Origin of the sequence: Bordetella petrii, from assembly GCF_020991325.1 — a bacterium.
GTDB classification, from domain to species: domain Bacteria; phylum Pseudomonadota; class Gammaproteobacteria; order Burkholderiales; family Burkholderiaceae_B; genus Bordetella_A; species Bordetella_A petrii_E.
Genome location: NZ_JAJMLX010000005.1, coordinates 1 through 51,996, shown reverse-complemented (window position 1 = coordinate 51,996; position 51,996 = coordinate 1). Strand labels below are relative to the sequence as shown.

Here is a 51,996-nt window from a genome sequence, read left to right as displayed (position 1 = left end):
GGCTGGCGAAATCGCAGCCCAGGTGCGCCTGCGTCACTTCATTCTGGTATATGCGCGTGAAGCCGCGCACATGCGGCCGCGGCGGCGGCGACCACTGCTTGCGGCGTTCCGCCAGTTCCGCTTCCGGTACCAGCATATCCAGGCTGCGCGCACGGATATCCAGGCGCACCAGATCGCCGGTGCGCAGCAGCGCCAGCGGGCCGCCCACGGCGGATTCGGGCGATACGTGCAGCACGCAAGTGCCGTAGTGCGTGCCGCTCATACGCGCATCGGAAATGCGCAGCATGTCGCGCACGCCCTGTTGCAGCAGTTTCTTCGGAATGGGCAGGTTGCCCCACTCCGGCATGCCGGGCCCGCCTATCGGCCCGCCGTTGCGCAATACCAATACCGTGTTCTCGTCCACATCCAGGTCAGGGTCGGCCATGGCGGCGAACATGTCGGCGTTGGAATCGAATACCAGCGCGCGTCCCGTGTGCCGCAGCAAATGCGGGCTGGCCGCCGAAGGCTTGATGACGGCGCCATCGGGCGCCAGATTACCCCGCACCACCGCCATGGCCAGTCCGGCTTCCGGGCAGTCCGCCACGCCATGCTTCAACGGCGCGGACGGATCCAGGATCACGTCGCCAGCATCGGCCTGCGGCCATTCCGCCAGGTTCTCGCCCAGCGTGCGGCCGGTACAGGTCAGGCAGGAAAGGTCCAGGTGGGCCTCCACCTTGCGCAATACCGCGGGCAGGCCGCCGGCGTAGAAAAAGTCTTCCATCAAGTGGGCGCCCGACGGATACAGGTTGGCGATGACCGGCACGTCGCGGGCGATGGCATCGACCTCGTCCAGGCCCAGCTCGATGCCGGCGCGCCCCGCCATCGCCGGCAGGTGCACCGCGGCATTGGTGGACCCGCCCAGCGCCACGTAGGCCACCACGGCGTTGCGAAAAGCCGCCGCGGTGCAGATGCGGGTGGGCTTCAGGTCTTCCCAGACCATTTCCACGGCGCGGCGGCCGCATTGCCATGCCATGCGCGTGTGGGCCGCATCGACGGCCGGAATGGCCATCGCGCCAGGCAGCGACAAGCCCAGGGCTTCGACAATGGCGGTCATGGTGCTGGCGGTGCCCATGGTGTTGCACGTGCCCACGCTGCGGGTCATGCGCGATTCCATCGCCACCCATTCCGTCTTGCCGATGGCGCCGATGGTGTATTCGGCGTAGAACTTCTTGGTGTGCGTGCCCGCGCCCACCGCCTCGCCGCGGTAGCGGTCGTTCAACATGGGCCCGGCCGGCATGAAAATTACCGGCAAGTCCATGGACAGCGCCCCCATCGTCAAGGCCGGAGGCGTCTTGTCGCAACCGCCCATCAATACCGCGCCATCGATGGGCAAACTGCGCAGCAGTTCCTCGCATTCCACCGACAGCAGGTTGCGGTACAGCATGGTAGTAGGCTTGACCATGACTTCGCCCAGGCTCAGCGCGGGCAGTTCCAGCGGGTACCCGCCGGCCTGCAACACCCCGCGCTTGACAGCCTCGGCCCGCTCGCGCAAGTGCGCATGGCAGGGCGACAAGTCGCTCCAGGTATTGATAATGGCGATCACGGGCCGGCCCATGAACTCTTCGCGGTTCAGGCCCTGCTGCTGCATGCGCTGGCGATGCGCAAAGCCGCGGATATCATCGCTGGCGAACCAGCGGTGGCTGCGCAGGGTTTCGGGGGTTTTGCGCAAGGGTGTGTTCACGGGGCGCTCCTCAGTAAGTGGCCGGCAGGTCGCCGCCCGCACGGCGCCCGGTGAAACGCGCGGCAGTATCGTCGCAAGCCTTGCGCAACAGCACCTGGTCGGTGGCCACCGCCACGAACAAGGCGCCCAGGTCCAGGCATTCGCGCGCGCGCGGCTCATCCAGCATCAGGATGCCCGGCGCCTTGCCGCAGGCCAGGATGCGCGCAATGGCGTTGTCGATCGCCGCGCGCACCTTGGGGTGCTGCAATTCACCCGGCACGCCCAGGCTGGCCGACAAGTCCGCCGGCCCTACGAACACACCATCCACGCCGTCCACCGCCGCGATCTGTTCCAGTTGCTCCAGCGCTTCCATGGTTTCTATCTGCACCAGCACGCACAGTTCTTTCGCGGCGTCCTGCACATAGCCGACGTCGCGGCCGAAGCGCGAGGCGCGCATCGAACCTCCCATACCGCGTACGCCCTGGGGCGGGTAGCGGGTGGCCGCAACCGCCGCCTCGGCCTCCGCGCGGTTTTGCACGAACGGCAGCAACAAAGACTGTGCTCCCACATCCAGGTGGCGCTTGATCAGCACGGTGTCGTTCCAGGCGGGACGCACCACCGCGGACGACGGCCGGCCGTGCTCGGCCGCCACCGCCTGCAGCAGGTGCTGCACCACGATAGGGTCGCTGGGCGTGTGTTCCGTGTCGATCAGCAGCCAGTCGAAACCGGCGCCGGCAATCAGTTCGGACACCATGGGAAACGGCAGCGTCGACCACAGTCCGATCTGCGGCTGGCGCGCCTGCAAGGCGCGCTTGAAAAGATTAGGGGCTGGCATAGTCAGTAAAAATCCATCGTTCAATCAATATGCACATTGCCGGCCTTGATGACCTCGGCCATGCGCTGGGAATCGGCCTGCATGCGGGCCTCGAACTCTTCGGGCGTGGAAGACAGGATCTCACTGCCCTGCGCTTCCTGCGGCTTGCGGAATTCCGGCGTGGCCAGGATCGCCGCCATTTCCTTGTGCAGGCGCTGCACGATGGGGGCCGGCGTGCCGCGGCGCACCAGCATGCCGCTCCAGGCGATCTGCACCGTATCCGGGGCGCCGGCCTCGGCCATGGTGGGCACGTCGGGCGCCAGCGGCGCGCGCTTGGTATCCGCCACCGCCAGGATGCGCACCTTGCCGGTCTGGGCCACGGGCAATACCGCCGACAGGTTGTGGAACATCATGGGTATCTGCCCGCCCATCACATCCGTCAGCGCGGCCGGCCCGCCCTTGTAGGGCACGTGCACCAGTTGCGTGCCTGTGCTGGCCTGGAACTGCAGGCCGGTCAGGTGCATGGTGTTGCCATTGCCGGCCGACCCGAACGCCAATTCGCCAGGCTTGGCCTTGGCGTCCTTCACCACGTCGGCCACCGTGTAGTACGGCGTCTGCGCCCCCACCACCAGTACATTCGGGGTCTGGTTGGTCAGGGTAATGGGCTGGAAATCCTTGAACGGATCGAACCCGGGCGACTTGTACAAATGCGGGTTCACCGCCAGCGTGCTGATCGACCCATAGAAAATGGTGTAGCCATCGGCCGGGCGTTGCGCCACATAGGAGGCCGCGATATTGCCATTGGCCCCGGCCCGGTTCTCCACCACCACCGGCTGCCCCAGGCGCTCGGACAAGGCCTGGGCGAACGGCCGCGCCACCGCGTCGGCGGCGCCGCCCGGCGGCTGCGGCACCACCAGGGTGACGGGTTTCTGCGGGTAATCGGCCGCGTGGGCCAGAGGAATGGCCAACGCCGCCGTAGTGGCAAAAAGCGCGCTGCACAGGCGTGAAAGCGTCATGAATCTGTCTCCTGTCTGCCGGGTGAATGGCTGTGGTTATACGACAACCGGCCAAAATGGTACCGGTTTCATTTATTATGGTACCGGTGTCATTTTGGACTTGCAAGGGTATAGTTCCACCCATGATCGACAACCCCGATTCTCCGCCGCGCCCGCGCAGCCGGCCCAAGCTGGGCCACTACACCATCCACGACGTGGCCGCGCTGGCCGGAGTGTCATCGGTTACCGCCTCGCGCTACTTCAATGCGCCGCACAAGGTGTCGCAAAAGCTGCGCGACCGCCTGGACGCCGTGGTGGCCGACACGGGCTACATGCCCAGCCAGGTGGCGCGCCGCCTGGCGTCCACGCAGGGCGGGCCGGTGGGCGCCATCATGCAGAACGTCAGCAGCCCCACGTTCGCGCAAATGGTGCGCGGCATGAGCGACACGCTGGATGCCCAGGGCCTGCAATTGCTGCTGGCCAATAGCGAATACTCCGCCGACACCGAGGCCCGCGCCATCCGCGCCTTCGTGGGCTGGCATCCCAGCGGCCTGGTGCTGACCCGCGGCGACCACGCTCCCGCCATCGACACATTGCTGCAGGCCTTGCGCATTCCCGTGGTGGAAGCCTGGGAAATCCTGGAAGGCCGTCCATACCATCAAGTGGGCTTTGCCCAGCACGACGTAGGCGACATGCTGGCCCGGCATTTTCTGGAACAAGGCGCGCGCCGCATCCGTTTCGCGCTGAATGGCTCGGCCCACGACACGCGAGCGGAACGGCGCGCGCAGGGGTACGCCCAGGCCATGCGCCAAGCCGGCCTGGCGGCCGATATCGCACGGGCCGGCAACACGGACGACTACGCCGCGGGCATAGCCCATCTCGAGCGGTTCACCCGGGAACCGCCGGGACAGCGGCCCCAGGCCATCATATTTGCCCACGACCATCTGGCCATCGGCGCCCTGCTCCGCGCCTCGTCCATGGGGGTGTCGGTGCCGCGCGACTGCGCCGTGGCTGGCTTCGGCGACGTGCCCCTGGCCGGCATCATCGAAACCGGCTTGACCACCGTGCGCACGCGTCCCTACGACATCGGCGCCCAGGCCGCGGCCACCCTGCTGGCCGCCATGCGGGCCCGGCCCGAAAACGACACCCGCCCCACCGTGCACCGGGTGGCCTGCGAACTGGTAGTACGCGGCAGCAGCCTCATCCCTTAGCCGGAATGTGGCGTAGCCCGTTCCGCCGGCGAACGGCAGGCATCGCGATAAGCTAGCGCTTCCGCATACTCGAACTGGGGTACCACCATGCCGCGCTGGCGCTGGATATTGACGCAACTCACCCGACGCCTGTGGGTGCGCGCCACGCTGATCGGCCTGATGGGCGTGGCGGCGGCCATCCTGGCCGCCGTGGTGGAACGCTTCATCCCCTGGGACCTGCCCACTACCATCGGCGCGGACGCGGTCGGCAGCATTCTCAATATCATTGCCTCCAGCATGCTGGCGGTGACCACGTTCTCGCTCAGCGTCATGACGGCGGCTTTCGGAGCGGCCACCAGCAACGTCACGCCGCGCGCCACCACGCTGCTGATGGAAGACCGCCTCAGCCAGACAGTGCTGTCCACCTTCGTCGGGTCTTTCCTGTTCAGCGTCGTCGGCATCGTCGTGCTCAATACCGGCGCCTATGGCGACCGTGGCAGGTTTGTCCTGTTCGTAGTCACCATTGCCGTCATCGCGCTGATCGTCGTGTCGCTGTTGCGCTGGATCGATCACCTGACCCGCCTGGGCCGCGTGGGCGAAACCACCGAACGCGTCGAACAGGCGGCGCGGCAAGCCATGGAGGCACGCCTGCGGCAACCCCACCTGGGCGGCAGCCCGCTGCTCGAAATTCCCGCCGGCGCCACCCCGGTGCCGGCCGGCGTGGTTGGCTATGTGCGGCATATCGACATGAGCGCGCTGTCACATTGTTGCGAAGCGCTGGACGCCGACATCTATGTGGTCGCCATCCCAGGGGTATTTGTCTACCCGGACACGCCCATCGCCTGGATAGACGCCGATGCAAAACCCGGCACCGAAGATGACCCCGCCGCAGCAGTGTTCAAGGCCTACACCATCGGCAACGAGCGCAGCTTCGACCAGGACCCGCGTTTCGGGCTGGCCGTCATGGCTGAAATCGGCTCGCGCGCGCTGTCGTCCGCCATCAATGATCCCGGCACCGCCATCGACGTCATCGGCCGCATGACACGCTTGATGGGTGTCTGGGCCCCGTCTGGGGCTGATGCCCGGGAAGACCCGGAATTCCCGCGGGTCCATGTGCAATCGCTGACATCGGACGACATGTTCGAAGACGCGTTCATGCTGATGGCGCGCGACGGAGCCGGGCATATCGAAATCCAGTTGCGCATCCAGAAAGCGTTGCGCGCACTGGCCCGCCTGGGCAACGACGACTTCCGCGCGGCCGCCCAGCGCCAGGCCAGCCTAGCACTGGCTCGGGCAGAAGCGGCCCTGGCCCTGGACGAAGACAGGACCCGGCTGCGCCACGCCGCAGAACAAACCGGCACCTGACACGGCGCAAGGGTGCAACAATATCCTATAATAAAATAAGACACATTCTCATTAATTCCACGCGCGCGCCCCATGCCTTTGCCAGCAGCCTCCGCCCACCCGCATCTATCAAGAACCGAAGGCGTCGCGGCACTGTATCAGGCACACCACACCTGGCTGACAGGCTGGCTGCGGGGCAAACTGGGCAACCCGCACGATGCGGCCGACGTCGCCCACGACACTTTCGTGCGCGTGCTGCAATCGCGCCTGGCCGCCAGCATCCAGGAACCGCGCAGCTATCTATCCACCATCGCCCGCGGCCTGGTTGTCGACCTGTGGCGCCGCCGGGCACTGGAACAGGCTTATCTCGAGGCATTGGAAGCCGTGCCCGCCGAACACCTCCCCTCGCTGGAGGCTCAGGCGCTGATCCAGGAACAACTGGTCCGGCTCGACCGCATGCTGAACGGCCTGGGCTCTAAGGTGAAGCAGGCGTTCCTGCTGTCCGTGGTGGAAGGCACCCCCTACCCTGTTATTGCCGAACGCCTGGGAATATCGGTGCGTACCGTCAGCAACTACATGGCCAAAGCCATGGAACGCTGCTGCCTGCTACTGGATTAGGCCGGTTCCGTGTCGCACAACTTTTCCCCGGCGCCCCGGCAGCGCACCGCCATCCAGGAAGCCGCCCGCTGGTTCGCCCGGCTGCAAGACCCGCAAAGCGGCGAGGCCGCTCATGCGGCATGGCGCAACTGGCTGGCCCACCACCCGGAAAACCGCAGCGCCTGGTCCAAGGTGCAGGCCGTCCAGCAGCAGTTCGGGCAAGTGCCCCGCCACGTGCTCATGCCCACTTTGCAAGGGATAGACCGCAAGCGGCGCCGCTTCCTTGGCCTGGCTGCGCTGGCAGGCATGGCGGTCCCCATGGGCGCCTGGCTGGCCGACGACGCCAGGCGTGCGCACTGGACGGCCGACGCCAGCACCGCCATCGGCGAAGTCGCGCCCTTGCCCCTGTCCGACGGCAGCCTGGCCATCCTTGATGCCGACAGCGCCGCGGACATCGCTTTCACCGCCGACGTGCGCCGCATCGTGCTGCGCGCCGGCCGCCTCTATACTAAAACCCATGCCGACGCCGCCGCCCGGCCGCGCCCGTTCATCGTCCAGACCCGGCATGGCGAAGTGCAGGCCCTGGGCACGGAATTCACCGTCAGCGTCACGCCGGACCTGAGCGAGGTCTGCGTCAACCAGCACGCGGTGCGCATCACCGCCAGGCATGCGCCGCAAGCGCCGCTGATCATCCCGGCCGGGCATTGCGCCACCTTTTCCGACCAGGGCGTGCAGGCAACAGCCACCTCGGCCCCGGCGCAAGCATCCCAGCTATTCGCCCCCTGGCGCAAGAAATCGCTTATTGCGACCAACATGCCCTTATCGCAGTTCGTCCGGCAAGTCCGCGCCTACCGTCCTGGGTACCTGTTCGTGGACGACTCGCTCGCCCAACTGCAGGTATCGGGCGTTTTTCCGCTGGCCCAGTCCGACCTGGCACTGGCCGCCCTGGAAAACAGCTATCCGGTGCGGGTGCGGCGCATGACACGCTACCTGACCTGGATCGAGCCCGCCACGTAAGCGCAGCCGCGCGCCCCGGCTGTTGCGTTTCATTCAGAAACAATTTGGCTTGCAAGATGCCGGGCCCTCATTCGGCCTCTAGGTATTAGCAAACCCTTTGTTTCGAGCCACGACCACGCCATGCCCACCCGCCGCCCCCCTTGCCCGCGCCCGACGCGCCTGCCCGCCGCCGTGTTCAACCGCACCCGCCTGCTGATGATGTTGGGCGCGGCCTGGTCGCTGGGCGCCGCGCCGCTGGCCAGCCACGCCGCCCCTGCCGCCGAGACCGTCAGCGTACGTAACTACCAGATCGCCGCGGGCCCCTTGCTGGGCGCCATCAATCAGTTCGCCACCGAAGCCGGCATTGCCCTGACCTTCGATGCCAACGCGCTGCAGAACGAAACCTCGCCCGGCATCCAGGGCCGCTACACGGTAGACGAAGGCCTGCGCCAAGTGCTGGCTACGTCCAGTTGGCAAGCCCGGCGCACGCCCAGCGGCGCCTACGTGCTGGAAAGAAAACCCGCGGCGCAAACCGCCACGCTGGCGCCCGTCACGGTTACCGGCATGACGGATCTCGCCTCCACGGAAGCCTCCGGCACTTACGGCGGCCACACCACCACGGTATTCAAGGGGGCACAATCGGTACGCCGAACCCCGCAACCCGTCACCGTCATGTCGCGGCAGTTCATCGACGACCGCGTCATGCCCGACCTGCACGACGTCATGCAGAACACGCCCGGCGTCACGGTCGACTACACCGACAGCGAGCGCGTCAACTACTATTCGCGCGGCTTCCAGATCGATTCCCTGCAAATCGACGGCCTGAACGTGTACCAAAGCGGCTCGGCCTTCATCCAGCCCGACACGGCGGTGCTCGACCGCGTTGAAATCCTGCGCGGCGCCGCCGGCCTGCTGAAAGGGGCCGGCAACCCGTCGGCCACCGTCAACCTGGTGCGCAAGCGCCCCACCCCCACCTTCGAGGCCAGCGCGCGCCTTACCGCCGGCTCCTGGGATCGCCGCCGCGGCGAAGTCGACATCTCGGGGCCGCTGAACGAAGCCGGCACCCTGCGCGGCCGTATCGTGGGCGTGGTGGACAACAAGGAATTCTTCCAGAAAGCACGGGAAGAAAAGCGCCGCGTCTTCTATGGCGTGCTGCAGGCCGACCTGACCGACCGCACCACCCTGACCGCCAGCTTCCAGCATACGGAATTGAAGGCCACCGGCGCCTGGGGCGGCCTGCCCGCCGACTTCGACGGCAGCTCGCTGGACCTGCCGCGCGATACTTATCTGGGGGCCGACTGGAACCACTGGAACCGCTACAACGACCAGGCCTCGCTGGAACTGGAGCATCGCTTCGACAACGACTGGACAGTAAAGGCCAGCGCGTCCAACATGCGGTTTCGCTACTTCGACGGCGGCTTCAAGCAAACCTATATCACGCGCGCCAGCACCACCAACCCGTACCTGTTCGACATCACCACATCCATCTACCCGGAAACCGCCAGCGACCAGAACGCGCTCGCCCTGGTGGCCGACGGGCCCTTCACCCTGCTGGGCCGCAAGCATCACATGACGGTGGGCCTGGAAAGCAGCTACAACCGCGCCACCAACGCCAAAGGCTACTTCAACGTCGCGCCCATGAACGGCTTCGACATCCGCGACTGGGATCCGTACACCAGCTACCCGGAACCCAATGCCGACAGCCCGGGCACCTACTACGAGCCCACCAACAACAAAACCGAGCAGCAGGCCGTGTACGCCGTTGGCCGCTTCTCGCTGGCCGACCCGCTGACCCTGCTGGTGGGCGCCCGCGCCACGTGGTGGGACTACAAAGTGCCGGAAAATCCCGCCAGCAACTACAGCGTCGACCGCGAGATCACCCCCTATGTGGGCGCGGTATACGACCTGAACGACAACTTCAGCCTGTACGGCAGCTACAGCGAGATTTTCGTTCCGCAAAATGCCTACAGCGCCGGCGGCAACCTGCTCGATCCCATCACCGGCGAAGACTACGAAGCCGGCATCAAGGGGGAATTCTTCGAAGGCCGCCTGAATTTCGCCGCCTCGGTGTTCCGCATCAACAACACCGGCCGCGCCATGGACGACGCCAACAGCCCCAACCCCTGCGTCCCGTACTATGCCAGCGGCTACTGCAAGGTTGCCGGCGGCAAGACCCGCAGCCAGGGCTGGGAACTGGAACTTGCCGGCGAGATCACGCCCAACTGGAACATCATGGCGGGTTACACCAACACCATGACCAAGTACCTGCGTGACGCGTCGGAGTCCAACGTGGGCCAGCCCATCCGCACCGGCGACCCCCGCCACCTGCTGCGCCTGTTCACCACCTACCGCATGCCGGGCGCCCTGCAGGGCCTGACCATCGGCGGCGGCGTGCAGGCCCAAAGCAGCATCTATGCATCCAGCCGCGGCATCGTGGCACGCCAGCCCGGCTACGCCGTCTACAACCTGATGGCCGCCTACGACTTCAACCGCAACCTGCGCCTGCAAGTGAACGTGAACAACCTGTTCGACAAAACGTACTACCGCAAGGTCGATGCCACCGGCATCAGCAACTACTACGGCGACCCTCGCAACGTCATGGTCACCCTCAGCGCGCGCATGTAAAACCGCGGCAGCACGCATCGGCCTGCGGCGGGTAACTACTCCAACCACAACCCGCCCGCGGTGGCCGACGCGGGAAGATTTATAGTAGGCCTTGCAGGCACGGCGTTTGCAGCCGTGCCTGGCTCGCCCGCCGGGCAACCCATTTCAGCACCTTCGAGCCCCTCGGGAGAGCATGGATGGAATTCAAGGACTACTACCAGGCGCTGGGCGTGCAGCCCGATGCCTCGGAAGACGACATCAGGCGCGCCTATCGCAAACTCGCCCGCAAGTACCATCCCGATGTCAGCAAAGAAAGCGACGCCGAATCGCGCATGCGCGACATCAATGAAGCCTACGACGTACTGCGCGACACGGAAAAGCGCCAGGCCTACGACAAGCTGGCCTCGGGCGCACCGCCAGAAGGCGATTTCCAGCCACCGCCGGGCTGGGACCAGGGCTTCGAATTCCACCGCACCGCCTCGCCCGGCGACGAAGCCCAGTTCAGCGAATTCTTCTCTACCCTGTTCGGCGGCCGCGCACGCCACACGCCGCACGACTTCCGCGCGCGCGGCGAAGACCACCACGCCACCATCGACGTAGACCTCGAAGACGCCCTGAAAGGCGCCACGCGCGAAGTCAGCCTGCGCGCCGTGCACCTGGACGACCAGGGCCGCCCGCAAATGCAGACGCGCACGCTCAGCGTGCGCATCCCGCCCGGTGTACGCGAGGGCCAGTACATCCGTCTGGCGGGCCAGGGCATGCCCGGCCACGGCGGCGGCGAGAACGGCGACCTGTACCTGGAAGTGCGCTTCAAGCCGCACCCCCGCTACCAGGCCGATGGGCGCGACTTGACCATGACCTTGCCCGTCGCGCCATGGGAAGCGGCCTTGGGCGCCAGCGTCAACGCGCCCACCCCGGGCGGCTGGGTGGAAGTCACGGTACCCGCCGGCTCGGCCGGCGGCCGCAAGCTGCGGCTGCGCGGCCGCGGCATACCCGGCGACCCACCCGGCGATCTGTATCTCGTCCTGCAGGTAGTGCTGCCACCGGCCGACACCGATGCCGCCCGCGCCGCCTACCGCAAAATGCAGGAAGACCTGCCCTTCAACCCGCGGCGCCACATGGAGGTGTGAACATGAAAACCGTAGTCATTTCCGCTACCGGCACCATCGTGGGCAAGGCGCAACCGCTCAGCGCCGACGACCTGGCGCGCGCCTGCGGCGTAGAAGTGGAATGGGTGGCGCAACTGGTGCAAGTTGGCATCATCCAGACCAGTGGCTCGCAACCCGCCGACTGGCGCTTTCAAAGCAGCGACCTGAGCCGCGCGCTGGAAGCCCGGCGGCTGGAGCGCGACTTCGACGCCTGCCTGGACGCCGTCGCGCTCATCCTGGACCTTAGCCGTGAAGTGCGGCAATTGCGTGCGCAGTTGAAGGCGCTGGGCGTGCAGCAAGACTAGAACATCCCGGCTTCAGCCGGACCTGGCTCCGCTGCCGGCTGCGCGGCGCCGGCCCAGCGCCCTTGCGGCAGCCGCCTTCAGCAAGCGCTGGAAGGTCGGGCATTCCGAGTGGCTGGGAGCGGGGCATGCCGCGGCGTGCCGCAAGCCCCGGCTCATGGCCTGCAGCTGCTTGACGGTAGCGTCGATGTCATCGGCCCTGGCCAGCAGCCGGCTCCTGTCCACCCGCGGCGCCGCGCCGGGCCCCAACATGGCGCCGATATCGTCCAGCGACAAGCCGCCGGCCTGCCCCAGCGCGATCAAGGCCAACTGGTCGATCACCTGCGGCGCAAACCGCCGCCGCGCCCCGCTGGGGCCCAGCGATGCAATCAAGCCCTTCTTTTCGTAAAAGCGCAGCGTAGACGCGGGAACACCCGTGCGCCTGGCAACTTCGGCAATGTCCATGGAAGTCTCTTGACTTGAAGTTAACTTTAACTTCTATCATGCCCGCATCCGACCATCAGGGTCAAACATGCAAAGGAAGCAAAAATGATCCCGCTCGAAGACCTTGCACGCATTGTCCTTGTCGGCGTGGGCGCCACCGTCGTCATGGACGGATGGCTGGCGCTGATGAAGGCGCTGGGCGTTCCCACCCTGCCCTTCGGGCTGATCGGCCGCTGGGTGGGGCATCTGCGCCACGGCAGGTTTGCCCACGCCGCCATCGCGCAAGCCCCACCCGTGCCCCACGAACAGGCATTGGGCTGGGCTGTGCACTATGGCGTGGGCATTGCCTTTGCCGTGTTGCTGACCGCCGTGTGGGGCACTGGCTGGCTGCACCAGCCCACACTGTTGCCGGCCATTGCCGTGGGCGCCGCCACCGTCGTTATCCCGCTGTGCGTGATGCAGCCGGCCATGGGGGCCGGGTTCGCCTCGTCCAGAACCCCAAGCCCAGTCAAGAATTGCCTGCGCAGCCTGGCCACGCATACCGCGTTCGGGGTGGGGCTATATCTGGCAGCGGCGGCGCTGGCGATGGTATGGAGTTAGGCAGAATGCCTTACTGCACGGGCGGAAAGTCGACGTCGGTATCGTTGATGCGGTTGAAAGTATTGGTGAAGATGGTAAGCGCGATGGCCAGCGAAATCTCTGCCAGCTGCGTGTCGGTATAGCCGGCACCGCGGATAGCGGCGAACTCGTCTTCGCTGATCGTGCCGCTGGTGTTCTGCAGGTTCAGCACGAAACGCACCAGGGCGTCGCGCTTGGCGTCACCGGTAGGCTGGCCGGTGCGAATGGCACGCAGCGCATCGGCCGGCAAACCAACCATCTTGCCCAGCATGTTGTGCGCGGCCACACAATAGTGGCAGCCAGTCTGCCCGCTGACCAGCAGTTTGATGGTTTCCAGGTCCTGCTTGCTCAAGCTGCTCGAGGCCAACGCCCCTTCGGCATTGAGCACCGCGGCCAGGGCCGTCGGAGCCAGATAGCCCAACGCGGCAAACAGGTTGGGAACGCTGCCGCCGGCCACTTTCCTGACCTGGGCGTATACGTCGGCCGTGGCGCCGGTGGCGGATTCGATGGCGGGGATGGTGATGCGGCTCATGGTACGACTCCTTCAATGGGTGGTTAGGAGTCGCTACTTTAGGCCTGCACGGAGCAATTTTCGAGCCCGTATAAGCTCAATAAAATGCTTATTAGGATCAAAGTGCGGAATGGTCCTTTACGGCCTCGGCGAGCTTCGGCTTCAGCAACTCAAATCTCTCGTCCAATGCCAACGGGTTCGTACGGTTCTGGGCGATCATGGCCTCGCGGACTTCTCCACCACGTGTGATCTGCAAGGCGCCGGCTTCCATGCCTTCGACAATGGCCTGGGCAACCGCGACGGCCGGCTCGCGAACGAAGCCCAGGTCGGGGCCCGCTCGCGACGACGTCATCATCGGCGTGTCGGTCGCCCCGGGGTATACCGTCAGCACGTGCACCCCCTCCCCCTTCAACTCGCGGCGCAAGGCTTCTCCAAAGTGCGAGATCCCCGCCTTGACTGCCGCATAGCTGGTATAGAAGGGCACCCCCACCAGGGCAATGCCCGACGACACATTCACGATCATGCCATCGCCTGATACGCGCAGATCCGGCAGCGCCGCGCGCGCCAGCAGGATCGGCGCCAGCAGATTGACCTCCACCATCTTCGCGATATCGCTTTCCGGTGTGTCCTCCAGCCTGCCTGCCCGGACTCCTCCGGCACTGTTGATCAGGATATCCAGCCCGCCCATCGAGGCACGCGCCGCCGCCAACGCGCGATCCCGCCCTTGCGGCGTTCCGACATCCGCATCGATGCCGTCGGCCTGTCCGCCGGCCCCGCGCAGCAGTTCGACTGCCTCGGCCACCACCCTGCCGCGACGCCCGACAATGAAAACCCTGGCACCCTTGCGAACAAGCTCGGAAGCCGTCGCCAGGCCAATACCGCTCGATCCGCCAGTGATCAGGACCTTCTTTCCTTGAATGTTCATGTCAAGCTGCGCCTCATGAAATGTGATGGATCCAGGCCACCAGCCCGGACACCGGGACGGCAATCGCCAAGACCTTGGTGTCGAGTTTTAAATCAATCGATCTAAAATAGTCAAGCTGACGGTGTCACGTGCTGCGCAAGGATCAGCTTATTGCCGCTTGCTGCCCGACTGCGGTCGAGCGCGCCAGGCGGCGCCATTGCCCTGGGGGCATCCCCATCCACTCGGCGAAAACACGCCGGAATGCCGATACTGATTGATATCCCACTGTCTCCGCCACGGTTTCGGTGGTTGTCGTCGGTTTCTTCAACTCGTTGACGGCCAGGCTCATGCGGATGTCGGTCAATAACTCGAATGCCGAGCGCCCCAGCTTATCGTGGAAATGTCGCATGAAGGTGGCGCGCGACATGCTGCATAGCCCGGCCAGGTCAGGCAGCGTCCAGGCCCGCGCGGGGTCGGCGAACATGGCCGAGATAGCCGGCGCCAGCCGAGGGTAACCGGCCAGCGCCAGCAGCCCGGCCGGCGCCTGTTCGGATTCACTGGCCGCGCGCAGCACCAGGGTGAACAGCGCCGACGAAAGCGCATTGAGCATCGCGTATCCGCCCAGCTTGTCGCCCGCGGACTCCACGCGCATCAGTCCTACCAGATTAGTCAGCGGAGTCGAAACCGATACGGCGCCCGCCTCGCCATCGCCATTTCTGGCCCGTACGACCAGTGTCGTAGGCAGATAATCGCGGATCAACCGGTCGTGCGGCGGCGCGATGAAAAAGCGCCCGCACAACATGTCCAGGCGCTCGCCGGTGCCGCTGTTTTCGCTAACCACCCATCCCGTGGGGTCGGGGCGGTTGAGCGTGCGCGCCGGCCTGCGGCCGCTGCCGTCATGCAGCACATGGGCCGCCCCATGAGGCAGCAGCACGATATCGCCGCCCGCCAGCTCCCTGGCCGTGTCTGTCTCTGGATCTTCGAGGATGGCACGGCCCCTGAGCACGATGTGGTAAGGAATCTCGTGGGCCGCGGACTGCGCGTAGACCACGCGCCACGGGGCGCCGTAGGCACAGCGCACCTCCAACTGGCCGGTGACGGTGATCATCTTCAAGAGATGGCTCAGCCAGTCTATCTGCGACACGGGGCGTTCGGAAAGTTGCGGCACATCGGCATCCTGGGCGTACGGCGGCTTTTGTGTTTCATGCCGCCAGGGAATGGATGTTATTCCAGGCGGCCGTCTACCTGCACGTGCGGCGTTCCCGGATGATGAACTCCAAGGCGAATCCACGATCCGCTCGACCCGGTCCCTCACCCACCATTCCCTCATCGGAGAACGCTCATGTCGTTACAAGACAAACTGGACGCCTTCAAGGCCGATTTCAAGGCGGGCAAGCCGCCTTTCAATGCCCCGCCGGAAATCCACCCCATCATGGAGCGCGCCACCGCCGAGCTCATCGCCAGCGGTCAGGCCGAGCGCGCCATCAAGGCCGGCGACCGCGCCCCCCGGTTTCGCCTGAAGGACCAGGATGGCAACGAAGTCTCGTCGGCCGACCTGCTGGCCGAGGGTCCGCTAGTCATCAGTTTCTACCGCGGCGTCTGGTGCCCATACTGCAACATCGAACTGCAGGCCATGAACGAGGCCCTGCCGGCGATCCAGGCCCTGGGCGCCAATTTGCTGGCGATCTCACCGCAAACCGCCGTCAATAGCCGCAAGTCAGTACGCACCAACCAGCTTGGTTTTCCCGTACTCAGCGACGTGAACGGCGAAACCGCTTCCGCCTTCGGCCTGCGCTTCAGGCTGCCCGATTACCTGGTCGACCTGTACAAGCAGCTGAAAAACGATCTGCCTGCCTTCAACAACGACCCGAGCTGGACCCTGCCGATTCCCGCGCGCTACGTCATCGGCCAAAACGGCATCGTCCTATATTCGGAAGTCAACCCCGACTATACGCATCGGCCGGACCCCGCCGAGATGTTCCCCGTCTTACAGGCCGCCGGCCAGACGCGCTGACCGGGAATACCGCGCTTTCAGCGTTGCGGCGCCTCGTCCCGCGCCAGCGTCTGCTCGACGAAGTCGACGAAGGCGCGCGCCTTGGCGCTTGCCATACGCCCGGACGGAAACACCGCCCACAGATCCACCGGCGGCAGGCTCCAATCCTGCAGCACCTGTCGCAATTGGCCTGCCTGCAATTCGGGCGCAAACATCCACCGCGACGCCACGGCCAGGCCCATATCGGCCAATACCGCCGTGCGCATCCCTTCGGCCGCGCTCACGCGCACCCTGCCGGAGACAACGACGGCCACCTGCCCGCCGCCCTGGCTGAAAGACCAGGACTGCCCGCCTCCGCGCAGCGAATAGACGATGGCCTGGTGCCGGCTCAAGTCGGCGGGCGTAGTGGGCACACCGGCAGCGTCGAAATACGCCGGCGTACCCACCACCACCCGTGGGCTTTGCGCGACGCGGCGCGCCGTCATGGACGAATCATCCAGTGTGCCCATGCGCAGCGCCACGTCGACGCCTTCTTCCAGCAGGTCGATGTTCCTGTCGTCGAGCACGATTTCTATCTCGAGCTGCGGATGCTGGTCCATGAACGTCTTGAGCGCCGGCAGAACGTGCAATCGGGCGAACGTCACCGCCGCGCATACCCGAAGCCGGCCCGCCAGGCCGGCCGAGGCGTCGCGGGCAACCTGTTCGGCTTCATCGACATCTTCGATGGCCCGCTTGGCGTGCTCGTAGAACCGCTGGCCGGCGTCGGTCGTTGCCAACCCGCGGGTCGATCGCAGCAGCAGGCGGGCGCCCAATCGCTCTTCGAGCTGGGCGATGGATTTCGACACGGCAGGCTGGCCCAGCTTGAGCCGGCGCGCGGCCGCCGAGAACGAACCCGCCTCGACCACACTGACATAGGCCTCCATTGCAGCCAGACGATCCATGGCGCCGTTTCCTCGTTGTGCAATGCAAGACCTGACTATACCCGGCTTGGTTCCTGGCCTGCACCACGTGGCGGCTGGCCCATTGCTAACGCACGAACAATGCCCGGCCGCGCTCTTTCACGTGGCCTTTGCGGTAATAAGACACGGGAATGAAAATGGCCAAACGGGCGCAGGGCCTCGATGGCATAGGCAACGACCACCTTGCGATCTTCGATGCGACCAGACCCATAGCCGCCAGCGGTCAGGGTACCGCGGCGGCCCTTACCGTCAGCTCTACCGCCAATCGATGGCTGACGATAGTCCTCGAAGAACCTAAACTCACTCCCACTCGATCGTGGCCGGCGGCTTGCTCGACACGTCGTACACCACCCGATTGATGCCGCGCACTTCGTTGATGATGCGCGACGACACCCGGGCCAGCAGCGCGTGCGGCAGCGGCGCCCAATCTGCGGTCATGAAGTCGAAGGTCTGCACGGCGCGCAGGGCCACCACGTATTCGTAGGTACGGCCGTCGCCCATGACCCCCACCGACTTCACCGGCAGGAACACAGCGAAAGCCTGCGAGGTCATGTCATACCAGCTCTTGCCGCTGGTTTCGTCGATGGTGCTGCGCAGTTCGTCGATGAAAATCGCATCGGCGCGACGCAGCAGTTCGGCGTACTCGTGCTTGACTTCGCCCAGGATGCGCACGCCCAGGCCGGGGCCGGGGAATGGGTGGCGGTACACCATCTGCGGCGGGAGGCCCAGGGCCACGCCCAGTTCGCGCACTTCGTCCTTGAACAGTTCGCGCAGCGGTTCCAGCAACTGCAGGTTCAGGGTGTCCGGCAGGCCGCCCACATTGTGGTGCGACTTGATCGACGTAGCCTTACCCGTCTTGGCGCCGGCCGATTCGATCACGTCGGGGTAAATGGTGCCCTGGGCCAGCCACCTGGCGCTTTTCAGCTTGGCGGCCTCGGCCTGGAACACTTCCACGAATTCGCGGCCGATGATCTTGCGCTTGGCTTCGGGGTCGGCCTGGCCGGCCAACTTGCCCATGAACTGGTCGGTAGCATCCACGTGGATGATCTTCACGCCCATGTTCTCGGCGAAGGTCTGCATCACCTGCTTGCCTTCGTCCAGGCGCAGCAGGCCGTGGTCGACGAACACGCAGGTCAGCTGGTCGCCGATGGCCTTGTGGATCAGGGCGGCGGCCACGGACGAATCCACCCCGCCCGACAGGCCCAGGATGACCTCATCGCTGCCCACCTGTTCGCGGATGCGCGCCACGGCTTCGGTGACGTAGTCGGGCATGTTCCAGTCGCCCTGGCAGCCGCAGATGTCGTTCACGAAGCGCGCCAGCATGGCCTTGCCCTGCACGGTATGCGTTACTTCGGGGTGGAACTGCACCGCGTAGAAATGGCGCGTTTCGTCGGCCATGCCGGCGATCGGGCACGACGGAGTCGAGGCCATCAGCTTGAAGCCGGGCGGCAATTCGGTGACCTTGTCGCCATGGCTCATCCATACCTTCAGCATGCCATGGCCTTCCGGCGTGGTGAAGTCGGCCAGGCCGTCCAGCAGCTTGGTGTGGCCGTGGGCGCGCACTTCGGCGTAGCCGAATTCGCGGTGGTCGGAAAAGCTGACCTTGCCGCCCAGTTGCTGGGCCATGGACTGCATGCCGTAGCAGATGCCCAGCACCGGCACGCCCAGTTCGAACACGGCGGCGGGCACGCGCAGCGAGTCTTCGGCGTAGGCCGAGGCGTGGCTGCCCGACAGAATGACGCCTTTCAGGCCCTGGCTGGCCTGGTCGCGCACGAAGGCGTCGTCAACGTCGCCCGGGTGGATTTCGGAATAGACGCCGGCCTCGCGGACGCGGCGGGCGATCAGCTGGGTGACTTGCGAACCATAGTCAAGGATGAGAATGCGCTGATGGTGCATGGAGACTCTGCCGGTTTGTAAATAAAAGCGCACCGGCCAGAACCGCGGAGTTCTGCCGGTGCGCGATGCATTGCATTGTACTGGGCGCTGGGATCAGTCGGCGCGGTAGTTGGGCGCTTCCTTGGTGATCTGCACGTCGTGTACATGGGATTCGCGGACCCCGGCCGAGGTGATCTCGACGAACTGGGTCTTGGTGCGCATGTCGTCGATGGTGGCGCAGCCGCAATAGCCCATGGAAGCCCGGATACCGCCCACCAGTTGGTAAATAATGGCCAGCACGCTGCCCTTGTAGGGAACGCGGCCCTCGATGCCTTCGGGCACCAGCTTGTCGGCGTTGTTGGCCGGATCCTGGAAGTAGCGGTCGGCCGAGCCGTCGGACATGGCGCCCAGGCTGCCCATGCCGCGGTACGACTTGTACGAACGCCCCTGGAACAGCACGACTTCGCCCGGCGCTTCTTCGGTGCCTGCGAACATGCCGCCCATCATGCAGGCGAAGGCGCCGGCCGACAGGGCCTTGGCGATATCGCCCGAATAGCGGATGCCGCCGTCGGCGATCAGCGGAACCCCGGTACCTTCCAGGGCCTTGGCCACGTCGGCAATGGCGGTGATTTGCGGCACGCCCACGCCGGCCACGATACGCGTAGTGCAGATGGAACCTGGGCCGATACCGACCTTGACGCCGTCGGCGCCGTGTTCAACCAGCGCCCGCGCGGCCTCGGCCGTGGCGATGTTGCCGCCGATGACTTCCACCTTGGGGAAATTCTGCTTGACCCAGCGCACGCGCTCCAGCACGCCGGCCGAATGGCCGTGCGCGGTATCGACAATGATGACGTCGACGCCGGCGGCCGCCAGTTTTTCGACGCGCTCTTCGGTGCCCGCACCCACGCCCACTGCCGCGCCCACGCGCAGCTGGCCCTGGGTGTCTTTATTGGCAACCGGGTGCTCGGTGTTCTTGACGATGTCCTTTACGGTGGCCAGGCCGCGCAGTTCGAAGGCGTCGTTGACGATCAGCACGCGCTCCAGGCGATGCTTGTGCATCAGGGCCTGGGCCTCATCCAGCGTGGCGCCTTCCTGCATGGTGACCAGGCGTTCCTGCGGCGTCATGATGTTGCGCAGGGGCTGGTCCAGGCGTTCTTCGAAGCGCAGGTCGCGGTTGGTGACGATGCCCACCACCTTCTTGCCCTCGACCACCGGCAGCCCGGAAAAACCATGCTGGCGCTGCAATGCGATGGCGTCGCGCACCTTCATGTCGGGCGTGACGGTAACCGGGTCGATGACGATGCCGAATTCGTGGCGCTTGACGCGGGCCACTTCCTTGGCCTGCTCGTCGGCGGAAAGGTTCTTGTGGATGATCCCGATGCCGCCTTCCTGTGCCATGGCAATGGCCAGGCGCGACTCGGTAACGGTGTCCATGGCGGCGGACACAAGGGGGATATTCAGGGTGATGTTGCGAGTGAGGCGAGTAGCCAGCGAGGTGTCGCGCGGCAACACCTCGGAGTACGCAGGCACCAACAACACATCGTCGAAGGTGAGCGCTTTTTGGATGAGACGCATGGGGAACTCCGGGCGCAAAGCAAGATTATACGCGCTTGCGAGGTTTTTACTAGGTGTTTCCCCTAGCTGCGCAATGGGACAAGCCTTGTCACACAATTTAACCCGGGTAATATTGACTGTCATTTTTACCCGGTAAATAATGAAGGCACCTGAACCCAAGGAGAGCCTATGAGTGCCATCGACTCCTTATCCATCACGTGTACCGCATTCGACGGGCACCGCCGCATTGCCTCGGGCGCCCTGCCCGCGGTAACCCTGGCCGTGCGCCAGGCCTTGCAGTCCAATGCTGCCGGGCCCGTACTGATCTACGACGACACTACCGGCCGGTTGGTGGATATCGACTTGCGCGGCGACAGCGGCGGCACGCCTTATGCCCCGCCGGCCCCTTCGGACGTTGCGTCCGTCGACGCCGTGCCGGGCGTGCGCGGCCGCGGGCGGCCCAAGCTGGGAGTGGTCTCGCGCGAAGTCACCCTGCTGCCGCGCCACTGGGAATGGCTGGCCTCGCAGCCGGGCGGCGCATCGGTAGCGCTGCGCAAGCTGGTGGAAGATGCTCGCCACACGCACGAGGCGGCCGACAGGCTGCGCCAGCGCCAAGAGGCCGCGTACCATTTCATGTCGTCCATCGGCGGCGACCTGCCCGGCTTCGAAGAAGCAGCGCGGGCCCTGTTCGCCCACGATCAGGCGCGTTTTGCGCAACAGGTGGCCTCGTGGCCGGCCGATGTGCGCGAACACGCCACGCGCCTGGCCTTCGGGGGAGTGTAGCGGCAGGTTCAGTAAACTGCATGCTTCGCCCAATCCGTGGCGCAACTGCCCGTCCCTGATGTCCCGTGTCCCTGAAATCCGCCCCGGCCAATCCGTCGAACTGCTGAAGGAACTGCATATCCTGACGCGGGACGGCAAGATGAACCAGGACAGCCGCCGCAAGCTGAAACAGGTATACCACCTGTTCCAATTCATCGAGCCCTTGCTGCACGACGTAAAAACGCAGCGCGGCTCGGTGTCTCTGGTAGATCATGGGGCGGGCAAGTCGTACCTGGGCTTTATTCTGTACGACTTGTTTTTCAAGTCGCTGAACGACGAATCGCACGTATATGGCATCGAGACGCGCCTGGAACTGGTAGCTTCGTCGCAGGCGCTGGCGTCGCGCCTGGGATTTGGCGGCATGTCGTTCCTGAACCTGTCGGTGGCCGAATCGATTACCTCAGACCGCCTGCCGCAGCAGATCGACGTGGTGACGGCGCTGCATGCCTGCAATACCGCCACCGATGATGCCATCCGGTTCGCGCTTGAAAAGCACGCCCAGTACATCGTGGTGGTGCCCTGCTGCCAGGCCGAAGTGGCCGCGGCACTGCGCCAGAACAAAGGCCGGGCGCTGGCCGACCCGCTGGCCGAGATCTGGCGCCACCCTTTGCACACGCGCGAGTTCGGCAGCCAGATCACCAATGTGCTGCGCTGCCTGCAACTGGAAGCGCACGGTTACCAGGTGAGCGTGACGGAACTGGTCGGTTGGGAACACTCAATGAAAAACGAGCTGATCATCGCGCACTACAAAGACCTGCCGCGGCGCAAGCCGGCCGAGCGGCTGGGCGAGATCCTGGAACGGATCGGCCTGCAGGCCCTGCGCGACCGGTTTTTCGTGCCGGCGGTGTAGTCCGCGGCGTTCTCCATACAGCGCACGGGCATCACGGCACGCCAGCGCGCCGCAAAGCGATATGCAGGCGCCGCCGGTAACGCAGCGGCGTGTCCTGCAAGTTCACCGCCATTTCCAGCACCGCTGCCGCGCGCACGCACACGGCCAGTCGGCCGGGCCGCAGATTGCGCGCCAGGCGCAGCACCCGTCCCTGCCTGTCGATGAAAGCCACGTCGATGCTGTAGCGCATGCCCACGGTGTGCACTGCCCAGCATGGCGACAGCAACAAGGCAGAGCCCGGCCCCGGCGCCCTGGCCCGGCATAGCAAGCCGCGCATGCGTCCCAGCACGCCCTGGGCACGTACCAGCCGCAAGCGTGCGCAAGCGCGGTGGCGGCGCGGGCGGATCATTGCGTGGCCTGCCATAACTGCACGCCAATGGGAAACGCCAACACGACGAACGTGCAGGGGAAGATGCAACCTATCAAGGGCAACAGCATTTTCACGGGAGCCTCCATGGCAAGTTTTTCGGCGCGCTGGAATCGGTCGGTGCGGCACTGCGCGGCCTGGCCGCGCAGCAATGGGCCCAGGCTCATGCCCAGGCCATCGGCCTGTATCAAAGCCGCCACCCACGCCCGCACAGTCGGGTTATCGGCACGGTCGGCCAATGCCAGCAAGGCCGCGGCGCGTGGCAAACCCGTGCGCATGTCCGCGAGGGCGCGGCCCAGTTCCTGGCGCAAAGGGCCAGGCGGCCCGTGTTGCTCGGCCTGCTGCAAGGCGCCGTGCAGGCTCAGGCCGGATTCGACGCAAAGCGTCATCATGTCCAGCATGAAGGGCAACTCGCGGCCGATGCATAGGCGCCGGCGGCGTATGCGCTGCCTTACCCACAACGCGGGCCAGCCCCCCGCCGCCACCGCGCCCAGGGGCACCGCCAGCGCAATTGCCGCGGCCGCGTCCAGCCACCAAGCCAGGCCCGCGGCCAACACGCCTCCCAGGGCCGCCGCATTGATGACCAACGCGGCGGCGTGCGCCGCCGTTGCCGTGGGTGGAAACCCCGCTTGCGTGACGAGACGATCCAGACGACCGCGCATCTTCCAGGACAACAACGGACCGCAGACGTGCGCCACCGCCGATAGCCAGGGCCACGCCACCCGCCATCGCCAGGGCATGGCATCGCCAGACCGCGTCTCATCGGCCAATGCCGGCCGCGCCAGCAGCCACGCCGCCACCGCCCCGCCCATGCCGGCCAACAGAATGGAGATCAAGTGCAACATGCCAGGTTTTCCAGTAGCGTCAACAGGCCTCAGATATCGATATCGACGATGCGCCGGATCAAGAATATTCCCGCGGTTTCCAGGCCGGCGACCAGGGCCAGCACACCCCATCCCGTCGGCGTGTGCCACAGCAGGGACATGATTTCGGGTTCCATTTGATCCAGTACCAGCAACAGCAGCAGCGGCAAGGCCCCGACGATCCAGGCCTGCATGCGCCCCTGCGCGGTCAGGGCACGTACCTTGCCCTGCAATTGCAATCGTTCGCGCAGCGTGCGCGCGATGCCTTCGAGCGTTTCGGCCAGGTTGCCGCCCGTATGGGCCGCCACGCGCATGGCGGCCACCACCAATGCGCTGGCCTCCGATGGCACGCGCCTGCTCAGGTTCTCCAGCGCGGCGTCGAACGCCACCCCCAGGCGCTGTTCGCGCAGCATCAGGCCGAACTCTTGCGCCAGTGGTGTTTCACTGTGCTCGACGATATGGCGCAGCGCGGTGGATACCCCCACCCCCGCCCGCAGGGCGGATGCCAGGCTCAGCAGCGCCGCCGGCAGTTGCTGCTCGAAACGTGCCAGGCGGCGCGCCCGCAGCCGCGCCACCAGATGGCGCGGCAACCTGCTTGCCAGCACGGCCGCGATGGCGCCCACCGCGGCGCTGCCGCTGGCAACAAAGGCCACCGCCCCCGCCAGCATCCCCAACAGCACGGCTGCCAGCCATAATTGGGCGGGGTCGATGAACAGGAACACTTCGCTCAGCTTGACGCTGGCGTCCTGGGTGTAAATGCGGCGATAACGCTGCAGCGCCGGCCCGAACCAGGCTTGCACACGCCAGGCCAGCAACACCGTGCATGCCATCGACATAGCCGCCGCCAGCCAGATCATGACAACAGGCCTCGCGTGGCGGCAAGCGGTGCGGCACCACTGAACATGCCGGCGTCGAAAGCAACGCCGGCAAGCTGCCATGCCTGTGCAAAGCTGGGCAGCACACCGCATCCCAGGAAACCTTGCCCGGCCTGGTAGCGAAACAATTCCTGCAGCTGGATGCGTCCGCTTTCCAGGCCGGTGATCTCGACAATCGAGGCCACGATGCGCCGCCCGTCGGACAGGCGGGTTTGCTGCACGATGATGTCGATGCTGGCGCCGATATGTTCGCGCACCACAGTCAAGGGAAGATCCATGCCGGCCATCAACACCATTGCCTCCAGGCGCCCCAAGGCATCTCGTGGCGAATTGGCGTGCAACGTGGTCAGGGAGCCGTCATGGCCCGTGTTCATCGCCGTGAGCATGTCGAATGCCTCGGCGCCGCGGCATTCGCCTACCACGATACGGTCCGGGCGCATCCGCAATGCATTGCGCACGAGATCGCGTATATCGATGCGGCCACGGTTCTGCAGGTTGGCGGGCCGTGCCTCCAGCGCGACCAGGTGCGCGTGGTCCAGGCGCAGTTCGGCAGCGTCTTCAATGGTGACGATGCGCTCGCCCTCGGGAATGGCGTTGGACAGGATATTCAACAAGGTGGTCTTGCCGGACCCGGTTCCGCCCGACACCACCACGCTTTTGCGGGTGCGCACGCACAGGGCCAGGAACTCGGCCATGGCCGCGTCGATGGAACCGCCGCGCACCAGGTCGGCCATGCATGGACGCAGGGCCGGAAACTTCCGTATCGTGAGCGCGGGGCCTTTCAAGGCTACCGGAGGAATCACGGCATTGACACGCGAACCGTCGGGTAGGCGCGCATCCACCATGGGTGCGCTCTCGTCGATACGCCGGCCCAGCGGCGCAACGATGCGCTCGATCACCCAGCGCACCGACTGCTCGCTGCTGAAGGCAGCTTCGTGGCGGCACAGGCGGCCCCGCCGCTCGACATAGATTTCGTCATGCCGGTTTACCATGATTTCACTGATACCGGGATCGGCCAGCAGGGGCTCTAGTGGTCCGAGGCCCACCGCCTCGTCCAGTACCTCGCGGCACAGCGCGGCGCGGTCGGCATGCGCAGGAATGTCGGCGTCGCTGGCGGCGATGTCTTCCAACAGCCGCTGGGCCTCGGCGCGCAGCAATGTATCGCTCATGCCCGCCACGTCGCGGCGCCGCAAGTCCAACGCTTGCAGCAGCGCCGCGTGCAGGCGCCGGCGATGCGGAAGCAGGCCCGCAACAGCCTGCGGCGCACCCTCCGGTGCCGCGAGAGATATGGCGCCAGCCTCTTCCGCCGAGGAACCATGAGCCTCGGAACTGGCACTTGGGTGCTCGGACGCATTATCGACCGTGCTGACACGCAGCCGGCAAGGGCCTATCACGATGTCATCGTCCGGCATCAGCGGCCGGTGCACCGTGACACGCCGGCCATTGACCAGCGTTCCTCCCAGCGAGCCCAGGTCTTCGAGTTCCAGGCTTCCCCCCTGCCCCACCAACTGCGCGTGTCGCTTTGCCACGCGCCAGTTCGGAATACGCAGCCCGCATTCGGCCGACCGCCCTATCAGTACGGGCGCCGTGGCGCGCAGCGACCGCTGCTGGCCGTCTTCGAATGTCATGAGGATATCGAGTATGGTCATCGGAGTTGTACGGAATGGGAGGTATCGGCAGCCGGCCGCCATTGCGATCCCGGGCCCAGGTATGCGGCCCAATCGGCGCCTCCGGGCCCCGGCGCGGCCGTGCCCAGCGCAGGGGCATCGGGAAAGGCCTGGCGCAGGACGTTTCGGCCTTGCTGTGCACGCATGGCCAGTTCGGGATGATCTTGCGACACGATGCGCGGCGTCACGAAAATGGCCAGTTCGGTTTCCTTGTGTTGATCGCGCCGGGATGAGAACAAGGCGCCCAGCACGGGGATGTCTTGCAGCAGCGGCAAGCCGCTGCGTTCATGGGACCGCTCGCGCGACAGGAAGCCCCCCAGCACCAGTGTCTGGCCTGAACGGACATTGAATTCCGTGGCGGCGCGGCGCGTGCGCAGGGCCGGTCCGCCAGCCACGGTAAGCGAGGTATCCACCGAACTGGCTTCGACTTCGATACGCGAGCGAATGGCTCCGTTACGGTCGATGCGCGGGGTAATGTTGAGCGATACCCCATAGGGCTTGAATTCAGTCCGGGCGTTGCCCTGGGCGTCGGTGGTGCTGTAGGGGACCTCGCCGCCCGCCAGAAATGAAGCCGTGGTGCCGCTGCGCGCCAGCAGTTGCGGTTGCGCCAGCAGTACCGCGTCGCCGCGTTGCGCCAGTGCGGCAATACGGGATGAAATCAGCGCATTGAGGCCGAAATAGCCCCCTGCCCCCATTCCCGGCATGACGAGCGGCGGCGGCGCCACGGTTTCAGCGAGCTGCTGCCTGGAGCCTGGCTGCCACACCAGCCCTGCGTTCATGCCGCCCTGAGAGGCGGAGTCCCATTGCACGCCGAATTCGCGCAAGCGCGAGCTGGGCAATTCCACGACCTGCACATCCAGCAACACCATGCGGTCCCAGCCCACCTGGCCTGTGAAATCCATGATGCGCGGATACCGTTGCGCCAGCGCTGCGATGCGCACCCGGTCGTCGTCGGCCAGGTCATCGCCTTCGATAACGATGCTATCGCCCACCGGAGTGCTACGGACATTGGGTACATGCCTGAGCAATGCCTGGACGTCTTCCTGCATTTGCGCCCAGCCGGCGGGGCGCACCTGGACCTGATAGGCCGCCCCCACACCAGCGGGTGTCCAGATGTGCACCGACGACATACCTTCCTGGCGAGCAAACAGCACCACTTCGCGGCCGTCGACCGATACGGCGCTGACCACCTGCCCATTACCCACCGCCACCCGTACGACCTTTGCGTGGCGCACGACATGGGTTTGCCCAACCTCGAGCGTCAATGGCATGGGCTCGACGGCCATTGCGGCCCACGGCATCAGCAGGAGGCCTAGCATGGCAACCCACACGGACGCGCCCCGCTTCATGGCCGCCGCCCCTCGGCAACGGCGCTGTCTTCCAGGGCAGGGGCCGGCACGTCGCCGTCCAGCCTGTCGCCATACAGAATAGAAACCGCGGGGTGGCGCGGAAGGTCATCGGCGTCCAGCCCCATCAGTGCCGCAAGATCTCCGGAGGCTGCTGGCACGGGGCCAGCCGCGTCGCTGCGATGCCGAAGCATGGCGGTCAGGGTGCCGGCGTGGCGAGCCGCCACCAGTTTGACCGCATCCTCGGCCGAGGTATCCAGGGTAATGGAAGATACTGCCTGGGCATCGCCGCCCATGGCAAGCACGCGCACCCCCTGGAGCAGAGGCGCAGTCAGATGATGGCCCCGGTGATTGAAAGAAACGTAGATATCCACCACGTCTTCGGGGTGCAGCACGCCAGAGGCCGCGGTGATCTCGCCTGCCGGCAGGGTAACGGCGCGCCGGCCCGCGGACACCAGATCGGACAACGGCGGTGGCGGTGCAGCGGGCGTCAGGAGCACACCCAGCAAAGCATCGCCCTGGAGCAGATCGGCAGCCAGCACGCTGCCGACGGCCTGGTCGGCAGCATCGGGATCCAGCATGCCCTTGGACACCCACTGCAGCGGGATGTCGCGCACCGCCAGGTGATCCAGTTGCAACCGGGTGCCGGCGGGAAGATCGTTGGCAGCCACCAGCTTCGCGGCCACGGGAACCTCGGCCTGGCGCTCGATTTCGCGCACGCGGCCCTGGATGTGCTCGCGGGCGGCCCAGGCTGCCAGCAAGCCGGCGCCCAGGGCAAACGCGTACACGGCAAACGGGCGCGCCTTGAGCAGGTACGGCCGAATACGGTTTCTCATGGGCTTGCCCTTTCGTGCAGCAACATCAACATGCCGCTGCCGCCGTCGATGGCGGTAATGGAGATGTGCATGGACTTGTGCCCCTGTATCCAGCGGCCGGCGTCCTGCCCAGGGCCTTCCGGTACCCAGCCGGCACGGAGCAGCGCGGGGACGACCGCGACGCGCAACGCGTCGGGGGACTGGGATAACGTCCAGACCTGTTGCAGGCTGCGCTGCATGCCTTCCTGGCTGGCGATATCCAGGCGCAGTTGTGCGCCGGCGGGCAGCCAGCCTGGCGGTGAAGGCAAGCGCGGCGGCAGGGCCGACAACATCATGACCGAACCTTGTGTCTTGCCAGGCCCCACCGATTGCAATGCCACCACCCAGGGCCTGCCAGCCTGGTGTCCTGACAACACCGCAAGGCCGGGGTACACACCCAGGTCGGACAGGAACGGATACCGGGACGTCAATTGCGATACCGCCTGCGGTATATCGGCGGGAATTTCCACCAGGCGTATGTCTGCTGGAATGCCGTACAGGCGCACATTCGAGGCCAACGGCGCCTGCACGCTGCCCGCCGGCAACGCCAGGTTGCCCGGCCGGAAAGAAGGACCAGCGTGGGCCATGGCGCCGGCCAGCATGCAACTTGCCCACAGCGCGGCAAGATTGAGCAAAGTACGTGGTAGCCATGCCGGGTGAGGGGCCGGTTGGCGCGCCATATGAGGCCTGGACATGATGTCAGCGTCCTTCCATGCCACGGCTGCCGGGGCCGATGTCCATCCATGCCCCCAGCCAATCAACGGACCACTGCCCCCTGGCCCAGGGTGCATCCACAGGTTGCATGCGCCGATGCAGGGCTTGGGCGGCGGCTTGCGAGCGCTGGGCCGTGGCGGTCCAGCCCGCAGGCGACATGCCCAGGCGTTGCACGGTGGCGGCCTGGCCATGCGCATGCCCGGCGCTGACCGCAAGCGTGGTATGGCGTTGTATCGACATGATCCGCGCCGCGCTGCCGCTTTGCGTGAACGGCACTTGGCCGGGGGCCTGCACGCTGGCAAACGCCGTGCGTAGATGGGGATCGGCGCGCAGCCAGTCGCGGGCCAACCCGACCGCATCGGGGTTGCCCGCGGTGCCCGAAGCATCGACAAACGGTGAAGCATCGATGGAGACGAGGGCGCCGTGCTCGAACGCGGGCGTGGCCATGCCCCGCGCCGACAGGAACACCGCGTGGCGGCTGAACTGGGCAGCACCCAGGCCTTGCATTTGCAGGCTGCCCACGGTTGCCACGCCATGCATGAACAGCACCAGCAAGGCTACAACCAGGACTGCCTCGACAGCCGCCTGGCCACGCTGGATGGATCCGGTGCGCGCAGGCTTCATGGCAAGCTGCCGGAAATGTCGTCGGCAGTGACGGCGCTTAGCCGCGCCTGCCAATAGGGCCTGAACAAACTGGCAAGCGGCACTGCTTGTCCCATTGTGGAATCGGGCGCCGAATAATAGGCTTCGGCGGCACTGGTTACGGTTACCGCGTCGTCGCCCTGCAATGCCGCGTAGGCATACCGCCCCACCGGCGCTGCAAGCCGGCTGGCAGCATCCGTCGTGGGCAGTGCCATCGCGGCCTGCTGCACCTGGATGGCGAAGCGCAGGGGTTCATTTTCCAGGCCCATAGCGATGTCGTGATAGAACGGCAATCCGCGGCTGGGCCAGCGCGCGCCATTCACGACCGCGTAGGAGTTCGCCAGCAGGTTGCGTTTCCCTGTGTACAGGTCCCAGTTGGTGTTTTCATGAACCCAGCGCCAGAAGTCCTGTCCGGAGAAATCTTGGGGCGGCTTGTTGACGTATTCGCTTTCGCCCAGCGTCTGCCGGCCTGCCAGGCCCCATCCCATGGCGTATTCGCGGTAGTAACAGCCAATCCATCGGTTCGATCGCAATGAGTGATAAGACAGGGTGTCCACCGCGCCCCAGCGTCCGTCGTCGCTTAACCAGGTACCCCCGCGGCGTCGTAGTTCGTGCCGGCGCCAAGGGCACGCAGGCTGCACGACCCAGTTGCTTTCGCGAGTAATGTTGCGTGGGCGGAGAAAATCGTGCCGGCCCGCCGCCAGTTCGACCATGCCGCGCAGTCTGGTGGCGTCTTTTCCGGAGCGCGTTTGCACGTGTCCCGCGCCCGAATCTGACAGCATCTGCAACCTCAATGGCCCCGACGATAAAGTGGTGGCCTGGGGCGAATAATGTTCTGGGTAGTTGGCCTGCAGCACACGGTGCAGAGTGTGCTGGCGCGTGTCCGGCATACGTGACGCGGCGGATGCGGCGGCCTGCGCGAGCACCTGATGCACGACTTGATCATGCTGCTGGAATGCATGGGCCAATTCAGGTACCGCGCCGGCGGTGGCGGTAGCGCTGGCGTACCCCTGCCCTGCCGCCTTGCCGAACAATGCGGCGATGAGCGGCATGGGAGGGTTGCCACGGATACGCTGCTGGGATTGCGTCTGGCCGAACTGCGCCCACGATGCCAGGGTGACCAGGTGCGCCATCGCCATCTGGTGCGCGACCTGGGCACGATTGATATAGGCCAGCAGATTCAGTGTGCGCGCCTGGGCCAGTGCCCCGCTATAAGCGGCGGCATCGGCGGCGTGCGTCAAGCGCACACGCGCCGCGGCCGTCTGGCCCACGTTGTACAGGGCCACGAATGCCAGCCCGCACACCGCCGCCGACGCCAACGCGATAGGCAAGGCCTGTCCGCGTTGCGTAGGCGACAAAGGCAACGCGTGCATCATTTTGCGTTGCCGGTGAACGACTTGAGAGTTCGGGCCTTGGTTTGATCGGCCGCCTTGCCGGCCGCATTCTGCGCGGCGCGGGCCTGGGCCGAGCCGTCTTCGCCGGCCAGTTCGCGCGCCATGGCCGCTGTTTGAGAACGCACCACCTGCCCGAACAATTGATAGACCGCGATGGCCGCGACGGCGATCAGGGCCACCACGATAATGTATTCCACCATCCCTTGCCCGCGCTGGCGGGAAATGCTCCGGACCATGTCTAGCCCCTTCTTCAATGAACAGAGACGCTAGTGTGGCCTGAGGCAGATAGCCCGGCTATTCGCGGATGCCGAGGTGGACGCATATGTCGCCGGCGCCGCCGCGCATGCCCGGCTTACGCGCAATAAAAAAGCCAACGGCCCCGATCGGGGCCGTTGGCATAGGGTGGTCTGGCAAACCTTACTTTTCGGCAGCCGTGGTAATGGCGCTGCCGGCGCGCGACATGTCTTTACCCATGCCCGCCACGGTATTGCAGCCTTGTAGAACGACGCCGAACACAATAAGCGCCGTCAACATGACTCGTCCGCGCATGATCAACTCCTGTCTGGAATCTTGAAAACGAATCTGGATCAGGCGATGCGCACGTGCAGTTCGCCCAGGCCGTCGACACCGCCCACCAGGGTATCGCCCTGGACGACAGCGCCCACGCCTTCGGGCGTGCCGGTGAAAATCAGGTCGCCCGCCTTCAGTTCGAACAGGCCGGACAAATACGCAATGCTTTCGGGAATATTCCAGATCATCTGTGAAATATCGCTGGACTGCTTGCGCTGGCCGTTGACGTCCAGCCAGATCGCGCCGCGCTCGAGCGTACCCACCTTGCTGCGCGGGTGGATGGGGCCCAACGGCGCCGACAGATCGAACGCCTTGCCCACTTCCCACGGACGACCCTGCTTCTTGGCTTCGCCTTGCAGGTCGCGGCGCGTCATGTCCAGGCCCAGGGCATAGCCCCAGATGCAATCGTTGGCCTGTTCCACCGGGATGTCTTTGCCACCCTTGGCCAGCACCACCACCAGTTCCATTTCGTAGTGCAGATTGCTGGTCTTGGGCGGGTACGGCATGCTGCCGGTCTGGCCGTTGGCCACGGGCAGGATGGCATCGGCCGGCTTGCAGAAGAAGAACGGATCTTCACGGCCGGTGAAGCCCATTTCCTTGGCGTGCTCGGCATAATTGCGCCCCACGCAGTACACGCGGCGCGCCGGGAACAATGCCTTGCTGCCGGCAACAGGCAATGCAACGGGCGGCGACGGAGGGAAAACGTAGTCCATGTTCTATTGGCCTTGTTGAACGCATGCCGGCAATGCCCGGCAGAGTGGAATTCAATGCGCGAGTTTATCCCTTTTTCGGGCAACCCATGCTCAAAACGGCCCCGGGCCGCGACGCACCATGGTACGTCGCGGCCCGGGGCAGACAGCCGGAAACTGTCAGTCGGTCAGTGCGTCAGGGGCTAACCGTTCAGGCCTTGCCGTAGCGTTCGGCGCTGCGCACGATTTCTTCTTCGGCGGCTTCCACGCCCTTCCAGCCCTTCACCTTCACCCATTTGCCTTTTTCAAGGTCTTTGTAGTGTTCGAAGAAATGCTGGATGCGGGCGATGTCTTCGGCCGGCAGGTCTTCGTACGACTTGATATGGCGGTATGGGGGGTAGAGCTTGTCGACCGGAACGGCCAGCAGCTTGGCGTCGCCGCCTGCTTCGTCGTCCATTTCCAGCACACCCAGGGCGCGGCAGCGCACCACGGCGCCCACCTGGATCGGGAACGGCGTCAACACCAGCACATCGGCCGGGTCGCCATCTTCCGATAGGGTCTGGGGAATGTAGCCATAGTTGCACGGGTAGTGCATGGCCGTCAGCATGAAGCGATCGACGAACACGGCGCCGCTGTCTTTGTCTACCTCGTACTTGACGGGGTCGGCGTTCATCGGGATTTCAATGATGACGTTGAAGTCTTCAGGCAACTTCTTGCCGGGAGACACGCGATCGAGGCTCATGATTCAACCTTGTTTGTCTGGAAGAGAATTGGGCTTGCCCGCGCCGGCTTCGCCCTTGGTCTTGGCATCGGGCTCGCTTGCTGCAGTATCGGTACCGGCGCCGCCGGAAGCGGCCGCGGACGGCCCGCCGTACGTCGGCACGGGCGAATCGAATGCCGCCACGGGAATCGGAGCGCTATCGAAATAGTCTTCGATGTCCACGGCGGAGCGGGCCGGCGCGATGGCGGCCGGTTCGGGCTGCGCGGCGCTCGCGCTTTCACGCTCGGCAACCCGGGCATCGGGATCGAGCACGTAATCGGCGGGTGCCGATACCGGAGCGGGTTCAGCAGGCACCGACAGGGATCCAGCCACCAGGACGTCGTCGGGCGGGTAAGTGGAATATTCGCCTTCGGCGTCCAGGTGGAGCGGGTCGGACGACATTTCGGCGGCAGGCAGCGCCTGTTCGGCCGCCAGAACGGGCAAGGCCATGCTGGCGGCCGTGGCCAGGCGCCAATGGCGCACGGCGTCGGCCGGACGGTCCAGGCGGTCGTAAAGACTGCCCAGCAGCGCGTGGGTATGAGAATCGTTGCGGAAACCCAGGCTGCGCTGCAGGTAGCGTTCAGCCTGGCCCCACAACTGCCCGTTCAGGCACAGCATGCCCAGCGCCGCCAGCAGATCGGCATCGGCGGGGCGTTTCTGCAGCCAGCCTTCGGCCTTGGCCAGCCGCCGCGGCACTTGATCGGCATCGCAGCGCGCATAGGCCGCCACCAGGGCGGCCTTGAAATGCACGGGCACCGCCGCTTCGAGCACACGGGCCGCCTCGGCGGGCTCGCCGGCAGTTTCGAATGCAGTGGCACCGGCCAGGGCAATTTCGGGCAGCACCCGTTCTTCGCTTTTGAAATCTTTCCAGATGGCGCGCCAGGCATCGGTGCCCGATGCCGCCGCCGCACGCAAGCGCGCCGCGCCGGCCGTGTCTATCAGTTGTTCGGCTTCTGATTTGGACAAGGCGTTGCGGCGCGCCAAGCCGCGTGCCAGGGTGAAGACTCGGTCGTGGTGGCCCAGTGCTGCTTCCGCACGCAGCAGCAGGCGCATGGTGTGCAGGTGGCGGGCTCCCCCTTCCTGCTGGGGGGCCAGCACCGCCAGCGCATCCTGGGCGCGGCCCTGGTCCAGCAACTGGTCGGCCGATACAGTGGCAATGGCTTCCTGCAGGCCGGTATTGCCGTCGGCATGTTCGCGCGCCGCTTCCAGCAGGCGGTCGCGCCGCGCGAACTCACCCAGGCCGTGCGCCGCACGCGCGGCGGACAAGGCCGCCAGCACCCGGCGGCTGGGCACACGGGTTTGTTCCAGCAGTTTGGCAAGGTCTTTCTCGGCGTGGGCGAAGCGGCCTTCAAGCAGACCGGTCCAGCCGCGTTCCAGCAGTTCGTGGTCGCGCGCCTGGGCACGGCGCCCGCGCCAGGCGCGCATGCGGTCGGGAATAGCAAGCAGCCAGGCCAACACGCGCAGGCCCACGTATAGCGCCACGAACAGCGCCAAGACGAGCAGTACCGCCAGCGTCAAAGAAAGCTCGATGCGCCAGGGCGACACCAGCACCATGACATTGCCCGTATGGGCGCGCAACACCACGGCCAGTGCAACGGCAACAACGGCGAGCAGCAGAGTCCAGAACCAGGTACGCATGCGTCAGTCCTGTGTGGCGGGCTCGTCGAAGCCGGCCGCGCGCAGGGCCGCCACGCTGGCCATGCTGTCGCTGACGTCGGGCAAGCGTACGGCGATATCGGTTTGAGCCAGCTCTTGCGCCAGGCTCAGGGCCTGTTGCGTATCCGCGGAGCGGGCATCGTAATAGTTGCGCAGGGCGGCAGCGACGTTATCCAGTTCGTTCTTCCAGACTTCGGGCTGGCGCATCAGCATGGCCAACTGCGCGGTCATCAGGCGTTGGCGCAGGGCGGCGCGGGCCTGCGATGCCTGTTCGGCCGACAGCATCAATGCCGCCGGCTGATCGACGCGCTGGATGCTGATGAGGTCGCCCAGTTCGTTGGCCAGCGTGCTGCCCGCGCGGCCGGGCCAGGATGCGATCTCGGCGCGCCAGCGCTGCCACCATGCCGCGTCGGCCGGCAATTCCGCGCGCGGATCGTCCGCGGGACGCATGGCAACCGGGGCTTCGGCCGCATTGTTGCCCAGCGGCGCATCGCCCGGCGTGGCCGCATCGGGCACCACCATCGGGGCCCTGGACACCAGGCCGGCCAGGCGGTCGATGCGCGAAGACTGCGCCGGGATATCGATAGTGGCCACGGCGCGCAGGCGATCGATGTCGCCATTGATACTTTGCTGCAGCGAGGCAAAGCGCGGCCGATCGGCATGCGCCAGCCGCGCCTGGGCCGTTTCCAGCGCCACGATGGCATTGTTGACGTTGCCGGCCAGGCGCAATTGCTGACTGGCCATGACCAGCAGGCGCTCGACGTCATTGGCCAGCAATTCGTCGCTGGCGCCACCGCTGAAGGTTTGCCAGGCCTGCTGCAGGTCGTCGTAGCGGCTCTTGGCTTCGCGCATCTGGCTTTCCAGCTCGGCCACGCGATTGGTTTGCGTCTGGGCCAGTGCCAGCGCCTCACGAGATTCTTTGCGGCTTTGCGCCGCTGACTGTTCCAGTGTGCCAAGCCGGGTGGCGACCTCGCGCCCGGCGTTCAGGAACTGCTTGCGCTGCATCCACAAGGCCCAGCTGAGCCCCACGGCCAGCAGCACCACAATGATGAGTGCTGCGGACAGGGTGCCCACCGCGCTGGAAGGTTTCTTGGCCTTGGGTGGCGGCGAAGCGGGCGAGCCTTTGCCCGGGGCGGCCGCGCTGGCGGACGATTCAGTGGCGGGGGTCTGGTCTGTCATGACGCGATTGTATTCGGTGAAAAGCCAAAACTTCGATTCAAGCTGCAATAAATGCGTCGAGAATCGCTTCATCCACAGGCAAGCAGATTTGTACCATTGGAGCGGGGCCATCGCCACCGGCGTCTTGCGCCAGGCGCCGCGCCAGGGCTGGGTGAGTCACGACGAAGCGCGAGGCGCGCCACCAATCCAGCAGCCCCGCCTGGGAGACTTCGCGCTGCACGGCCGCGATGCTTTCACCGCTGGTCAGCAGCCAGGTGGGCCGCATGCCCTGCCCGGCCCATTCCTGCAGTTGCCGTACCGCCCCGGCCCGCCACGACGCCGGCTGCCGGTGGTAGACGGCATGGCGGTCGACCGTTGCGCCCGCATTGGCCAATTGTTCGGCCAGCCAGTCGCGCCCCTGGGTGCCACGCACCAGCAGCACGCGCTGCGGCAAGGGGCCGCGCGCGCGCAGCACGTTCCATAGCGCCTCGGAATCGTGCGTGGGGGCCTCGGGTGGTGGGCACAAGACTGTTGTATCGTTGCCAAAACCTGGCAAGGCCTGCAAGGCGCGCGCGCTGGCAGGCCCCACCGTTGCTGCGCAAGTGGCCTCCGGCCAGGCACGCATTCCTGCTACAGATTGCAACTGCGCCATGTACATCCGGGCCGCGTTGCCGCTGACGAAGACCACCAGATCGTAATCTTGCGGATGAGGCAGTTGGCCGGCCTGGACAGGCACGGGCAGGATTTCCAGCGCGGGCAAGACCAGCACCTGCCATCCCGCCGCGCCAAGTTCGTGCGCCAACACGTCATTGCGGCCGTCTGGCCGGGTCAGGATGGCGATTTGCGGCATGGCCCCCCCTTAGGCAACGCCCGATACCAGCGGGCAGACCCGCGCATCAGGATGCGGGGGAATCCAGCAATTCGGCCAGGATGGTGTCGGCGCCGTTGGACAGCAATTCTTGCGCGGCGGCCTCGCCTATGGCCAGCGCCTGGGCGGCGGGCCCGGCATGCTGACAACGGATGACGCGCTGGCCGTCCGGGGACGCTACCAGCGCCCGCAATGTGAGCGTACCGCCATCGAGTTGCGCATAGGCCGCCAGGGGCACTTGGCATGAGCCCCCCAGCGTGCGCGACACCGCGCGTTCCGCGGCAACGCAGGCGGTAGTGTGCTCGCTGGCCAGCGGGGCCAGCCAGGCGCGCAGGTCGTTGCGGTCGTTGCGGATTTCGATGCCCAGGGCCCCCTGGCCCGCGGCCGGCAGGCAATCTTCGGGTTCGAGCAGGCTACGGATGCGTTGGGCCATGCCCAGGCGCTGCAAGCCGGCGGCCGCCAGGACGATGGCGGCGTAATCGCCACGATCGAGCTTGCCCAGCCGGGTGTCCAGGTTACCGCGCAGCGGCTTCACGACCAGGTGCGGATGGCGCTGGCGGATCTGGGATTCGCGCCGCAGGCTGGACGTGCCCACCACCGCCCCGGCGGGCAGTTCGGACAGGGAGCCGTACTGGTTGGACACGAAGGCGTCGCGCGGATCGGCGCGATCGAGCATCGCGCAGAGTTCGAACGGCGCCTGCAGATCGACGGGGACGTCTTTCAGGGAATGCACGGCCAGGTCGGCGCGGCCATCCAGCAAGGCGGTTTCGAGCTCTTTGACGAACAGGCCCTTGCCCCCCACCTTGGACAGCGTGCGGTCCAGGATCTGGTCGCCGCGGGTGGTGAGGGTAAGGAGTTCGACCTTGCAGCCGGTGTACAGCGACTGCAGCCTGTCGCGCACATGCTCGGCTTGCCAAAGGGCAAGCCGGCTGGCGCGTGTGGCGATGACGAGACGTTGCGGAGCGGTCACGTATTGCGTCAGATCAGGCTGGAGAAGACCACGGCGGCGATGACGCCAAGAATGGCCAACACCAGCAAGCCTTGCAACAGGCTCAGGCCGGACTCAGGGTTTTCGCTTTTACGCAGACTCATGTGCGGATTCCTTCGTGGCATTTTTCTTGCGGCTGGCAAACCAGCGGCCCAGGCCGACAACCAGCAGCGCGCCGATGATTTCGACGGCGATTTTAACGCTGGTGGGCTGGACGCCGAGGTGCTTTTCGACAAACACGTCGGTAACGACCATGCCGCCCGCGATCCAGCCCAGCAGGCCGGCACCGAAGGTAACCACCAGCGGATAGCGGTCGATGAGCTTCAGCACCAGGGTGCTGCCCCAGATGATGATGGGCACGCTGACCACCAGGCCGAAGATGACCAGGCCAAGCTGGTGGCCTTCGTGGGCGTTCTGGGCAGCGCCGGCGATGGCGATGACGTTGTCCAGGCTCATGACGAAGTCGGCCACGATGATGGTCTTGACGGCCGCGGCGATGGACGTGCCCCCCTGGATGTTGCCATGCGCGTCATCTTCGGGAATCAGCAGCTTGATGCCGATCCAGAGCAGCAGCAGGCCGCCCACGATCTTGAGGAACGGGATGGCCAGCAGCGTCAGGGCGAAGGCGATGAGCACGACGCGCAGCACGATGGCGCCGGCCGTGCCCCACAGAATGCCCTGCATGCGTTGCTTGGGTGCCAGATTGCGGCAGGCAAGCGCGATGACCACGGCGTTATCGCCACCCAGCAGGATGTCGATAAGAATGATTTGGAACACCGCCGCCCAACTCAGTGTCTGGAAAAACTCAAGCACTTTTAGACCCCCACAGATTTATTGAAAACAGGGACACGCCGCAGGCCGCGCACCTGCGCAGATACGCCGCGCGCGAGCCGCGCGGCGTATCTGGCGTCGAATCGCTTATTGTAGTTCAGCTTTGCGTCAGTACCTTTTGGCGCGCCAGGAAAATTTTCCCTAGTGCCAGCACCAGCAAGGCGCCTATCACCCCTGCAATCAGGGCCAGTTGGTGTTCGGTCAGGCCCAGGGCCGTATCGATGCGCAGCACGGATTCATGCAGCGCGGGGTCACCCACCATCAGTTCGCCGGCGATGAAACCCAGCAGGGCTGCTCCCACCCAGACGATGAGGGGAAACCGCTCGATAACCTTAAGCAACAAGGTACTGCCGAAAATGACCAGCGGAATGCTGATGGCCAGGCCGATGACCAGCAAGGTGGTGTCACCCATGGCAGCCGCGGCAACAGCCACGACGTTGTCCAGGCTCATGACCAGGTCGGCGATCATGATGGTGCGAATGGCCGCCAGCAGGCTGCCATGCTGCTTGCCCTCGCCCTCGCCCTCGCCTTCCGGCATCAGCAGCGACACGCCGATGTACACCAGCAGCAGCGCGCCGATCAGCTTTAGCCAGGGCAACAGCAGCAGCTTGGCGGCGACCAGCGTCAGGACGATACGCATGATGATCGCGGCGGCGGAACCGACCACGATGGCCTTTTTTTGCTGCGTCGGGGGCAGCGAGCGCGCGGCCAGCGCAATGACGACGGCGTTGTCGCCGGACAGCAGGATATTTACCCAGATGATTTGCAGCAGGGCAATCCAGAACGCGGCTGAAGTGAGTTCCATTCCTCTCTTTCCTAGATGATCCCCTAGGTGTGGACAAACATGAACGTACCGGCCATCTTTATATGCGCGAGCAAGATGGGTGTGGCCATTGCCGGAAGTACGGGCCTTCCGGCTTAGTGTTTAGTTGTACGCGGTGCGTCGGCCCGTAGTTGTATTTGTCGGGCCGACAGGAACGACAAGCCCCCGGCTCGAGAAAAAGCCCGCCAGGGCGGGCTTTCCGAAGCAAGAGGCCGAATTGCTATTACAGCACGGACTTCAGCAGCTTGCCCATCTCGGACGGGTTGCGCGTGGTACGGATACCGCAAGCTTCCATCACTTCGAGCTTGGCATCGGCCGTGTCGGCGCCGCCCGAGATCAGCGCGCCGGCGTGGCCCATGCGCTTGCCCGGAGGCGCCGTGACGCCGGCGATGAAGCCGACCACGGGTTTCTTCATGTTGTCCTTGGCCCACTCGGCGGCATTGACTTCGTCGGGGCCGCCGATTTCGCCGATCATGATGACGGCGTCGGTGTCGGGATCATCGTTGAAGAGCTTGAGCACGTCGACGTGCTTCAGGCCGTTGATGGGGTCGCCACCGATACCCACGGCGCTGGACTGGCCCAGGCCGAGCTCGGTGACTTGCGCCACGGCTTCGTACGTCAGGGTGCCCGAACGGCTGACGATGCCGATGCGGCCCTTGCGGTGGATGTGGCCGGGCATGATGCCGATCTTGATTTCGTCGGGGGTGATCAGGCCGGGGCAATTCGGGCCCAGCAGCAGGGTCTTGCTGCCCTTGGCCTTCATGCGGTTCTTCACCTCCAGCATGTCACGCACCGGAATGCCTTCGGTAATGCAGATGACCAGGTCCAGCTCGGCCTCGACGGCTTCCCAGATGGCGGCCGCGGCACCCGCCGGCGGCACGTAGATCACCGACACGGTAGCGCCGGTCTTGTCTTTCGCGTCTTGCACGCTGCCGAAGATGGGCACGCCTTCGAAGTCCTCGCCGGCCTTCTTGGGGTGCACGCCGGCCACGAAGGCGGCTTTGCCATTGGCGTACTCACGGCACATGCGGGTGTGGAACTGGCCCGTCTTGCCCGTGATGCCCTGGGTGATGACTTTGGTGTCCTTGTTGATCAGAATCGACATTTGTGAATCCTTGGCAATTTATTTGGTGGCGGCTACGACGCGAGTGGCCGCTTCGGCCATGGTGTCGGCGCTGATGATGGGCAGCCCCGAGTCGGCCAGCATTTTCTTGCCCAGTTCTTCGTTGGTGCCCTTCATGCGGACGACCAGCGGCACATTGAGGTTGACGGCCTTGCACGCGGCGATCACGCCTTCGGCGATGACGTCGCAGCGCATGATGCCGCCGAAGATGTTGACCAGGATGGCCTTCACGCCCTTGTTCTTGAGCATGATCTTGAACGCTTCGGTAACCTTCTCGGCGGTGGCGCCGCCGCCCACGTCCAGGAAGTTGGCGGGCTCGCCGCCGAACAGCTTGATGGTGTCCATGGTGGCCATGGCCAGGCCGGCGCCGTTCACCAGGCAGCCGATGTTGCCGTCGAGCTGGATGTAGGCCAGGTCGAACTTGCTGGCTTCGATTTCGGCCGGATCTTCTTCATCGAGATCGCGGTAGGCCACGATTTCGGGATGGCGGAACAGCGCGTTGGGATCGAAGTTGAACTTGGCGTCCAGGGCGATGATATTGCCCTTGCTGTCGCAGTTCAGGGGGTTGATTTCCACCAGCGAGGCGTCGGTGTCCATATAGCACTTGTACAGCTTCTGGAACACGTCGGCAGCCTGGTCGGCGGAACCGCCCGCCAGGCCGACGGCCTCGGCGACCTTCTTGGCCAGCTCGGTCGACAGGCCGGTCAGCGGATCGATGTATTCGGTGATGATTTTCTCGGGCGTGGAATGGGCCACTTCCTCGATGTCCATGCCGCCTTCGCTCGAGGCGATGATGGCGACCTTCTGCGTGGCGCGGTCGGTTACCAGCGACACGTAGTATTCCTTCTTGATGTCGGCGCCTTCTTCAATGTACAGGCGGCCCACCTTCTGGCCTTCCGGGCCGGTCTGGTGGGTGACCAGCTGCATGCCCAGGATTTCCGATGCCAGCTTGCGCACGTCGTCGATGGAACGGGCCAGCTTCACACCGCCCCCCTTGCCACGGCCGCCGGCGTGGATCTGCGCCTTCACAACCCAGACCGATCCACCCAGCTTTTCAGCGGCGGCCACGGCCTCGTCGACGGAAAAAGCGGGAATCCCGCGCGGCACCGGGACGCCAAATTGCTTCAGCAGTTCCTTGCCTTGATACTCGTGGATTTTCATGTGTTACCTGTCAGGACGAATGAGAATAAGAGGGAGAGTCGGATATTGCGTCCACCGCCGCTTCAGCGCTATCCCCGGTGTACCACTTGGGATAGTGCTCAAGCACCACGAGGCCGTCGGTGCTCAGGGCATGACAGCCGTCCAGTTGGAACGGACGCTTGTCCGGATTGCTGTTCTGGCGCCGGCGGTTGGCCATGGTCTGCACCGCCGCGGTGGGTAGCACCTGCGACAGCTCGGTCATGTGGGTACAGCCCGCGGTATGGCCAAAGCGTTCCTTGACCTGGCGCCGGAAGCCCTTGAGCAAGTTCATGCCAACCAACCCCGCATAGGCGGAGTCGATGGCCATGCACAGTTGTTCGTAGGGCGCCGCATCATACGCAGCCTGGGCCGCCACGATGGTGAACGACTCATCGATGGTGATGCGCAGGTGCATATGGTGGATGGGCCGGCCCGCCGGGAAGATTTCACCGTTGTGCTTGGGGAAATCGTAGGCCTTGAAGTCGATGAGTTCGGCTTCGAGGTCCCACAGACCGTCGTCGCGCCCGTAGGACTGCACGCGTATGGAACGCGTATGCAGGGGGTGGCGGGAGACTTTCGACGGTGGCAAGGGCATGGGAATAGCCTGCGCTTCAGGACGCTTGACGCAAAGCAGCAAATCCTGGGAAGTATAACGCAGCGCCCATGGGCGCGTCCCCCGGGGCGCATGGCCCAGGGGGACGGATCAGCGCCGAAACCTGGTCAGGCGCTGCGCAGGGCGCGCGCCGCCTCGACCATGCCGACCAGCGCGGCCTCGGTTTCAGGCCAGGCCCGGGTTTTCAGCCCGCAGTCGGGGTTGACCCACAGCCGCTCGCTGGGCAGCCGGGCGGCGGCCTTGCGCATCAGGCCCACCATCCAGTCCACGTCGGGGACGTTCGGCGAATGGATATCGTATACGCCGGGACCGATATCGTTGGGATAACGGAAATCCTCGAATGCCTTGAGCAGTTCCATGTTCGAGCGCGACGTCTCGATGGTGATGACATCGGCATCCATGGCGGCGATGGACTCGATGATGTCGTTGAACTCCGAATAGCACATATGGGTGTGGATCTGCGTGTCGGCGGCCACCCCGGCCGTGGACAGCCGGAAGCAGTCCACCGCCCAGTCCAGATAAGCCTGCCAGTCGTCGCGGCGCAGGGGCAGGCCTTCGCGGATGGCGGGCTCGTCGATCTGGATGACACGCACGCTGGCGGCTTCCAGGTCTACCACCTCGTCGCGCAGCGCCAGCGCCAGTTGGCGGCAGGTCTGCTCGCGCGGCTGGTCGTCGCGCACGAACGACCATTGCAGAATGGTGACCGGGCCGGTCAGCATTCCCTTGACCGGTTTGTCGGTCAGCGACTGAGCGTACGACGACCAGCCGACGGTCATGGGCGCCGGGCGCGCCACATCGCCGAAAATGATCGGCGGCTTCACGCAACGCGAGCCGTAGCTTTGTACCCAGCCATTGCGGGTGAAAGCAAAGCCGGCCAGCAGTTCGCCGAAGTATTCCACCATGTCGTTGCGCTCGGGCTCGCCATGCACCAGCACGTCCAGGCCGATTTTTTCCTGGAAGCGGATCACGGCCTCGATTTCCTTGCGGATCGCCGCCTCGTAGGCCGAGTCGGTCAGGGCACCCGATTTCCAGTCGCGCCGCAGGGCCCGGATCTCGGCCGTCTGCGGGAAGGAACCAATGGTGGTAGTGGGAAACGCCGGCAGGTTCAGCAACTGCTGCTGCTGGGCGATGCGCTCGCCAAACGGCGCGCGATCGCGTGGCACGGCGGCTTCGTCCGCCATGCGGCGCCCCACCGCGGGATTATGAATGCGCGGCGACTCGCGCCGGGCCTGCAAGGCGGCGCGCTGCACGGCCAGCGCCTGTGCCACGGCGGGCTCCTTGGCATCGGCCAGGGCGCGTCCCAGCAGATTCAGTTCGTCGAGTTTCTGCCCGGCGAACGACAGCCAGCTTTTCAGTTCGGCGTCGAGCTCGGTTTCACCGGCCAGATCCACCGGCACATGCAGCAGCGAGCACGACGGGGCCAGCCACAGGCGCTCACCCCGTTGCTGGCGCACCGGCGCCAACGCGGCCAGGGCGGCGTCCAGATCGGTACGCCAGATGTTGCGGCCGTCGATGACGCCGGCGGACAGCACCTGCCCGGGCCGTAGCGCCGAGGCCACGTCCTGCAGTTGGCCGGGGGCACGCACCAGGTCGACGTGCAGGCCCGCCACGGGCAGCGCGGCGGCGGTGGCCAGGTTGTCTTTCAGGTCGCCGAAATAGGTGGCGACCAGCAGCTTCAGCGGCGAGTCGGCCAGGCGGGCATAGACCTCGCCAAACGCATCGCGCCAGGCTTGCGGCAGGTCCAGCACCAGAATCGGCTCGTCGATCTGCACCCACTGCACATTCAGGCGCGCCAGGCGGGCCAGCACCTCGGCATACACGGGCACCAGCGCCTTCAGCAGTTCCAGCTTGGCCACATCGCCCGCGCCATCGGCGTACGCATCGCCCTTGCCCAGCCACAGCCACGTCAAGGGGCCCGGAATCACCGGCTTGGCCTGATGGCCCAGGGCCTGTGCTTCCTTTACTTGCTCGAACAGGTATTCGCGCGCAATGCGGAAAGTTTGGCCCGGCACCAGCTCGGGCACGATGTAGTGGTAGTTGGTGTCGAACCACTTGGTCATTTCGCACGCGGCAGTGGGCGTGCCGGAAGGGGCCCTGCCGCGCCCCATCCGGAACAGCGTGTCCAGGCTGACAGGCTGGCCGTCGGCCTGGCCAAAGCGGGCCGGCACGGCGCCCAGCAGCGTCGTCCACTCCAGGATGTGGTCGTACCAGGCAAAATCGCCCACCGGCACGAACTGCACGCCCGCGGCGGCCTGGCGCTGCCAGTGGGCGGCACGCAGATCACGGCCCGTCTGGTCTAACTCGGCCGCCGTCGATTTGCCGCCCCAATAGGCTTCCACGGCTCGCTTCAGTTCGCGCTGGGCCCCGATGCGGGGAAAACCCAAATTATGAATTATGGTCATATAGATATCCACATAGATCAATTTTGCTCAACTCGAACGCTATTCTGCGCCCAAGTCAACTTGCAGCAAAATCAATCTCAACATATATTTCTTGAATATTATTCATACAAAGCGAGTTGCCTCAGCCCGAGCTGCCTCGCCTTCGCCTGGTGCTCCCCCCATGCTCGAAATTCGCCACCTTGAAACGCTTTCCGCCATTCGCGACGGCGGCAGCCTGCAGGAAGCCGCCGAGCGGCTGCACCTGACCCAGTCGGCCCTTTCCCACCAATTGCGCGACCTGGAAACCCGCCTTGGCACCCCATTGTTGAACCGCCGCACCCGCCCTGCGCGGCTGACCACCGCCGGCCTGCGCGTGCTGGCCCTGGCCGACGAAGTATTGCCGCGGGTGCGCAGCACCGAGCGCGAACTGCAAAGATTGGCGGCAGGGCGCACCGGCCGGCTGCACATGGCCATCGAGTGCCACTCGTGCTTTCAGTGGCTGATGCCCGCGCTGGATGCCTTCCGGGCCCAGTGGCCCGATGTAGCCCTGGATCTGTCCGCGGCGTTTTCGTTTGCGCCGCTGCCGGCCCTGGTGCGCGGCGACCTGGACCTGGTAATCACGTCGGACCCGCAATCGCTGGAAGCCGTGGAATACCTGCCCTTGTTCAAGTACGAAGTAGTGCTGGCGGTGGCCGAATCCCACCCCTTGGCCGCTTTCCGGCACGTCGAGCCCCAGCAACTGGCCGACCAGACCTTGATCACCTACCCCGTAGATACCCAGCGGCTGGACGTATTCACTTCGTTCCTGGACCCCGCCGGGGTCGAGCCCGCGGCAATCCGCAAGGCGGAACTGACACCCATCATCGTGCAGCTGGTAGCCAGCAACCGCGGCGTGGCCGCCCTGCCCAACTGGGCATTGACCGAATACCTGCAGCACGGCTGGCTGCGCCTGTGCCACCTGGGCCCGCAGGGAGTATGGCCCACGCTGTATGCGGCGGTGCGCACCGAAGACACCGATGCCTCGTATGTGGGCGATTTCCTGGCGATTGCGCGCGAGGTGTGCTTCAAGACGCTGGACGGAATACGGTCGGCAAGACCCTAGGCGGGGTCATCCTGTTCGTCGCCCAGGACGCGCCGGATAACGTCGTGGGCAAAGCCCCGGCTGGCCAGAAAACGGGCCTGCCGCGCGTATTCGGGGCGATCGGCCGGCTTGGCCGGGTAGCGTTTGCGCCAGACTTCCAGGGCGCGCTGGTATTCAGTGGCCCGCAGATCGTCGCGCAATTGAGCCACTTGTTCTTCGGCTACGCCATGCTGCCGCAGTTCTTGCACGATGCGGGCGGTGCCTTGCCGCGCGGCGCGGCGATGCACCAGACTGTGGGCGAAGCGCTCGGTGGACAGCCACCCTTCTTTTTCCAGGGCATCGAGCACCGCATTTAGATTGTCGGACTCATCGACATAGGGCTGCAGCTTGCGCGCCAGTTCATTGCGGGCGTATTCGCGGCGGGACAGGTAGCCCACCGCGCGCGCCTTCAGCGTAGGCCCGCGCGCCGCGGGTTTGGCGGCGGGCTGGGCCATGGTTTCGAAATCATCGTCCCTGGCCTGCTGGCCCGGGCTGCGCCGTGGCGACGAAGAACCGGGCTTGCGGATCATTCGCCGTCTTCGGCCTCGCTGGCCGGGAACGAAGCCACCCGGCTGACGATGCCCTGGTTCTCGCGCACCTTGTTCTCGATCTCGATGGCCAGTTCGCGGTGTTCTTTGAGATATTCGCGGACGTTGTCCTTGCCCTGGCCGATGCGCGTGCCGCTGTAGCTGTACCAGGCGCCGGACTTGTCGACCACGCCGGCCTGCACACCCAGGTCGATGATTTCGCCTTCGCGTGAGATGCCCGCGCCGTACATGATGTCGAATTCGGCCTGCTTGAACGGGGGCGAGACCTTGTTCTTGACGACCTTGACGCGGGTTTCGTTGCCGACGACTTCCTCGCCCTTCTTGATGGAGCCGATACGGCGGATGTCCAGGCGCACCGAGGAATAGAACTTCAACGCATTGCCGCCGGTAGTGGTTTCGGGATTGCCGAACATCACACCAATTTTCATGCGGATCTGGTTGATGAAGATGACCATGCAGTTGGTGCGCTTGATGGTGGCGGTAAGCTTGCGCAGCGCCTGGCTCATCAGGCGGGCCTGCAGGCCCGGCAGGGAATCGCCCATTTCGCCTTCGATTTCGGCCTTGGGCACCAGGGCGGCCACGGAGTCGATGACGATGAGGTCGACCGAACCCGAGCGCACCAGCGCGTCGGTGATTTCAAGCGCCTGTTCGCCCGTGTCGGGCTGCGAAATGAGCAGGTCGGTAAGATTGACGCCCAGCTTGGCGGCGTATTGGACGTCGAGCGCGTGTTCGGCGTCGACGAAGGCGCAGGTGCCGCCGATTTTCTGCATTTCGGCAATGACCTGCAGGGTAAGCGTGGTTTTGCCGGAAGATTCAGGGCCGTAGATCTCGACCACGCGGCCCCTGGGCAGGCCGCCGACGCCCAGGGCGATATCGAGCCCCAGCGAACCGGTGGACACGACCTGGATGTCGTGTTCGACCTCGTTGTCGCCGTAGCGCATGATCGAGCCCTTGCCGAATTGCTTTTCGATTTGCGAGAGCGCGGCAGCCAGCGCCTTGGCCTTTTCCGCTGCGGCTGCTTTGCTGGTTTTGTCGTCCATGTGGTGTCCCGTGGGTAAATTGTGTGCGACGCTGTGGCGCAATGCGCCAGCAGCGGCGATTATGGCATCGGATTGTACTGGATAAAAATCCAGTATGCCACAATTCTCCAGGGATACCCGGGGGTGGGCAAGCCCTGGCCCCTGTGCCAGAATTCCCACACCCGGCCGGCACCCCGGCCATTGCCGCTTTTTTTCACGCATGCGCATTCTCATCGCCGAAGACGACAGCATCCTGGCCGACGGCCTGTCCCGTTCGTTGCGCCATAACGGCTACGCCGTGGACGCTGTCCGGGACGGCGCGGCCGCCGACTCCGCCCTGGCCGCCCAGGCGTTCGACCTGCTCATCCTGGACCTGGGCCTGCCGCAACTGGCCGGCCTCGAGGTACTGCGCAGGCTGCGGGCACGCAATTCGTTATTGCCCGTGCTCATCCTGACGGCCGCCGACAGCGTGGAGCAACGCGTCAAGGGGCTGGACCTGGGCGCCGATGACTACATGGCCAAGCCGTTCGCGCTGTCCGAACTGGAAGCCCGGGTGCGCGCACTGACGCGGCGCGGCGCGGGGGGTGGCGCCACCTTGCTGCGCCATGGCCGCCTGGTGTTCGACCAGACCGGACGCGTGGCCCTGGTCGACGACCAGACACTCGACCTGTCGGCGCGCGAGGTCAGCTTGCTGGAAATCCTGCTGACTCGCAGCGGCCGCATGGTCAGCAAGACGCAGTTGGTCGACCACCTGTGCGAATGGGGCGAAGAAGTCAGCACCAACGCCATCGAGGTCTACGTGCATCGCCTGCGCAAGAAACTGGAGCCCAGCGGCGTGAAAATCATCACGGTGCGCGGGCTGGGCTACTGCCTTGAACGGGACCAGGGTGCCGGGTACCTCTCGCACTGAACCGGCCGCGCACGAAAAGCTGAACCAGGAAGCCCTGGACGCCATGCGCGGCGGGGCCAAGGGCCCCAGCTTCGCGCCGCCGCAGCGCTCGCTGCTGGGCGAGATCCTCGACTGGATGCTGGCGCCGCTGTTCCTGTTGTGGCCCATGAGCGTGGCCATTACCTACGTGGTGGCGCAGAACATCGCCAACGTGCCCTACGACCGCTCGCTGGCCAACAATCTGCACGTACTGGCCCGCCACGTCCATGCGGACGACGGGCGCGCGGTTCTGCGCCTGAACGGGGCCATCCGGGACGTGCTGCGCCCCGACGAAACCGACAGCGTCTTCTGGCTGGCATTGGGCAGCCGGGGCGAATACCTGGGCGGCGACCGCGCCCTGCCCCTGCCGCCCGAAATGGGCCAGCCGCAGCCCGGCGTCGTGCTGTACGCCGACGACACCCTGCGCGGCTTTGGCATACGGCTGGCGTATACCTGGGTGGACCTGCACATTCCGCACACCGAGCCGGTGCTTCTGGTGGTGGCGGAAACCATGGAAAAGCGCACGGAACTGGCCAACGACATCATCAAGGGGGTGATCATCCCGCAGTTCATCGTGCTGCCCGTCGCAGTGCTGCTGGTGTGGTTCGGCCTGTCCCGGGGCGTGGCGCCGCTGAACGCCTTGCAACAGCGCCTGCGGGCGCGCCGCCCCGACGACCTGTCGCCGATCGACGAGCGCGCGGCGCCTTCGGAGATCGCGCCCCTGGTGGGTGCCATGAACGAACTGCTCGACCGTCTTTCGGCCAATGTGCAGGCGCAACGCCGCTTCGTGGCCGACGCGGCGCACCAATTGAAAACCCCTTTGGCGGGCCTGCGCACCCAGGCGGAACTGGCCTTGCGGGATGCCAGCCCCGACGAAATGCAGTCCAGCCTGCGGCAACTGGTCATGGGCTCCGAACGGGCCACGCGCCTGGTGAACCAGTTGCTGCTGCTGGCGCGCGCCGAGAACCCGCATTCCGCGGGGCTTGCCCCCACCGACCTGAACACCATCGGCTACGAACAAACCATGCAATGGGTGCCGCAGGCGCTGGCCCTGAATACCGACCTGGGCTTCGAGGGGGCCGACGGGCCCGTGCGCATCGCCGGCAACGACATCCTGCTGGCCGAACTGCTGAACAACCTGGTGGACAACGCTCTGCGCTATACCCCACCCGGCGGACATATCACGGTGCGGGTGCGCGCCACCCCCATTCAGGCCATTCTCGAAGTGGAAGACTCCGGGCCTGGCATCGTGCCGGAAGAACGCGAACGCGTTTTCGACCGTTTCTACCGCGTGCTGGGCACCCAGGCTGAAGGCAGCGGGCTGGGGCTGGCCATCGTGCGCGAAATCGCCCAGAAGCACCGCGCGGAAGTGCATATCCTGGAAGGGACATCGCATTCCCAGTTGCCCGGCACCTGCATACGGGTGGTTTTTTCGTTGTATTCAAGCACTGCCGACCAGCCCGAAACGCCTTAGGGAAATCCCGGCCCACCACGGCGGCCTCGCCCCGTTGTGACACATTAAGTTTCAAATTTAAGATTCGAGTAAGTATCGCGTCAGTGCCTCGTCAGGCTCGTTTTCTACCTTGCCTGTAGCCGGACACCAAGCTCATCCGGCCGAAAGACAGCACGGTGGCTCACCACCGGCCCAGAAAACGAGGAGACATCATGAGCACAGCATCGGTGGCCGACCGCGGCCCATCCACGGGCCCGCGCCCAATGACCCGCGAGGAACGACGCGTGATCTTTGCGTCTTCGCTGGGCACTGTTTTCGAATGGTATGACTTTTATTTGTACGGGTCTTTGGCCGCCATCATTGCCACCCACTTTTTCTCGGGCGTAAACCCTACCGCCGCCTTCATTTTCGCCCTGCTGGCTTTCGCTGCCGGCTTTGCCGTACGGCCCTTCGGCGCACTGGTGTTCGGCCGCCTGGGCGACCTGGTAGGCCGCAAGTACACATTCCTGGTCACCATCGTCATCATGGGCCTGTCCACCTTCCTGGTGGGCATCCTGCCCAGTTACGCCAGCATCGGCATCGCGGCCCCGGCCATCCTGATCGTGCTGCGCCTGCTGCAGGGCCTGGCGCTGGGCGGCGAGTATGGCGGCGCCGCCACCTATGTGGCCGAACATGCGCCGCACGGCCGCCGCGGCGCCTACACCGCCTGGATCCAGACCACGGCCACCATGGGCCTGTTCCTGTCGCTGCTGGTCATCATGGGCATCCGCGCCGTCATGACTGAAGACGCGTTCCGCGAATGGGGCTGGCGCATTCCGTTCCTGATCTCGGTCATCCTGCTGGGCATCTCGGTGTGGATCCGCATGCAATTGAACGAGTCGCCCACTTTCAAGCGCATGAAGGAAGAAGGCCGCGGTTCCAAGGCCCCGCTGACGGAATCGTTCGGCCAATGGAAGAACCTGAAAGTCGTCATCATCGCCCTGCTCGGCCTGACCGCCGGCCAGGCCGTGGTCTGGTACACGGGCCAGTTCTACGCCCTGTTCTTCCTGACCAAGACACTGCAGGTCGACGCCAACACCGCCAACATCATGATCGCGCTGGCCCTGTTGATCGGCACGCCGTTCTTCCTGATATTCGGCTCGTTGTCCGACCGCATCGGCCGCAAGCCCATCATCATGGCTGGCTGCCTGATTGCCGCGCTGACCTACTTCCCGCTGTTCCAGGGCCTGACGCACTTCGCCAACCCCGCGCTGGAAAAAGCCCAGGCCACGGCCCCCGTCACGGTGATTGCAGACCCGGCAACGTGCTCGTTCCAGTTCAACCCGGTGGGCACCGCTTCGTTCACCAGTTCGTGCGACGTGATCAAGTCGTTCCTGGCCACCAACTCGGTGAACTACAGCAACCAGGCTGCTCCCGCGGGCACTGTCGCCAAGGTCCGCATCGGCAACGACGAGTTCAGCGCGTTCGAAGGCGCCGGCTTGTCCTCCGCCGAATTCAAGGCCAAGACGACCGAGCTGCGCGCCGCGCTGACCACTGCCATCCGCGACCACGGCTACCCCGCCAAGGCCGATCCCGAACAAATGAACAAGTTCATGGTCGTGGTGCTGCTGACCATCCTGGTCATCTACGTCACCATGGTGTACGGCCCCATTGCCGCCATGCTGGTTGAAATGTTCCCCACCCGCATCCGCTACACCTCGATGAGCCTGCCGTATCACATCGGCAACGGCTGGTTCGGCGGATTCCTGCCCCCGGTGGCCTTCGCGGTCGTGGCCGCCACCGGCAATATCTACGACGGGCTGTGGTATCCGATCATCATCGCGGTCATGACCCTGGTCATCGGCACGCTGTTCGTGCGCGAAACCAAGGACGTCGATATCAACGCGTGATGCATGTTCCCCCGCCAGGCAGGACTGCTGCGCCTGTCTGGCCTTTCAAAGCTCCCTCGGGAGCTTTTTTTTTTGCTTTTTTCAGGGCAACGGGATTCAGGACGATGTCAGACCACCGGGATTAGACTGCAAGCTCAGATCACGGTCTTGCACTGCATTTTCGGACGTTTGATCCCCTGTCCGGGAATCGCAGGGCCAGTACTCTGACACCGATGCCACGTCCCCCGCGAGCCTTTTTATGGCGTGACATTGTGTGACCCTGCCCGGCCCGGCTTTTCGAAGCCGGGCCTTTTTTTGCCGCCGGGCCGCCCCAAGGCAAAAAGCCCCCTTGGGGGCAGCAAGCCGAAGGCGCAGCGTGGGGGCTTTTTTTTTGCCGCCGGGCCGCCCCAAGGCAAAAAGCCCCCTTGGGGGGCAGCAAGCCGAAGGCGCAGCGTGGGGGCT

The 51,996-nt window shown here is 65.3% G+C and carries 50 protein-coding genes; 15 read left to right on the top strand and 35 right to left on the bottom strand.

The genetic code is table 11. The features are described from left to right. From LPZ50_RS01445 to LPZ50_RS01435, 3 genes are all read right to left on the bottom strand, one after another. A partial coding sequence (locus LPZ50_RS01445) for an IlvD/Edd family dehydratase (protein ID WP_230656775.1) occupies positions 1 to 1,708 on the bottom strand: 1,708 nt, incomplete at its 3' end. A 22-nt stretch (positions 1,709 to 1,730) separates the two neighbouring features. Next, positions 1,731 to 2,534 (bottom strand): aldolase/citrate lyase family protein, encoded by an 804-nt coding sequence (locus LPZ50_RS01440; protein ID WP_230656769.1) that lies wholly within the window; start codon positions 2,532 to 2,534, stop codon positions 1,731 to 1,733. Between the two features lie 20 nt (positions 2,535 to 2,554). Next, positions 2,555 to 3,529 (bottom strand): Bug family tripartite tricarboxylate transporter substrate binding protein, encoded by a 975-nt coding sequence (locus tag LPZ50_RS01435; RefSeq protein ID WP_230656768.1) that lies wholly within the window; start codon positions 3,527 to 3,529, stop codon positions 2,555 to 2,557. A 122-nt stretch (positions 3,530 to 3,651) separates the two neighbouring features. Between LPZ50_RS01435 and LPZ50_RS01430 the strand changes: the two genes are divergently transcribed. From LPZ50_RS01430 to LPZ50_RS01400, 7 genes are all read left to right on the top strand, one after another. Then, on the top strand, positions 3,652 to 4,719 hold the full coding sequence (locus LPZ50_RS01430; RefSeq protein ID WP_230656767.1) for a LacI family DNA-binding transcriptional regulator: 1,068 nt from the start codon (positions 3,652 to 3,654) through the stop codon (positions 4,717 to 4,719). Between the two features lie 87 nt (positions 4,720 to 4,806). Further along, on the top strand, positions 4,807 to 6,063 hold the full coding sequence (locus LPZ50_RS01425; protein WP_230656766.1) for a DUF2254 domain-containing protein: 1,257 nt from the start codon (positions 4,807 to 4,809) through the stop codon (positions 6,061 to 6,063). 72 nt (positions 6,064 to 6,135) lie between these two features. Next, entirely contained in the window at positions 6,136 to 6,660 is a 525-nt protein-coding gene (locus LPZ50_RS01420; RefSeq protein WP_230656764.1) for a sigma-70 family RNA polymerase sigma factor, read from the top strand. A 9-nt stretch (positions 6,661 to 6,669) separates the two neighbouring features. Further along, complete coding sequence (locus tag LPZ50_RS01415) at positions 6,670 to 7,656, top strand: FecR domain-containing protein (protein WP_230656762.1); 987 nt, start codon at positions 6,670 to 6,672, stop codon at positions 7,654 to 7,656. Between the two features lie 120 nt (positions 7,657 to 7,776). Further along, on the top strand, positions 7,777 to 10,260 hold the full coding sequence (locus LPZ50_RS01410) for a TonB-dependent siderophore receptor (RefSeq protein WP_230656760.1): 2,484 nt from the start codon (positions 7,777 to 7,779) through the stop codon (positions 10,258 to 10,260). 176 nt (positions 10,261 to 10,436) lie between these two features. Further along, a complete protein-coding gene (locus LPZ50_RS01405) occupies positions 10,437 to 11,369 on the top strand; it encodes a DnaJ C-terminal domain-containing protein (protein WP_230656758.1) in 933 nt (310 codons plus the stop codon). Positions 11,370 to 11,371: 2 nt separating this feature from the next. Then, positions 11,372 to 11,692 (top strand): chaperone modulator CbpM, encoded by a 321-nt coding sequence (locus LPZ50_RS01400; RefSeq protein ID WP_230656756.1) that lies wholly within the window; start codon positions 11,372 to 11,374, stop codon positions 11,690 to 11,692. Between the two features lie 12 nt (positions 11,693 to 11,704). Here LPZ50_RS01400 and LPZ50_RS01395 read toward each other — a convergent pair whose 3' ends face one another. Next, on the bottom strand, positions 11,705 to 12,133 hold the full coding sequence (locus LPZ50_RS01395; protein WP_230656754.1) for a helix-turn-helix domain-containing protein: 429 nt from the start codon (positions 12,131 to 12,133) through the stop codon (positions 11,705 to 11,707). An 84-nt stretch (positions 12,134 to 12,217) separates the two neighbouring features. On the opposite strand from LPZ50_RS01395, the gene LPZ50_RS01390 reads away from it, so the two are divergent. After that, the gene (locus tag LPZ50_RS01390) at positions 12,218 to 12,712 is read left to right on the top strand and encodes a DUF2938 domain-containing protein (RefSeq protein WP_230656752.1); all 495 of its coding nucleotides are present in this window, start codon (positions 12,218 to 12,220) and stop codon (positions 12,710 to 12,712) included. Positions 12,713 to 12,722: 10 nt separating this feature from the next. Here LPZ50_RS01390 and LPZ50_RS01385 read toward each other — a convergent pair whose 3' ends face one another. The 3 genes from LPZ50_RS01385 to LPZ50_RS01375 form a co-directional block, all read right to left on the bottom strand. Continuing rightward, positions 12,723 to 13,262, bottom strand: coding sequence for a carboxymuconolactone decarboxylase family protein (locus LPZ50_RS01385; RefSeq protein WP_230656750.1), 540 nt, complete (start codon positions 13,260 to 13,262; stop codon positions 12,723 to 12,725). Positions 13,263 to 13,359: 97 nt separating this feature from the next. Continuing rightward, positions 13,360 to 14,166: an SDR family NAD(P)-dependent oxidoreductase gene (locus tag LPZ50_RS01380; RefSeq protein ID WP_230656748.1), complete on the bottom strand. Its 807-nt coding sequence runs from the start codon at positions 14,164 to 14,166 to the stop codon at positions 13,360 to 13,362. 142 nt (positions 14,167 to 14,308) lie between these two features. Further along, entirely contained in the window at positions 14,309 to 15,289 is a 981-nt protein-coding gene (locus LPZ50_RS01375) for an AraC family transcriptional regulator (RefSeq protein WP_230656773.1), read from the bottom strand. 198 nt (positions 15,290 to 15,487) lie between these two features. Between LPZ50_RS01375 and LPZ50_RS01370 the strand changes: the two genes are divergently transcribed. Beyond that, a complete protein-coding gene (locus LPZ50_RS01370) occupies positions 15,488 to 16,159 on the top strand; it encodes a peroxiredoxin-like family protein (protein WP_230656746.1) in 672 nt (223 codons plus the stop codon). 17 nt (positions 16,160 to 16,176) lie between these two features. Here LPZ50_RS01370 and LPZ50_RS01365 read toward each other — a convergent pair whose 3' ends face one another. The 3 genes from LPZ50_RS01365 to guaB all read right to left on the bottom strand — a co-directional run bounded on the left by LPZ50_RS01365 (position 16,177) and on the right by guaB (position 20,547). After that, entirely contained in the window at positions 16,177 to 17,079 is a 903-nt protein-coding gene (locus LPZ50_RS01365; protein ID WP_230656744.1) for a LysR family transcriptional regulator, read from the bottom strand. A 318-nt stretch (positions 17,080 to 17,397) separates the two neighbouring features. Next, positions 17,398 to 18,993, bottom strand: coding sequence for a glutamine-hydrolyzing GMP synthase (gene guaA / locus LPZ50_RS01360; protein WP_230656742.1), 1,596 nt, complete (start codon positions 18,991 to 18,993; stop codon positions 17,398 to 17,400). 93 nt (positions 18,994 to 19,086) lie between these two features. After that, positions 19,087 to 20,547 carry an IMP dehydrogenase gene (gene guaB, locus LPZ50_RS01355; RefSeq protein ID WP_230656740.1) on the bottom strand — a complete coding sequence of 487 codons (1,461 nt, stop codon included), beginning with the start codon at positions 20,545 to 20,547 and terminating at the stop codon, positions 19,087 to 19,089. A gap of 168 nt (positions 20,548 to 20,715) precedes the next feature. Here guaB and LPZ50_RS01350 point away from each other — a divergent pair, with 168 nt between their 5' ends. Continuing rightward, on the top strand, positions 20,716 to 21,309 hold the full coding sequence (locus LPZ50_RS01350) for a DUF2239 family protein (protein WP_230656739.1): 594 nt from the start codon (positions 20,716 to 20,718) through the stop codon (positions 21,307 to 21,309). A 58-nt stretch (positions 21,310 to 21,367) separates the two neighbouring features. Further along, entirely contained in the window at positions 21,368 to 22,198 is an 831-nt protein-coding gene (locus LPZ50_RS01345) for a class I SAM-dependent methyltransferase (protein ID WP_230656737.1), read from the top strand. A gap of 31 nt (positions 22,199 to 22,229) precedes the next feature. On the opposite strand, the gene LPZ50_RS01340 is transcribed toward LPZ50_RS01345, so the two are convergent. The 23 genes from LPZ50_RS01340 to metE form a co-directional block, all read right to left on the bottom strand. Continuing rightward, the gene (locus LPZ50_RS01340; RefSeq protein ID WP_230656735.1) at positions 22,230 to 22,586 is read right to left on the bottom strand and encodes a DUF192 domain-containing protein; all 357 of its coding nucleotides are present in this window, start codon (positions 22,584 to 22,586) and stop codon (positions 22,230 to 22,232) included. Then, positions 22,583 to 23,449 carry a type II secretion system F family protein gene (locus LPZ50_RS01335; RefSeq protein WP_230656733.1) on the bottom strand — a complete coding sequence of 289 codons (867 nt, stop codon included), beginning with the start codon at positions 23,447 to 23,449 and terminating at the stop codon, positions 22,583 to 22,585. The genes LPZ50_RS01340 and LPZ50_RS01335 overlap by 4 nt, the downstream gene beginning before the upstream one ends. Positions 23,450 to 23,478: 29 nt before the next feature. Further along, positions 23,479 to 24,324: a type II secretion system F family protein gene (locus tag LPZ50_RS01330; RefSeq protein ID WP_230656732.1), complete on the bottom strand. Its 846-nt coding sequence runs from the start codon at positions 24,322 to 24,324 to the stop codon at positions 23,479 to 23,481. Then, positions 24,321 to 25,991, bottom strand: a complete 1,671-nt coding sequence (locus LPZ50_RS01325; RefSeq protein ID WP_230656730.1) for an ATPase, T2SS/T4P/T4SS family — start codon at positions 25,989 to 25,991, stop codon at positions 24,321 to 24,323. Before LPZ50_RS01325 ends, LPZ50_RS01330 begins: the two co-directional genes overlap by 4 nt. Next, the gene (locus LPZ50_RS01320) at positions 25,988 to 27,358 is read right to left on the bottom strand and encodes a type II and III secretion system protein family protein (protein ID WP_419195551.1); all 1,371 of its coding nucleotides are present in this window, start codon (positions 27,356 to 27,358) and stop codon (positions 25,988 to 25,990) included. The genes LPZ50_RS01325 and LPZ50_RS01320 overlap by 4 nt, the downstream gene beginning before the upstream one ends. Beyond that, complete coding sequence (gene cpaB, locus LPZ50_RS01315; RefSeq protein WP_230656726.1) at positions 27,355 to 28,191, bottom strand: Flp pilus assembly protein CpaB; 837 nt, start codon at positions 28,189 to 28,191, stop codon at positions 27,355 to 27,357. The genes LPZ50_RS01320 and cpaB overlap by 4 nt, the downstream gene beginning before the upstream one ends. After that, positions 28,188 to 28,811, bottom strand: a complete 624-nt coding sequence (locus tag LPZ50_RS01310) for a hypothetical protein (protein ID WP_230656724.1) — start codon at positions 28,809 to 28,811, stop codon at positions 28,188 to 28,190. The genes cpaB and LPZ50_RS01310 overlap by 4 nt, the downstream gene beginning before the upstream one ends. A gap of 97 nt (positions 28,812 to 28,908) precedes the next feature. After that, positions 28,909 to 29,547, bottom strand: a complete 639-nt coding sequence (locus tag LPZ50_RS01305) for a hypothetical protein (RefSeq protein WP_230656722.1) — start codon at positions 29,545 to 29,547, stop codon at positions 28,909 to 28,911. Further along, complete coding sequence (locus tag LPZ50_RS01300) at positions 29,544 to 30,941, bottom strand: hypothetical protein (protein WP_419195550.1); 1,398 nt, start codon at positions 30,939 to 30,941, stop codon at positions 29,544 to 29,546. The genes LPZ50_RS01305 and LPZ50_RS01300 overlap by 4 nt, the downstream gene beginning before the upstream one ends. Further along, complete coding sequence (locus LPZ50_RS01295; protein WP_230656718.1) at positions 30,938 to 31,195, bottom strand: hypothetical protein; 258 nt, start codon at positions 31,193 to 31,195, stop codon at positions 30,938 to 30,940. Before LPZ50_RS01295 ends, LPZ50_RS01300 begins: the two co-directional genes overlap by 4 nt. A gap of 181 nt (positions 31,196 to 31,376) precedes the next feature. After that, on the bottom strand, positions 31,377 to 31,508 hold the full coding sequence (locus tag LPZ50_RS01290; protein WP_230656716.1) for an entericidin A/B family lipoprotein: 132 nt from the start codon (positions 31,506 to 31,508) through the stop codon (positions 31,377 to 31,379). A gap of 38 nt (positions 31,509 to 31,546) precedes the next feature. Continuing rightward, complete coding sequence (locus LPZ50_RS01285; RefSeq protein WP_230656714.1) at positions 31,547 to 32,242, bottom strand: fumarylacetoacetate hydrolase family protein; 696 nt, start codon at positions 32,240 to 32,242, stop codon at positions 31,547 to 31,549. Between the two features lie 187 nt (positions 32,243 to 32,429). Further along, positions 32,430 to 32,960, bottom strand: a complete 531-nt coding sequence (gene ppa, locus LPZ50_RS01280; protein ID WP_230656711.1) for an inorganic diphosphatase — start codon at positions 32,958 to 32,960, stop codon at positions 32,430 to 32,432. A gap of 3 nt (positions 32,961 to 32,963) precedes the next feature. Continuing rightward, a complete protein-coding gene (locus tag LPZ50_RS01275) occupies positions 32,964 to 34,616 on the bottom strand; it encodes a heme biosynthesis HemY N-terminal domain-containing protein (protein WP_230656709.1) in 1,653 nt (550 codons plus the stop codon). 3 nt (positions 34,617 to 34,619) lie between these two features. After that, the gene (locus LPZ50_RS01270) at positions 34,620 to 35,813 is read right to left on the bottom strand and encodes a uroporphyrinogen-III C-methyltransferase (protein ID WP_230656707.1); all 1,194 of its coding nucleotides are present in this window, start codon (positions 35,811 to 35,813) and stop codon (positions 34,620 to 34,622) included. A gap of 37 nt (positions 35,814 to 35,850) precedes the next feature. Then, positions 35,851 to 36,642, bottom strand: a complete 792-nt coding sequence (locus LPZ50_RS01265) for a uroporphyrinogen-III synthase (protein ID WP_230656705.1) — start codon at positions 36,640 to 36,642, stop codon at positions 35,851 to 35,853. A gap of 46 nt (positions 36,643 to 36,688) precedes the next feature. Next, positions 36,689 to 37,630 carry a hydroxymethylbilane synthase gene (gene hemC, locus LPZ50_RS01260; RefSeq protein ID WP_230656703.1) on the bottom strand — a complete coding sequence of 314 codons (942 nt, stop codon included), beginning with the start codon at positions 37,628 to 37,630 and terminating at the stop codon, positions 36,689 to 36,691. A 108-nt stretch (positions 37,631 to 37,738) separates the two neighbouring features. Then, positions 37,739 to 38,461 (bottom strand): TerC family protein, encoded by a 723-nt coding sequence (locus tag LPZ50_RS01255; RefSeq protein ID WP_230656701.1) that lies wholly within the window; start codon positions 38,459 to 38,461, stop codon positions 37,739 to 37,741. Positions 38,462 to 38,576: 115 nt separating this feature from the next. Next, positions 38,577 to 39,284, bottom strand: coding sequence for a TerC family protein (locus LPZ50_RS01250; protein ID WP_230656700.1), 708 nt, complete (start codon positions 39,282 to 39,284; stop codon positions 38,577 to 38,579). Positions 39,285 to 39,525: 241 nt separating this feature from the next. Continuing rightward, complete coding sequence (gene sucD, locus LPZ50_RS01245) at positions 39,526 to 40,407, bottom strand: succinate--CoA ligase subunit alpha (RefSeq protein WP_230656698.1); 882 nt, start codon at positions 40,405 to 40,407, stop codon at positions 39,526 to 39,528. A gap of 18 nt (positions 40,408 to 40,425) precedes the next feature. Next, positions 40,426 to 41,586, bottom strand: coding sequence for an ADP-forming succinate--CoA ligase subunit beta (gene sucC, locus LPZ50_RS01240; RefSeq protein WP_230656696.1), 1,161 nt, complete (start codon positions 41,584 to 41,586; stop codon positions 40,426 to 40,428). Positions 41,587 to 41,596: 10 nt separating this feature from the next. Beyond that, on the bottom strand, positions 41,597 to 42,199 hold the full coding sequence (locus LPZ50_RS01235) for a DUF2889 domain-containing protein (RefSeq protein WP_230656694.1): 603 nt from the start codon (positions 42,197 to 42,199) through the stop codon (positions 41,597 to 41,599). Positions 42,200 to 42,324: 125 nt separating this feature from the next. Further along, on the bottom strand, positions 42,325 to 44,619 hold the full coding sequence (metE, locus tag LPZ50_RS01230) for a 5-methyltetrahydropteroyltriglutamate--homocysteine S-methyltransferase (RefSeq protein WP_230656692.1): 2,295 nt from the start codon (positions 44,617 to 44,619) through the stop codon (positions 42,325 to 42,327). Between the two features lie 160 nt (positions 44,620 to 44,779). Here metE and LPZ50_RS01225 point away from each other — a divergent pair, with 160 nt between their 5' ends. Next, positions 44,780 to 45,700 carry a LysR family transcriptional regulator gene (locus tag LPZ50_RS01225; RefSeq protein ID WP_230656690.1) on the top strand — a complete coding sequence of 307 codons (921 nt, stop codon included), beginning with the start codon at positions 44,780 to 44,782 and terminating at the stop codon, positions 45,698 to 45,700. Here the strand turns inward: LPZ50_RS01225 and recX are convergent. Further along, positions 45,697 to 46,248 carry a recombination regulator RecX gene (gene recX / locus LPZ50_RS01220; RefSeq protein ID WP_230656688.1) on the bottom strand — a complete coding sequence of 184 codons (552 nt, stop codon included), beginning with the start codon at positions 46,246 to 46,248 and terminating at the stop codon, positions 45,697 to 45,699. The genes LPZ50_RS01225 and recX overlap by 4 nt on opposite strands. Next, a complete protein-coding gene (gene recA / locus LPZ50_RS01215) occupies positions 46,245 to 47,306 on the bottom strand; it encodes a recombinase RecA (RefSeq protein ID WP_230656686.1) in 1,062 nt (353 codons plus the stop codon). Before recA ends, recX begins: the two co-directional genes overlap by 4 nt. 199 nt (positions 47,307 to 47,505) lie before the next feature. Here recA and LPZ50_RS01210 point away from each other — a divergent pair, with 199 nt between their 5' ends. The 3 genes from LPZ50_RS01210 (at position 47,506) to LPZ50_RS01200 (ending at position 51,555) form a co-directional block, all read left to right on the top strand. Continuing rightward, positions 47,506 to 48,195: a response regulator transcription factor gene (locus tag LPZ50_RS01210; protein WP_207409079.1), complete on the top strand. Its 690-nt coding sequence runs from the start codon at positions 47,506 to 47,508 to the stop codon at positions 48,193 to 48,195. A 115-nt stretch (positions 48,196 to 48,310) separates the two neighbouring features. Further along, positions 48,311 to 49,687 carry a sensor histidine kinase gene (locus tag LPZ50_RS01205; protein WP_230656771.1) on the top strand — a complete coding sequence of 459 codons (1,377 nt, stop codon included), beginning with the start codon at positions 48,311 to 48,313 and terminating at the stop codon, positions 49,685 to 49,687. A 191-nt stretch (positions 49,688 to 49,878) separates the two neighbouring features. Then, the gene (locus LPZ50_RS01200; protein ID WP_230656684.1) at positions 49,879 to 51,555 is read left to right on the top strand and encodes an MFS transporter; all 1,677 of its coding nucleotides are present in this window, start codon (positions 49,879 to 49,881) and stop codon (positions 51,553 to 51,555) included. Positions 51,556 to 51,996 lie beyond the last annotated feature (441 nt).

Coding starts and splice junctions, on each gene's coding strand:
- LPZ50_RS01370 (WP_230656746.1), top strand. CDS start 15,488: ATGTCGTTACAAGACAAACTGGACGCCTTCAAGGCCGATTTCAAGGCG.
- LPZ50_RS01310 (WP_230656724.1), bottom strand. CDS start 28,811: ATGCTGGCCGGCGCCATGGCCCACGCTGGTCCTTCTTTCCGGCCGGGC.
- LPZ50_RS01380 (WP_230656748.1), bottom strand. CDS start 14,166: ATGAACATTCAAGGAAAGAAGGTCCTGATCACTGGCGGATCGAGCGGT.
- LPZ50_RS01400 (WP_230656756.1), top strand. CDS start 11,372: ATGAAAACCGTAGTCATTTCCGCTACCGGCACCATCGTGGGCAAGGCG.
- guaA (WP_230656742.1), bottom strand. CDS start 18,993: ATGCACCATCAGCGCATTCTCATCCTTGACTATGGTTCGCAAGTCACC.
- LPZ50_RS01275 (WP_230656709.1), bottom strand. CDS start 34,616: ATGCGTACCTGGTTCTGGACTCTGCTGCTCGCCGTTGTTGCCGTTGCA.
- LPZ50_RS01225 (WP_230656690.1), top strand. CDS start 44,780: ATGCTCGAAATTCGCCACCTTGAAACGCTTTCCGCCATTCGCGACGGC.
- LPZ50_RS01345 (WP_230656737.1), top strand. CDS start 21,368: ATGTCCCGTGTCCCTGAAATCCGCCCCGGCCAATCCGTCGAACTGCTG.
- LPZ50_RS01395 (WP_230656754.1), bottom strand. CDS start 12,133: ATGGACATTGCCGAAGTTGCCAGGCGCACGGGTGTTCCCGCGTCTACG.
- LPZ50_RS01270 (WP_230656707.1), bottom strand. CDS start 35,813: ATGACAGACCAGACCCCCGCCACTGAATCGTCCGCCAGCGCGGCCGCC.
- LPZ50_RS01305 (WP_230656722.1), bottom strand. CDS start 29,547: ATGAAGCCTGCGCGCACCGGATCCATCCAGCGTGGCCAGGCGGCTGTC.
- LPZ50_RS01435 (WP_230656768.1), bottom strand. CDS start 3,529: ATGACGCTTTCACGCCTGTGCAGCGCGCTTTTTGCCACTACGGCGGCG.
- LPZ50_RS01420 (WP_230656764.1), top strand. CDS start 6,136: ATGCCTTTGCCAGCAGCCTCCGCCCACCCGCATCTATCAAGAACCGAA.
- LPZ50_RS01440 (WP_230656769.1), bottom strand. CDS start 2,534: ATGCCAGCCCCTAATCTTTTCAAGCGCGCCTTGCAGGCGCGCCAGCCG.
- LPZ50_RS01210 (WP_207409079.1), top strand. CDS start 47,506: ATGCGCATTCTCATCGCCGAAGACGACAGCATCCTGGCCGACGGCCTG.
- LPZ50_RS01425 (WP_230656766.1), top strand. CDS start 4,807: ATGCCGCGCTGGCGCTGGATATTGACGCAACTCACCCGACGCCTGTGG.
- LPZ50_RS01285 (WP_230656714.1), bottom strand. CDS start 32,242: ATGGACTACGTTTTCCCTCCGTCGCCGCCCGTTGCATTGCCTGTTGCC.
- LPZ50_RS01200 (WP_230656684.1), top strand. CDS start 49,879: ATGAGCACAGCATCGGTGGCCGACCGCGGCCCATCCACGGGCCCGCGC.
- LPZ50_RS01385 (WP_230656750.1), bottom strand. CDS start 13,262: ATGAGCCGCATCACCATCCCCGCCATCGAATCCGCCACCGGCGCCACG.
- LPZ50_RS01365 (WP_230656744.1), bottom strand. CDS start 17,079: ATGGATCGTCTGGCTGCAATGGAGGCCTATGTCAGTGTGGTCGAGGCG.
- LPZ50_RS01265 (WP_230656705.1), bottom strand. CDS start 36,642: ATGCCGCAAATCGCCATCCTGACCCGGCCAGACGGCCGCAATGACGTG.
- LPZ50_RS01330 (WP_230656732.1), bottom strand. CDS start 24,324: ATGATCTGGCTGGCGGCGGCTATGTCGATGGCATGCACGGTGTTGCTG.
- sucD (WP_230656698.1), bottom strand. CDS start 40,407: ATGTCGATTCTGATCAACAAGGACACCAAAGTCATCACCCAGGGCATC.
- LPZ50_RS01235 (WP_230656694.1), bottom strand. CDS start 42,199: ATGCCCTTGCCACCGTCGAAAGTCTCCCGCCACCCCCTGCATACGCGT.
- LPZ50_RS01250 (WP_230656700.1), bottom strand. CDS start 39,284: ATGGAACTCACTTCAGCCGCGTTCTGGATTGCCCTGCTGCAAATCATC.
- LPZ50_RS01300 (WP_419195550.1), bottom strand. CDS start 30,941: ATGATGCACGCGTTGCCTTTGTCGCCTACGCAACGCGGACAGGCCTTG.
- sucC (WP_230656696.1), bottom strand. CDS start 41,586: ATGAAAATCCACGAGTATCAAGGCAAGGAACTGCTGAAGCAATTTGGC.
- LPZ50_RS01350 (WP_230656739.1), top strand. CDS start 20,716: ATGAGTGCCATCGACTCCTTATCCATCACGTGTACCGCATTCGACGGG.
- cpaB (WP_230656726.1), bottom strand. CDS start 28,191: ATGAGAAACCGTATTCGGCCGTACCTGCTCAAGGCGCGCCCGTTTGCC.
- LPZ50_RS01290 (WP_230656716.1), bottom strand. CDS start 31,508: ATGCGCGGACGAGTCATGTTGACGGCGCTTATTGTGTTCGGCGTCGTT.
- metE (WP_230656692.1), bottom strand. CDS start 44,619: ATGACCATAATTCATAATTTGGGTTTTCCCCGCATCGGGGCCCAGCGC.
- LPZ50_RS01410 (WP_230656760.1), top strand. CDS start 7,777: ATGCCCACCCGCCGCCCCCCTTGCCCGCGCCCGACGCGCCTGCCCGCC.
- LPZ50_RS01295 (WP_230656718.1), bottom strand. CDS start 31,195: ATGGTCCGGAGCATTTCCCGCCAGCGCGGGCAAGGGATGGTGGAATAC.
- LPZ50_RS01335 (WP_230656733.1), bottom strand. CDS start 23,449: ATGTTGCACTTGATCTCCATTCTGTTGGCCGGCATGGGCGGGGCGGTG.
- recA (WP_230656686.1), bottom strand. CDS start 47,306: ATGGACGACAAAACCAGCAAAGCAGCCGCAGCGGAAAAGGCCAAGGCG.
- guaB (WP_230656740.1), bottom strand. CDS start 20,547: ATGCGTCTCATCCAAAAAGCGCTCACCTTCGACGATGTGTTGTTGGTG.
- LPZ50_RS01325 (WP_230656730.1), bottom strand. CDS start 25,991: ATGACCATACTCGATATCCTCATGACATTCGAAGACGGCCAGCAGCGG.
- LPZ50_RS01320 (WP_419195551.1), bottom strand. CDS start 27,358: ATGAAGCGGGGCGCGTCCGTGTGGGTTGCCATGCTAGGCCTCCTGCTG.
- LPZ50_RS01430 (WP_230656767.1), top strand. CDS start 3,652: ATGATCGACAACCCCGATTCTCCGCCGCGCCCGCGCAGCCGGCCCAAG.
- ppa (WP_230656711.1), bottom strand. CDS start 32,960: ATGAGCCTCGATCGCGTGTCTCCCGGCAAGAAGTTGCCTGAAGACTTC.
- LPZ50_RS01205 (WP_230656771.1), top strand. CDS start 48,311: ATGCTGGCGCCGCTGTTCCTGTTGTGGCCCATGAGCGTGGCCATTACC.
- LPZ50_RS01390 (WP_230656752.1), top strand. CDS start 12,218: ATGATCCCGCTCGAAGACCTTGCACGCATTGTCCTTGTCGGCGTGGGC.
- recX (WP_230656688.1), bottom strand. CDS start 46,248: ATGATCCGCAAGCCCGGTTCTTCGTCGCCACGGCGCAGCCCGGGCCAG.
- LPZ50_RS01405 (WP_230656758.1), top strand. CDS start 10,437: ATGGAATTCAAGGACTACTACCAGGCGCTGGGCGTGCAGCCCGATGCC.
- LPZ50_RS01340 (WP_230656735.1), bottom strand. CDS start 22,586: ATGATCCGCCCGCGCCGCCACCGCGCTTGCGCACGCTTGCGGCTGGTA.